At 46.0% G+C, this 57,671-nt stretch carries 43 protein-coding genes (2 of these 43 cut by a window edge); 34 read left to right on the forward strand and 9 right to left on the reverse strand.

Annotated features, from left to right (window positions below; genetic code table 11):
* The 13 genes from argC to ACXHJ2_RS00565 form a co-directional block, all read left to right on the forward strand.
* A protein-coding gene (gene argC / locus ACXHJ2_RS00505) for an N-acetyl-gamma-glutamyl-phosphate reductase (protein WP_165079730.1) crosses the window boundary here: on the forward strand, positions 1-439 show its end. It extends 611 nt beyond the left edge of the window; only the last 439 of its 1,050 coding nucleotides appear in the window; its start codon lies beyond the left edge, outside the window; its stop codon occupies positions 437-439.
* 107 nt (positions 440-546) lie between these two features.
* The gene (gene argJ, locus ACXHJ2_RS00510; RefSeq protein WP_165079729.1) at positions 547-1,773 is read left to right on the forward strand and encodes a bifunctional glutamate N-acetyltransferase/amino-acid acetyltransferase ArgJ; all 1,227 of its coding nucleotides are present in this window, start codon (positions 547-549) and stop codon (positions 1,771-1,773) included.
* A gap of 117 nt (positions 1,774-1,890) precedes the next feature.
* Positions 1,891-2,730, forward strand: coding sequence for an acetylglutamate kinase (argB, locus tag ACXHJ2_RS00515; protein WP_165079728.1), 840 nt, complete (start codon positions 1,891-1,893; stop codon positions 2,728-2,730).
* A 53-nt stretch (positions 2,731-2,783) separates the two neighbouring features.
* The gene (locus tag ACXHJ2_RS00520; protein WP_165079727.1) at positions 2,784-4,040 is read left to right on the forward strand and encodes an acetylornithine transaminase; all 1,257 of its coding nucleotides are present in this window, start codon (positions 2,784-2,786) and stop codon (positions 4,038-4,040) included.
* Between the two features lie 48 nt (positions 4,041-4,088).
* Entirely contained in the window at positions 4,089-5,045 is a 957-nt protein-coding gene (argF, locus tag ACXHJ2_RS00525; RefSeq protein WP_165079726.1) for an ornithine carbamoyltransferase, read from the forward strand.
* A gap of 51 nt (positions 5,046-5,096) precedes the next feature.
* Positions 5,097-6,332: an argininosuccinate synthase gene (locus ACXHJ2_RS00530; protein ID WP_013373358.1), complete on the forward strand. Its 1,236-nt coding sequence runs from the start codon at positions 5,097-5,099 to the stop codon at positions 6,330-6,332.
* A gap of 87 nt (positions 6,333-6,419) precedes the next feature.
* Positions 6,420-7,832 carry an argininosuccinate lyase gene (argH, locus tag ACXHJ2_RS00535; RefSeq protein WP_016324793.1) on the forward strand — a complete coding sequence of 471 codons (1,413 nt, stop codon included), beginning with the start codon at positions 6,420-6,422 and terminating at the stop codon, positions 7,830-7,832.
* Positions 7,833-8,348: 516 nt separating this feature from the next.
* On the forward strand, positions 8,349-8,600 hold the full coding sequence (locus ACXHJ2_RS00540) for a hypothetical protein (protein ID WP_165079725.1): 252 nt from the start codon (positions 8,349-8,351) through the stop codon (positions 8,598-8,600).
* Positions 8,593-11,052, forward strand: coding sequence for a glycosyltransferase family 2 protein (locus ACXHJ2_RS00545; RefSeq protein WP_165079724.1), 2,460 nt, complete (start codon positions 8,593-8,595; stop codon positions 11,050-11,052). Before ACXHJ2_RS00540 ends, ACXHJ2_RS00545 begins: the two co-directional genes overlap by 8 nt.
* Before the next feature lie 23 nt (positions 11,053-11,075).
* Complete coding sequence (locus tag ACXHJ2_RS00550; RefSeq protein ID WP_013373354.1) at positions 11,076-12,083, forward strand: glycosyltransferase family 2 protein; 1,008 nt, start codon at positions 11,076-11,078, stop codon at positions 12,081-12,083.
* Positions 12,046-12,465: a GtrA family protein gene (locus ACXHJ2_RS00555; protein WP_013373353.1), complete on the forward strand. Its 420-nt coding sequence runs from the start codon at positions 12,046-12,048 to the stop codon at positions 12,463-12,465. The genes ACXHJ2_RS00550 and ACXHJ2_RS00555 overlap by 38 nt, the downstream gene beginning before the upstream one ends.
* Positions 12,462-14,063 carry an ArnT family glycosyltransferase gene (locus tag ACXHJ2_RS00560; RefSeq protein WP_058830182.1) on the forward strand — a complete coding sequence of 534 codons (1,602 nt, stop codon included), beginning with the start codon at positions 12,462-12,464 and terminating at the stop codon, positions 14,061-14,063. Before ACXHJ2_RS00555 ends, ACXHJ2_RS00560 begins: the two co-directional genes overlap by 4 nt.
* Positions 14,064-14,168: 105 nt before the next feature.
* Positions 14,169-15,803: a glycosyltransferase family 39 protein gene (locus ACXHJ2_RS00565; protein WP_165079723.1), complete on the forward strand. Its 1,635-nt coding sequence runs from the start codon at positions 14,169-14,171 to the stop codon at positions 15,801-15,803.
* A 79-nt stretch (positions 15,804-15,882) separates the two neighbouring features.
* On the opposite strand, the gene ACXHJ2_RS00570 is transcribed toward ACXHJ2_RS00565, so the two are convergent.
* Complete coding sequence (locus ACXHJ2_RS00570) at positions 15,883-16,671, reverse strand: alpha/beta hydrolase (protein WP_165079722.1); 789 nt, start codon at positions 16,669-16,671, stop codon at positions 15,883-15,885.
* Between the two features lie 267 nt (positions 16,672-16,938).
* On the opposite strand from ACXHJ2_RS00570, the gene ACXHJ2_RS00575 reads away from it, so the two are divergent.
* Positions 16,939-18,099 (forward strand): S-layer homology domain-containing protein, encoded by a 1,161-nt coding sequence (locus ACXHJ2_RS00575; RefSeq protein ID WP_165079721.1) that lies wholly within the window; start codon positions 16,939-16,941, stop codon positions 18,097-18,099.
* Between the two features lie 73 nt (positions 18,100-18,172).
* Here ACXHJ2_RS00575 and ACXHJ2_RS00580 read toward each other — a convergent pair whose 3' ends face one another.
* Positions 18,173-19,591, reverse strand: a complete 1,419-nt coding sequence (locus tag ACXHJ2_RS00580) for a VanW family protein (protein ID WP_165079720.1) — start codon at positions 19,589-19,591, stop codon at positions 18,173-18,175.
* Between the two features lie 223 nt (positions 19,592-19,814).
* On the opposite strand from ACXHJ2_RS00580, the gene ftsE reads away from it, so the two are divergent.
* The 9 genes from ftsE (at position 19,815) to ACXHJ2_RS00625 (ending at position 32,465) form a co-directional block, all read left to right on the forward strand.
* A complete protein-coding gene (gene ftsE, locus ACXHJ2_RS00585) occupies positions 19,815-20,501 on the forward strand; it encodes a cell division ATP-binding protein FtsE (RefSeq protein ID WP_007432660.1) in 687 nt (228 codons plus the stop codon).
* Complete coding sequence (gene ftsX, locus ACXHJ2_RS00590; RefSeq protein ID WP_016822951.1) at positions 20,491-21,408, forward strand: permease-like cell division protein FtsX; 918 nt, start codon at positions 20,491-20,493, stop codon at positions 21,406-21,408. The genes ftsE and ftsX overlap by 11 nt, the downstream gene beginning before the upstream one ends.
* Before the next feature lie 84 nt (positions 21,409-21,492).
* Positions 21,493-22,776, forward strand: coding sequence for a murein hydrolase activator EnvC family protein (locus ACXHJ2_RS00595; protein ID WP_165079719.1), 1,284 nt, complete (start codon positions 21,493-21,495; stop codon positions 22,774-22,776).
* A 204-nt stretch (positions 22,777-22,980) separates the two neighbouring features.
* Positions 22,981-24,447: a S41 family peptidase gene (locus tag ACXHJ2_RS00600; RefSeq protein ID WP_165079718.1), complete on the forward strand. Its 1,467-nt coding sequence runs from the start codon at positions 22,981-22,983 to the stop codon at positions 24,445-24,447.
* Between the two features lie 164 nt (positions 24,448-24,611).
* On the forward strand, positions 24,612-25,928 hold the full coding sequence (locus ACXHJ2_RS00605) for a PDZ domain-containing protein (RefSeq protein WP_165079717.1): 1,317 nt from the start codon (positions 24,612-24,614) through the stop codon (positions 25,926-25,928).
* 177 nt (positions 25,929-26,105) lie between these two features.
* A complete protein-coding gene (locus ACXHJ2_RS00610; protein ID WP_165079716.1) occupies positions 26,106-26,663 on the forward strand; it encodes a class I SAM-dependent methyltransferase in 558 nt (185 codons plus the stop codon).
* Between the two features lie 273 nt (positions 26,664-26,936).
* Positions 26,937-27,320, forward strand: coding sequence for a hypothetical protein (locus ACXHJ2_RS00615; RefSeq protein WP_165079715.1), 384 nt, complete (start codon positions 26,937-26,939; stop codon positions 27,318-27,320).
* Positions 27,321-27,693: 373 nt separating this feature from the next.
* Positions 27,694-31,752: a glycosyl hydrolase gene (locus ACXHJ2_RS00620; RefSeq protein WP_165079714.1), complete on the forward strand. Its 4,059-nt coding sequence runs from the start codon at positions 27,694-27,696 to the stop codon at positions 31,750-31,752.
* Positions 31,753-32,105: 353 nt separating this feature from the next.
* On the forward strand, positions 32,106-32,465 hold the full coding sequence (locus ACXHJ2_RS00625) for a hypothetical protein (RefSeq protein WP_064797862.1): 360 nt from the start codon (positions 32,106-32,108) through the stop codon (positions 32,463-32,465).
* Positions 32,466-32,537: 72 nt separating this feature from the next.
* Here ACXHJ2_RS00625 and ACXHJ2_RS00630 read toward each other — a convergent pair whose 3' ends face one another.
* Both ACXHJ2_RS00630 and ACXHJ2_RS00635 read right to left on the reverse strand, forming a co-directional pair.
* Positions 32,538-33,674, reverse strand: coding sequence for a DUF4179 domain-containing protein (locus tag ACXHJ2_RS00630; RefSeq protein WP_165079713.1), 1,137 nt, complete (start codon positions 33,672-33,674; stop codon positions 32,538-32,540).
* Positions 33,646-34,221 (reverse strand): RNA polymerase sigma factor, encoded by a 576-nt coding sequence (locus ACXHJ2_RS00635; protein ID WP_165079712.1) that lies wholly within the window; start codon positions 34,219-34,221, stop codon positions 33,646-33,648. Before ACXHJ2_RS00635 ends, ACXHJ2_RS00630 begins: the two co-directional genes overlap by 29 nt.
* 296 nt (positions 34,222-34,517) lie before the next feature.
* Between ACXHJ2_RS00635 and ACXHJ2_RS00640 the strand changes: the two genes are divergently transcribed.
* Positions 34,518-35,915 carry a helix-turn-helix domain-containing protein gene (locus tag ACXHJ2_RS00640; protein ID WP_165079711.1) on the forward strand — a complete coding sequence of 466 codons (1,398 nt, stop codon included), beginning with the start codon at positions 34,518-34,520 and terminating at the stop codon, positions 35,913-35,915.
* Between the two features lie 250 nt (positions 35,916-36,165).
* Here the strand turns inward: ACXHJ2_RS00640 and ACXHJ2_RS00645 are convergent, their stop codons facing one another.
* Complete coding sequence (locus ACXHJ2_RS00645; protein ID WP_238790993.1) at positions 36,166-36,369, reverse strand: helix-turn-helix domain-containing protein; 204 nt, start codon at positions 36,367-36,369, stop codon at positions 36,166-36,168.
* Between the two features lie 134 nt (positions 36,370-36,503).
* On the opposite strand from ACXHJ2_RS00645, the gene ACXHJ2_RS00650 reads away from it, so the two are divergent.
* On the forward strand, positions 36,504-37,907 hold the full coding sequence (locus tag ACXHJ2_RS00650; protein WP_165079710.1) for a DNA-binding protein: 1,404 nt from the start codon (positions 36,504-36,506) through the stop codon (positions 37,905-37,907).
* 295 nt (positions 37,908-38,202) lie between these two features.
* Positions 38,203-38,430 carry an aspartyl-phosphate phosphatase Spo0E family protein gene (locus tag ACXHJ2_RS00655; RefSeq protein WP_013373325.1) on the forward strand — a complete coding sequence of 76 codons (228 nt, stop codon included), beginning with the start codon at positions 38,203-38,205 and terminating at the stop codon, positions 38,428-38,430.
* 233 nt (positions 38,431-38,663) lie between these two features.
* Here the strand turns inward: ACXHJ2_RS00655 and ACXHJ2_RS00660 are convergent, their stop codons facing one another.
* Both ACXHJ2_RS00660 and ACXHJ2_RS00665 read right to left on the reverse strand, forming a co-directional pair.
* Complete coding sequence (locus tag ACXHJ2_RS00660) at positions 38,664-39,479, reverse strand: flagellar motor protein MotB (RefSeq protein WP_013373324.1); 816 nt, start codon at positions 39,477-39,479, stop codon at positions 38,664-38,666.
* Positions 39,463-40,290, reverse strand: coding sequence for a flagellar motor protein (locus ACXHJ2_RS00665; protein WP_016324776.1), 828 nt, complete (start codon positions 40,288-40,290; stop codon positions 39,463-39,465). The genes ACXHJ2_RS00660 and ACXHJ2_RS00665 overlap by 17 nt, the downstream gene beginning before the upstream one ends.
* Before the next feature lie 208 nt (positions 40,291-40,498).
* On the opposite strand from ACXHJ2_RS00665, the gene uvrB reads away from it, so the two are divergent.
* The 3 genes from uvrB (at position 40,499) to ACXHJ2_RS00680 (ending at position 47,142) form a co-directional block, all read left to right on the forward strand.
* On the forward strand, positions 40,499-42,490 hold the full coding sequence (uvrB, locus tag ACXHJ2_RS00670) for an excinuclease ABC subunit UvrB (protein ID WP_013373322.1): 1,992 nt from the start codon (positions 40,499-40,501) through the stop codon (positions 42,488-42,490).
* 169 nt (positions 42,491-42,659) lie between these two features.
* Positions 42,660-45,521 (forward strand): excinuclease ABC subunit UvrA, encoded by a 2,862-nt coding sequence (gene uvrA / locus ACXHJ2_RS00675; RefSeq protein WP_013373321.1) that lies wholly within the window; start codon positions 42,660-42,662, stop codon positions 45,519-45,521.
* A 409-nt stretch (positions 45,522-45,930) separates the two neighbouring features.
* Entirely contained in the window at positions 45,931-47,142 is a 1,212-nt protein-coding gene (locus ACXHJ2_RS00680; RefSeq protein ID WP_016324774.1) for a hypothetical protein, read from the forward strand.
* Positions 47,143-47,260: 118 nt separating this feature from the next.
* Here the strand turns inward: ACXHJ2_RS00680 and ACXHJ2_RS00685 are convergent, their stop codons facing one another.
* Positions 47,261-48,886 carry a nitrite/sulfite reductase gene (locus ACXHJ2_RS00685; protein WP_129550083.1) on the reverse strand — a complete coding sequence of 542 codons (1,626 nt, stop codon included), beginning with the start codon at positions 48,884-48,886 and terminating at the stop codon, positions 47,261-47,263.
* Positions 48,887-49,245: 359 nt separating this feature from the next.
* Here ACXHJ2_RS00685 and ACXHJ2_RS00690 point away from each other — a divergent pair, with 359 nt between their 5' ends.
* The 5 genes from ACXHJ2_RS00690 (at position 49,246) to galU (ending at position 57,093) form a co-directional block, all read left to right on the forward strand.
* Positions 49,246-50,478, forward strand: a complete 1,233-nt coding sequence (locus ACXHJ2_RS00690) for a S1C family serine protease (protein ID WP_165079709.1) — start codon at positions 49,246-49,248, stop codon at positions 50,476-50,478.
* Positions 50,479-50,527: 49 nt separating this feature from the next.
* Positions 50,528-52,441, forward strand: coding sequence for a stalk domain-containing protein (locus ACXHJ2_RS00695; protein ID WP_013373317.1), 1,914 nt, complete (start codon positions 50,528-50,530; stop codon positions 52,439-52,441).
* Positions 52,442-52,633: 192 nt separating this feature from the next.
* The gene (locus ACXHJ2_RS00700) at positions 52,634-53,074 is read left to right on the forward strand and encodes a GNAT family N-acetyltransferase (protein ID WP_165079902.1); all 441 of its coding nucleotides are present in this window, start codon (positions 52,634-52,636) and stop codon (positions 53,072-53,074) included.
* 433 nt (positions 53,075-53,507) lie between these two features.
* Entirely contained in the window at positions 53,508-56,018 is a 2,511-nt protein-coding gene (locus ACXHJ2_RS00705) for a U32 family peptidase (protein ID WP_058712204.1), read from the forward strand.
* A gap of 193 nt (positions 56,019-56,211) precedes the next feature.
* Positions 56,212-57,093, forward strand: coding sequence for a UTP--glucose-1-phosphate uridylyltransferase GalU (gene galU / locus ACXHJ2_RS00710; RefSeq protein WP_165079708.1), 882 nt, complete (start codon positions 56,212-56,214; stop codon positions 57,091-57,093).
* A gap of 88 nt (positions 57,094-57,181) precedes the next feature.
* Here galU and ACXHJ2_RS00715 read toward each other — a convergent pair whose 3' ends face one another.
* Positions 57,182-57,671: the 3' portion of an O-antigen ligase family protein gene (locus tag ACXHJ2_RS00715; protein ID WP_165079707.1), read on the reverse strand. 1,964 nt of this gene lie beyond the right edge of the window; only the last 490 of its 2,454 coding nucleotides appear in the window; its start codon lies off the right edge, out of view; its stop codon occupies positions 57,182-57,184.

Raw genomic sequence — 57,671 nt, forward strand, 5'->3', positions numbered from 1 at the left:
TAAGGCTTATAAGGTGAATAAGCACCAACATATCCCTGAGATCGAACAGGTATTGGGTGATGTTGCGGGCGAGGACGTTACAATTACGTTTACGACACAGTTGGTGCCTATGACGCGAGGAATCATGAGTACAATTTATGTCACGTTGAAAGGTGATCATACGGATCAGGATCTTATCGGGTTATACCGGGATTATTATAAAGGCCATCCTTTTGTCCGTGTACGTGGCGAAGGTATATGGCCGGCAACAAAAGAAGTATTTGGTTCGAACTACTGCGACATCGGTTTTGCAGCAGATGCCCGTACTGGGCGTCTTACGATTATTTCTGTCATTGATAATGTTGTGAAGGGTGCCGCTGGGCAGGCGATTCAGAATTTAAATTTGATGATGGGATGGGAGGAGAACCTCGGACTGGGCTTCATACCGGTATATCCGTAAGTAGCACGTAAACGCAACAGGTACAGGAGAACGACAGCGGGCAGGTTTGAGAACGCAAGCGTCCGGCTGCCATTCATTCCTTATAATGCGGGCGAGGGCACATAATTATGGGCAAATTAGGATTTACAGTAGTACATGAGGGCAACATCGTAACTCCGCGTGGCTTTACAGCCGGGGGATTGCACTGTGGATTGAAAAATACGAACCGCAACGATATCGGCGCGATTCGCTGTGAGGTAGAGGCGACAGCTGCTGCGGTGTATACCACTAATGTGTTTCAGGCTGCACCGCTGAAGGTGACTCGCGAGAGCCTGACAAACGGTCGATTGCAGGCGATAGTAGTGAACAGCGGGAACGCCAATGCCTGTACAGGACAGCAAGGGGAGCAGGACGCTTACGCTATGCGTTCGGCCGCTGCTCGTGAACTGGGTGTGGCAGAGAGCGATGTAGCCGTTGCATCGACGGGTGTAATTGGCGAGCATCTGAAAATGGATCGTGTGCTTGGCGGTATATCGTCATTACCTGAGCGGATGAGCGAGGCAAACGATGGAGCGGAGCAATTTAGTCAAGCCATTCTGACAACGGATTTAGTTAAAAAGGAAGCATGCGTGTCAGTTGAAGTGGACGGTGTGACCGTGAACATCGCCGGGGCGGCAAAAGGATCGGGTATGATTCATCCGAATATGGCAACCATGCTCGCTTTTATAACTTGTGATGCAGTGATCGGACAGACGGCGTTTCATCAACTATTAAAGCAATCCACGGATACCAGCTTTAATATGATCACGGTCGATGGAGATACCAGCACGAACGATATGCTGATTGCTATGGCGAGTGGGCTGGCAGGCAACAGCGAGTTGCACACAGACCATCCCGATTGGGAAGCATTTGCCGAGGCATTCAGCTATATTTGCCGGGAGCTGGCGAAGGCGATTGCCCGTGACGGGGAAGGTGCTACGAAGCTGGTAGAGGTGTCCGTAAGCGGGGCGGTAAGCGATGCCTCTGCCCAGGTGATAGCCAAGACCGTAATTGGGTCCAGCCTGGTGAAGTCAGCCGTTTTTGGCGCAGACGCCAACTGGGGACGGATTATTGCAGCCGTCGGACGTGCTGGAGAGCCGGTGAATCCCGATACCGTAGACATCCGTTTGGGTGACATTATCGTGCTGAACCAATCAAGTCCAGTTGCTTTTGATGAAGCCGAGGCCCTTTCCTATTTACGTGGAGATATGGTGCAAATTATCGTTGACTTGCATCACGGGAACGGGGCGGCTACAGCATGGGGCTGTGACCTAACCTATGATTATGTGCGGATTAATGCGGCTTATCGGACATAGATACCCGATTTAATTACGGATAAATATTTAATAGTTAATAGAAGAAGCGAGTGGAAATAGTTTTGGCATCATTTGGAAATCGCACAGAATTGTGCAGTGGAGAAAAGGAGAGATGATATGCAATCGGCAGTGGGACACGCGGATCAAGCGAAACATGCGGGAGTGGCACGTCGTAATTTTGTGATGAAATGCGGAGGAAGCACGCTGGCTGCGTTGCCTGATTCCTTTTTTGACGACCTGGCCCGTCTGCAGTCGGAAGGGCTTCAACCAGTCATTGTACATGGCGGCGGGCCTGCGATCTCTGACAATTTGGCGAAGCTGGGAATCGAAACGGAGTTCATTCATGGATTGCGTAAAACGACTGAACCCGTGCTGGATGTCGTGGAAATGGTGCTGGCAGGCAGCATTAACAAGCAGATTGTTCGTAGAATAGGGATGCACGGAGGGCGAGCGCTGGGCTTGTCGGGCAGTGATGGCTATTTAATTGAAGCAAAGCCTGTGCCGAATGCTGCCGAGGTCGGCTGGGTCGGAGAGGTAACATCTGTTCAAGCTACGATTATTACCGGTGTGCTGGATATGGGCTATATGCCAGTTATTGCGCCTATTGGCATTGATCGATCAGGTCAGCGTTATAACATTAATGCCGATACAGCGGCGGGCGCGGTGGCTTCTCATCTCGGCGTCAGTCGAATGATTGTTGTGACAGATGTACCCGGTATTTTGAAAAAGAATGGTGTAGAGAAGAAGGTGCTGGAATCGATCACCATACAGGAAATTGAAGATATGATCAGCACGGGTGAAATCTATGGTGGTATGATCCCGAAAGTAAGAGCGGCTATTGCCTGCATTCACGGAAAAGTGAAGGAAGTCGTCATCGTTGACGGCAGCGAACCGCAGGTACTCAGCCGTGTGCTGAGCGGAGAGTCAATTGGAACACGCATTGTGCGTATGCAGTAATTGCAATATTATGCTCAACCTATATAACCAAACGATAAAGGGGCGTGAACGACATGAGTAAGGAACCGAATACGCTGGTGAGCGAGGAAATGCCAAGTGCGAATGGAAGCGGAGCGCAAAAGGGGACGGCAAAAACGCAGGCAGATAGCTCTCTTTTTCCAAACTACGCAAGATACCCGCTTACACTGGTGAAAGGACAAGGAAGCTGGTTGTGGGATGATCAGGGCAAACGTTATCTGGATTTCATGTCAGGTATTGCTGTTACCAATCTAGGCCATGCGCCTCAAGCTGTAGCAGATCGATTGAAAAAGCAGATCGATGAACTGTGGCATGTATCCAATCTGTTTCATATTCCTGGGCAGGAACGGGCTGCGGCCTTGCTGACAGCTAATAGTAGCGCAGATGCCGTGTTCTTCTGCAACAGCGGAGCTGAAGCGAACGAAGCTGCCATTAAGCTGGCGCGTCGTTACCACCAGAAGGTGAAGCAGACCGGTCGCTATGAAATCATTACGTTCACGCAATCCTTCCACGGACGGACGCTGGCAACCTTGACTGCTACGGGTCAGGACAAAGTGAAAGAAGGTTTTTTACCGCTTCCCGCCGGATTCAAAAGCGTTCCGCTTCATGATCAGGCTGCGCTCGAAGCAGCTATCAATGAGAATACAGCGGCAATTATGCTGGAAATGGTGCAGGCCGAAGGTGGCATGTATCCGGTAGACCCTGCTTTCGTAGACGTGATTACCAAGCTGTGCCATGAGCATGGATTGCTGCTGATCATTGACGAGGTGCAAACAGGTATGGGACGGACAGGTAAGCTGTTTGCCTTTGAGCATTATGGAATAGAACCGGATATTTTTACATTGGCGAAAGGATTGGGCAGTGGCTTTTCGGTCGGTGCAATGCTAGGCAAAGAATATTTGCGTGAAGCGTTCACAGCGGGCAGTCATGGTTCTACCTTCGGGGGTACACCGCTTGCTATGGCAGCAGTTCAAGCAACCATTGAAACGATTATTGATGACAAGCTGCCAGAACGCGCTGCCGAAATGGGAGATTATCTCTTTCATAGTCTGCAAAAACAGCTTAAAGATATTCCTTTTGTCCAGGATATCCGCGGAAAAGGTCTGATGGTCGGGATTGAGTGTGCGGAGCCGGTAGCAGAGCTTGTTTTGGCAGGACAGAAGAAGGGCATTCTGTTCATTACAGCAGGACCGAACGTGATTCGCCTGTTGCCTAACCTGTATGTAACGCAAGACGAAATAGATCAGGCTGTAACATGGATTGCTGAATTGATTCGGGAGCACGTAGCTTAGTGTAAAGACAGAAGCATCCGAGATTAGAGTGTAAAAGGAGAGGATCGCATGAGCCAGGGCGGCGCACTGCAACAGGTGAATTTGAAAGGACGGGACTTTCTAGAGCTGGACGATTACTCGCCAGAGGAAATCCAGTATTTAATTGATCTCGCCATTGAAATTAAGCGTAAGCACAAAAACGGAGAAGCTTATCAGCCGCTAAAGGGGAAAACACTTGGACTGATTTTCGAAAAGTCTTCCACACGCACACGGGTATCTTTTGAAGTCGGTATGTATCAATTGGGCGGGCATGCCCTTTTCCTCAGCAAAAATGACATTCAACTGGGACGCGGAGAGCCGATTAGCGACATGGCCCAAGTGATGTCACGTTATCTGGATGGCATTATGATTCGTACCTTTGGGCACGATAATGTGGTAGAGTTGGCCCGTTATGCATCCGTTCCTGTGATTAATGGCTTGAGCGATTTGGCGCATCCGTGTCAGGTGCTGGCTGATTATCAAACCTTGTATGAGCAAAAGGGCAAGCTGAAAGGACTCAAACTGGCTTACATCGGAGACGGCAACAATATGGCGCATTCTCTCTTAATTGGTGGAGCCAAGCTCGGAGTGCATGTCTCCATTGCAAGTCCAGCTGGATACGAGCCTGACCCGAGTGTGGTCGCGGTTTCCCGTGAGATTGCCAAACAGACAGGGAGTGAAATTGTGATCACTCAAAGTCCGCAGGAAGCAGTAAAAGATGCTGATGCGATCTACACAGATGTGTGGGCAAGCATGGGTTTTGAGGAAGAGCAAAAGGAGCGTGAGCTTGCTTTTGCCGACTTCCAGGTGAATGAGGAGCTGGTTAAGCTCGCTAAGCCAGATTATTTATTCTTGCACTGTCTACCTGCACATCGTGGGGAAGAAGTGAGTGCGGGAGTAATCGATGGTCCCAATTCGGTCATTTTTGATGAAGCGGAAAATCGTCTGCATGCACAAAAAGCGTTGCTAGTTGCTTTAATGGGATAAGGTTGATCGTAAAGAAGATAGAGGTATAAGCATTCGGGGAGGACTTCAATAATGGCAAAAGAAAAAATCGTACTCGCATATTCCGGCGGTCTGGATACGTCGGTCATTCTGAAATGGCTCAAGGAAACATATGATGCTGAAATTATCGCATTCACTGCAGATATCGGACAAAAGGAAGAACTGGACGGTTTGGAGGAAAAGGCACTCGCTACGGGAGCTTCCAAAGTGTACATCGATGATCTGCGTGATGAATTCGCCAAGGATTTTATTTATCCGATGTTTCAGGCAGGTGCTTTATATGAAGGGCAATATTTGCTCGGTACGAGTATTGCACGTCCATTGATCGCTAAGCGGATGGTCGATATTGCGATTGCCGAGGGAGCAACAGCCATTGCTCACGGGGCAACAGGCAAAGGTAACGATCAGGTGCGCTTCGAGCTGAACGCGGCGGCGCTAACGCCGGACATCCAAGTCATTGCACCTTGGCGGCTGGAAGAGTTCCGCAATCAGTTCCCGGGCCGGGCAGAAATGATTGCCTATGCGGAAAAACACGGTATTCCGGTAACGGCTTCTGCAGCCAAGCCGTACTCCATGGACCGCAACCTGCTGCATATCAGCTATGAAAGCGGCGTGCTGGAGGATCCTTGGTTTGATCCGAGCGCTCCTGAAAATAAAGAAATGTTCTTGCTCAGCAACGCGCCCGAGGACGCGCCTGATGAAGCAGAATACTTGGAGCTGGAATTTAAAGCAGGCAACTGCGTCGCTTTGAACGGTGAACAGCTAACTCCGCTGCAAGTGATGGAAAAACTGAATGAACTGGGCGGCAAGCACGGGATCGGACGTGTAGATATGGTGGAGAACCGTTTTGTGGGTATGAAGAGCCGCGGAGTCTATGAGACGCCAGGCGGTACAATCCTGTTCACAGCTCATCGCAAAATGGAATCGATCACAATGGATCGCGAGGTTATGAATCTGCGTGATAGCCTGATTACCCGTTATGCTACCTTGGTGTACAATGGATTCTGGTTCGCGCCGGAACGTGTCGCTTTACAGGCTCTGGTTCATGAGAGCCAGAAAAATGTCAGTGGTACGGTGCGCGTGAAGCTGTATAAGGGCAATATTATTGGTGCAGGCGTTAAAAGTCCGGTTAGCTTGTACAACCCAGACATTGCGACCATGGAAGCTGATCCGACACAAGCCTACGATCAAGGCGATGCTACAGGCTTTATCCGCTTGAATGCTTTGCGTTTGAAGGTCAACGCGGGCGTAACACAAAATCATAAATAAGATGTAATCTAAAAAAATGTACGGAATGCGGGCCGTTCTTGTCCAAACGACGAGGGCGGCTTGTTATTGCAGAGAGGGGATCATGCAATGAGTAAGCTATGGGGCGGACGGTTTACAAAGCAAACGAACAAGCTGGTTGAGGAATATACGGCTTCTATTGGGTTTGATCAGGCGTTGGCGGAAGAAGATATTCAAGGCAGTTTGGCTCATGTGGCCATGCTGGGCAAATGCGGTATTATTCCGCAGGAGGATGCGAACACGATCAAGGGAGGACTGCACACCGTTCTGGAGCGTATCCGCCGTGGGGAAATTGAATTTTCCGTTTCGGATGAGGATATTCACATGAATATCGAAAAAAACCTGATCGAAGTCATTGGCCCGGTCGGCGGTAAGCTGCACACTGGACGCAGTCGTAACGATCAGGTAGCAACAGATATGCACTTGTATTTGCGCGGACGTGTCGTATCACTGGTGGGTATGCTGCATGATGTACAAGTTGCATTAATTGGGCAGGCCAAGGACAATCTGGACACAATTGTACCTGGATACACACACTTGCAGCGTGCGCAGCCTATTTTGTTCGCGCATCATTTGCTGGCGTATGTGTCTATGCTGGAGCGTGATATTGACCGACTCAAGGACAGCTACAAACGCATCAATGTGTTGCCGCTGGGCGCTGGCGCTCTGGCTGGAACCACTTTCCCGATCGATCGTCATTTTGTAGCTGAGCAGCTTGGGTTTGATGGCGTCTATGAAAATAGCCTGGACGCTGTCAGTGATCGGGACTTTATCGTAGAGTTTCTGGCCGGGGCCTCGCTGATTATGACGCATTTGTCCCGTCTGAGCGAAGAACTGGTGCTATGGAGCAGCACAGAATTTGGTTTTGTCGAACTGGATGATGCTTTCTGTACAGGCAGCAGCATTATGCCACAGAAGAAAAACCCGGATGTACCGGAGCTAGTACGTGGCAAAACCGGGCGGGTCTATGGAAACCTCGTCGGTCTGCTGACCGTACTGAAGTCCTTGCCGCTGGCATACAACAAGGACATGCAGGAGGACAAGGAAGGGATGTTCGATACGGTTGCCACGCTGGAGGGAGCCTTGCAATTGTTCGCTCCGATGATCGCCACGATGAAGGTGAACAAGGATCGGATGCGTCAAGCGGTCAACCAGGATTTCTCCAACGCAACGGATATTGCGGACTTCCTGGTCGGCAAGGGGCTTCCGTTCCGTCAGGCCCATGAGGTTATCGGCAAAACGGTGCTGTATTGCATCCAGCAGGGCAAATATCTGCTTGATTTGAAACTGGATGAATTCCAGCAGTTTTCGGATCTGTTCGACGAGCGCATTTATGAGGTGCTTCAACCAGAAGCGGTAGTCAATGCTCGGAATGTGTATGGCGGAACCGCCACCGGTCAGGTGCAGGCAGCCATTGGACGCAGTGAACAGCTTCTAGTGAACACGTCAACATGGTATGAAAATCATAAGCCAAAAAAATAATCCATACAGAAATAATTATTCTCTTGCACAGCAACGGGATGCTGTGTAAAATCAGATTTTAAGAATATTTGCCATCTATGTTTTCAAAGGCACCGTTCGCGGTGTCTTTTGTGTTTTCTGAGGTATTTGAATGATTTATGATCAGAATAATCATGAACTACATAGATTTATTGGAAGAATATCGTTCAAGATGTTTAATATCTAGTTCTATATACCTATCTATACATTAGCGTGAAAGTTTCTAGAATTTACATTTTTGTATACTACACCTACTAGGATTATGGTAGAATAGCACTAAGTTTTTCATTGAATTACCAATTCGATAGAACAAGAAGCATATGCGATAAATCATTTTCAAGTTTTTATTGGTTTTTTTGACCAGGGAAATTGCATAAATGTGTAAATGAAGGGCTTGAATGAGAAAGCAGGTGTGTCCTGGTTTTGGAAGAAAGCCAGTAAAAATATTGAAGTAGCGACATAGCAAAAGGCAGAGTCGGGACGATCCAGGGAGGTATTATGAGAACTAAACGAACGACGCGTCAGCTAAAGAGCTCTTGGATCGGTTATCGCGCTTCTGACGCCGATGGATTGGTATCCTCATTGCATGAGGAGCGAATCCAGGCAGAGAGGTTGCTACGTGAGGAGCGGGAGCTTTTCCATGCGGCGCTGGAGCGGAAAAAGCAGCGGGATACCGAGTTAAAGCAGCTGCTTGCAGATGCGCTTGCGGAAGAGCGGCGCTGGATTGAAAGGGCGGGAATTCATGGGTGACAAGCTTAGGTGGCAGGTTGGAGGAGTTTCAATTCGCCAAACCAAGAGAAGAATAAAAGAAGAACGTCAGCGAATCGAACAACTGCAACAACAGCTAGAGGCTCAGCGTGCAGAGCAGGCCCCGATACTGTACAAGCTTGATTTTCACATCGAAGAGTTGGAACGAAGACTTCGGGATACAGAACTTCGTATTCAGGCTATACAGAATGCCAATGATACAGCAGCAGCTGTGGAACAATTGCTGGATGAAGGAATACAGGATGGACAGGTGCAGGAGGCGCAAGTCCAGTATGCATCTGGGCAGGAACAGGCAGCGGCAGGAGCAGCCATGGGTCTTGCTTCCAGTATCCCTGGTGCAGAAGGCGGAGAGGCGGCAGCAGGAACGCAGACCGGACGAAACGGCAAGGCCCGTCTGGGAGATCAGCTGGTGGAGAACGGGATGATTACCCGGGATCAGCTGACAGATGCTATCCGCAACCAGAAGCGTTACGGTGGTAGACTGGGCGATATTCTTGTAGAGATGGGTTTCATTACAGCTGAGCAGCTACAAGAGCAAATTGACGGTGATGAATCCAAGGAGAGACTGGGCGACATGCTGGTTCGTTCCGGCTATATTACACCAGAGCAGCTAGAGCGAGCGCTCGAGTTCCAGGCGAAGAGCGGCGGGCTGCTCGGCGACATCTTGCTATCATTGCAAATGCTGGAGCCTGCGGATTTGTACCGCGCGATTGCTACCCAGAACCGAATCGGGCGTATTGGTGAGGAGCTGGCGCTGGATGCGGCGTACAAACTACCCGAGCAAGTGGCAATGGCTTATGGCGTGGTCGTCATCCATCAATATATGAACCGCTATATTGTAGCGGTCAGTGATCCATTACCAGAAGAGCGACGCTTAAAGCTGGAGGGAATTCTGGGTATGCCGGTAGAGCAAGTGCTTGCAACAAAGGAAGAGATGGAGCAGCTCTGGGGTAAAATCTACGGCGAGGAAATGATGCAGGAAAGCACAACCGGATTGTTGGAAAAGGAACCGCACAATTCGGCGCGGATCACCTTTACCAAGGGTCAGCTCTGGGTGTTTGCAGCTATGGGAATGATTACGCTGCTCGGCCTCTTCTGGAACAGCTGGAAGACAGTGCTAATCATTAATATGATGATCCAGCTGTTTTATTTTGCTATGACGCTATTCAAGTTTGGAATTATCTATCTCGGTTCCCGGCGTGGGGCGCAGCTTCGCTTCACGAAGGAAGAGGTAGACGCCATGGATGAAAAAAGACTGCCGATCTATACGATTCTTGTACCGATGTATAAGGAAGCGGGCGTGCTTCCGATGTTGTTACGGAATTTGGAACAGCTGGATTATCCAAAGTCCAAACTGGATGTACGGCTGTTGATTGAAGAGGACGACATTGAGACGATTGAGCTGCTGCGTGAAATGAAGCTGCCTGCCTATTACACGACACTGGTCGTGCCTGATGGCTTGCCGAAAACCAAGCCGAAGGCATGTAATTATGGACTTATTCGCGCCCGCGGCGAGTTTGTCGTCATTTACGATGCTGAGGATCGTCCCGATGCTGACCAACTTAAAAAAGTCATTGCAGCGTTTGATTCACTCCCTGAGAATTATGCGTGTATTCAAGCGAAGCTCAATTATTTTAACAGTACACAAAATTTGCTGACCCGCTGGTTCACACAAGAATACAGTATGTGGTTCGAATTGCTGCTGCCAGGAATTATGCAGTTAGATACCCCTATTCCGTTGGGCGGTACGTCCAATCATTTTCGGGTATCTGTATTGAAAGATATTAATGCGTGGGACCCCTATAATGTAACCGAGGATGCCGATCTGGGCATTCGTCTGTATAAAGGTGGTTACAAAACGGCCATTGTTGATTCCCGCACATGGGAGGAAGCGAACAGCCGCGTGGGCAACTGGATTCGTCAGCGTTCACGTTGGATCAAGGGATATATGCAGACATGGCTGGTTCATATGCGCAATCCGGTTAAGCTAGTGCGCGAAGTGGGCTGGAAAGGCTTTTTCGGTTTTCAGGTAATGATTCTGGCGACTCCGATGTTGCCGTTGCTGAACCCGATTTTTTGGGGCTTGCTTATTTTATGGTTTGGCTGGGAGTTGTCCTTTATTCCCAAGCTGTTCCCGGGTTATGTGTACTACCTAGCCAGCGCGGAATTTTATATCGGTAACTTTCTGTTCGTATTCAGTAATGTGGCTGGCATGTATTGGGTCATCGGTGAGCTGGAAGAGCGCGGTGAACGAACATTTTCATACGCGATGGTCAAATATGGGCTACTCTCGCCGTTATATTGGGTACTTATGAGTATAGCTGCGATAAAAGCAGCTTGGCAGCTTATAACCAAGCCGTTCTATTGGGAGAAAACGACGCATGGTCTGACCGATATGCATGACTTGGATGATGCCCCGGCACAGTCCTCCTGAATATGAAGAAAGAAGGAGCAAGAATGGAGACAAAAAACCCTTTTTTATCCGTCGTCATTCCTATGTACAATGAAGGCTCACACCTCGAACGTTCTCTTAAGGTGATTGATGGGGTGCTGTCTGTTGTCACCTCACGTTATGAGCTCATTATTGTAGATGATGGTTCCAAAGATGATACATGGCTCAAGTTGTCCGAATTGTCCCGTCGTATGCCCTCTTTGCTCGCACTCCGGCTGAGTCGGAATTTTGGTAAGGAGCTGGCATTGTGCGCAGGTTTGGAAAATGCTTCTGGCGATGCGATCATTGTCATGGACGGTGATTTGCAGCATCCTCCTGAAATGATCGGGGAAATGGTGCGTTTATGGCAGAACGAAGGTTATGATTTAGTTGAATGTGTGAAAGAATTTCGGGGAGAAGAGTCTGTAGGCAAAAAGCTCGGAGCTTCTTTGTTCTACGCGACTTTGAATCGTTTGACGGGCTTTAATCTCAAGGATGCCTCCGATTATAAGCTGCTGGATCGACGAGTGGTGGATGCCTGGATGGCGATGCCAGAGCGTATGCCGTTTTTTCGCGGGATGACCGCCTGGCTCGGTTTTCGTAAAACCCAGATTACATTCCGGGTGGCTCCACGAGAAGAGGGTCCAAGCCGCTGGAGTCCGTTAGGGCTGCTTCGATTGGCCGCGGAAGCGATCGTTTCGTTCTCGACGGTACCTTTGCGGGTAGTGAGTTTAATGGGTCTCATTTTCATGCTGATTTCGGTCGTGTTGGGGATTCAAACCTTAATGCACAAAATAACGGGTGATGCTGTGACCGGGTTTACCACTGTCATTTTACTGCTTTTGATTATCGGTAGTGTACTCATGCTGTCGATTGGAGTGGTAGGAGAATATATTGCCGCCATATATCACGAAGTCAAAGCCAGACCCCGTTATCTAATTGCAGACAAACGGGCGAATGCTGACCGATTGTGGGTGGATAGGGAGTTTAATCAACATGATCAGACGTTCGTATCTAAAGTATCCAATCATTAAATACGGTATTGTCGGACTGCTGGGTACAGGCATTCACGTCGGTGTGCTTGTGCTGCTAGTGGAGTTGTTTGCAATACCTGCAGTAACGGCTACTACCATAGGTTTTATCGTTACGCTGCTCGTTTCGTATGTGCTGAATCGTAACTGGACGTTCGAGCCTACCGGCGAAGGGAGCCGCACTCAGTTTCTTAAATATTTATTGGTCTGTACCTGCGGCTTGCTCCTGAATGCCGCTCTGATGTACGTAACCATTCACTGGATTGGTTGGTCATATCTGATCGGTGAAGTCTTAACTACCATCATCGTGCCAGTTCATAATTATATCTGGAACCGCTATTGGATCTTCTCCGTTCCGCAACAGCGTCAGAAAGAGGTTTCATGATCGTAAGGAAACATGGAAAGTTGTTGTCATTGTTTGCTTGTATTGCTGCTCTAGAATTAGCCGTGGGTGTTTATTTTGCATGGCATCTTGGCTATATGCATACCGATGCGCTCAGTCGAGTAGCTAATGCATTTTATGTACTCTATAGTCGTGACCCGCATTTGGGTGCTATTGGGTTTGTGTGGAATCCGCTACCGAGTTTGATGGAACTCATTGTGCTGTTGTTCTATCCTTTATTTCCCGCACTCGCTTCCCATGGGCTGGCAGCAGTGATTGTGAGCAGCCTGTTTGCTGGGGCGAGTGCAGCATTATTGTACGGGACGGGAAAAGAACTAGGGCTTCACGGTGCAACCAGTTTGCTGATTGCGCTGTTATTTTCACTGAATCCGTTTATGTTTCTGTTTGGCTTCAACGGCTTAAGTGACTCGCCATATATCTTTTTTATACTGCTGACAGTGAGTCGATTCTGTATGTGGCTTAAGGATCGCAAGGCGGCGAATTTGATCGTATCCGGTTTTGCGCTTGCATTGGCATTTTGGGTTCGCTACGAAGCAGTTCCCCTGGGGGTTGCGCTGGCTTTGGGCGTATTACTGACGATTTTTTCTCTGCATCGGTGGCGTACAAACAGAGAGAGCGTTAGAACGCAATTGTCTTTAAAAGAGCGCCTGTACAAGGTAGAAGCGACATGGCTTCTATTGTTGCTGCCGCTTGTCTTTTCCGGTTTGCTGTGGCTCTTTTTTAACTGGATTATCATGGGCGACCCGCTTTACTTTTTACGTTCGCAGTATTCCAATTCCACACAATCAGCGGCTTTGCTGGAGGATCAGCGCTTTGTGGAAATGTTTGCTCATCCTGTGCTGATGCTAAAGTTTGTCGGGCAACGAACCTTATGGTATGCGGCTCCGTTAATTGCCATTTTGCTTATACGCCTATTGGACAAACGTCTGTGGAGTTGGAGCACGTTAACGCTGCTGGCTATCTTTTTATCGGTACCCGGGCTTCAGCTTTTACTGATGCTTAAGCATTCTTCGTTTGGCTGGTTCCGATATTTTATGTATGTATTCCCAATTACGGTTGCTTGGCTGCCGTATGAGCTTAGTCTGTTGAAGGGGAAAATGCGGGGGATCGGAATCTCACTGGTAACGGCAGGAATGTTGGTAACAGTAGGCTTGTTATCCTACGCACTGACGAACCCCGCAATTGCGGCGGATGAGCATAGCTATCTGACGCATAGTGGCAATGAAAGCTATACTCGGCAAATTGTTGAACGGAAAATAGGGTCATGGCTGGATGAACATTATGGTTCATCTCTCATTTTGACTGATTCTTATACGGCCTATCCGATCATTTTGAGCAGTAAAATTCCGAAGAAGTTTATGATCACGAGTGATTATGATTTTGGAAAATCTTTAACGGATCTGCCTGCCTCCAAGGTGGATTATGTTTTGGTTACGCGCTTGGTAGAAGGGGTACCGCTGGATCAGGTGAACCGGAACTATCCTGATTTGTTTGAAAAGGGGGCGCCATGGGCCTCGTTGGTGCATGACTTTGACGGGGAGTGGCGATTGTACAAGATAGAGCATGAAGAACTGCAATAATTTTATTGTATGTTAGTGCATCGTAGCGGAGGAAAGGATACAGCTGTCGGGCGTAATTTCCCTACAGCTGCACCGCCGCAAGAAGTTTGAGGGGGAACGAGAGGAATGTCCTTTCGAAAAATGTCTGCAAGCAGATGGATGGCTATAGGTCTGTTTGTGTTTATACTTGCATTGGAGCTGTCTGCTGGCATCTATTTTAGCTATGTTCTGGGATATATGCACACAGACGCGCTCAGTCGCGTAGCTAACGCATTTTATGTGCTGTACAGCCGTGACCCGCATTTGGGCGCCATCGGATTTATCTGGAATCCACTACCCAGTCTTCTGGAAATGGTAATTCTATTGCTGTATCCAATCTTTCCGGCATTAGCCTCCTATGGATTGGCTGCTGTTATTCTGAGTGCTACCTTTTCTGCTTTGACCGCAATGTTGCTATATCGGGCAGGTGTCAGAACAGGGCTTAGCTCTAGGATGAGCTTGCTGTTGGCTTTGTTGTATGCACTGAATCCGTTTATTTTACTGTTTGGTGCCAACGGTCTGAGCGATTCGTTATACATATATTTTATTATGATGACAGTGATTGAATTTGCGCTGTGGCTCAAGGACCGCATGACGGCAAGTCTGATTGTTTCTGGATTAGCGCTTGCCATGGCGTTCTGGACTCGTTATGAAGCGGTGCCTCTAGGCGTGGCAATGGCTGTTGGCGTAGTCTTGGCGATCTTATTTCTTCATCGCAACTTGGGTAGACGCGAGCTGGCCCTGCGGGAAAAGCTGCATAAAGTCGAGGCAACCTGGTTACTTCTTTTGCTTCCTGTGGTCTTTTCCGGGCTGTTGTGGATTTTCTTTAACTATCTCATTATGGGGAATGCCTTTTATTTCCTGAATTCAGAGTATTCAAACACGGCCCAATCGGCAGAGTTGCTGAATGATGATAAATTTGTAGAGATTTTCTCCAATCCACTGGTAGCCTTGAAGTTTATTGCTTCCAAAACCATCTGGTACTCTGTACCATTGTTTGCTATTCTGTTCATCCGTCTGTTGAGTGGACGCTTATTCCGGTGGGGAACCCTGATTATTTTGTTATTGTTCCTGTCTGTGCCGGGCTTGCAATTTTTACTTATGATGAGACAATCCTCGTACGGGTGGTTTCGTTACTTTATGTATGTATTCCCAATTACCGTAGCCTGGTTGCCTTATGAGTTGAGTCAGCTTCAGGGACGATGGCGGAGGGCGGCCTTTGGTCTAGTGTCCGTCAGTCTGCTACTTACCGCTGGATTACTCTCCTATGCGTTGACTCGCCCGGATATTGCACCGGATGAGAATAGCTTTCTCACACGCACAGGGAATGTGAACTATGTGAGACAGGAATCAGATCGCAAGATTGCCGTTTGGCTGGATGAGCATCTGCCGAAGTCTACCATTATGACTGATTCAGCTTCAGCCTACACAATGATCGTCTACAGCCAATATTCCAAACGTTTTCTGATCACCAGTGATTATGCGTTCAATAAGGCATTAAGTTATCCGCAGGAGAATCATGTGGACTATATCCTTGTACCTAAGATTATGTCAGGCATGCCGCTGAGTAAGATCAATATAGTATATCCGAATTTATATGAACATGGTGCCCCATGGGTTCAACTTGAACGTGAGTTTAACGGCGAGTGGCGCCTGTATAAAGTACTGCCTAAGTCATTAACTAAAGAATCTCCATCGACGGAGACAAAGACAAATCCCTGATGGGTATAACAACAATCCCCGGAGCTTAATTCCTTCGCATGGTTCGATGAGAAAGGCTCCGGGGATTTTTTTGCCTGTTTTAGTGTCCTTTAAGCGGTAGCCACGCCAGTACGTCCTGGATTTTAGCGTCCCAATATCCCCATTCATGAGCTCCAGGACCTTCTTCGTAGGTCAGCGGAACTCCAAGAGAGGTGCATGTTTCACGAAAAGTCTGATTCCCCTTATATAAGAAATCCTCTGTACCGCAGCATTGATAGAGTTGGGGGAGTGAGGTCCCCGCAGTGGCATGACGTTGTAGCAGCTCCAGCAAGTCGTGATCTGTTCCGCGTATTTCATCTGGTCCAAAAATGTTAAGCCATTCCGCTGGACTCATAGCATTTTGCTTAGGATCGGTGCGTGATGCATGTAAATCCATGACCCCCGAAAGACTGGCAGCGGCTGCAAAGCGCTCTGGATGCTGAAGTGCCAGTTTGAAGGCGCCGTAACCACCCATAGAAAGCCCGGCTACAAAATTGTCTTCACGCTTGTCGGACAGAGGAAAAAATGAACGTGCCAAAGCTGGCAATTCTTCACTGATAAAAGTCCAATAAGCTGCTCCTTGCTCCATATTCGTATAGAAACTCCGATGTACCTGAGGCATGACGACCGCTAGGCCCATGGAGGCGACGTAGCGTTCAATAGAGGTTCGACGCAGCCAGGTTGAATCATCGTCTGACAGGCCATGCAATAAATACAGTGTCGGATGTGGCCCTATTCCTTGCTTGCCCTCCATTCCAATCTGTGATCGGGTTGTCTGCGGGAGAATAACATTCATGGATGTGCTCAGACCAAGAACTTCCGAATAAAACTGACATTGAATAAGAGCCATAAGAAAACCTCTTTTCCTAAGGGGATGTGACCTCATTGACCTTTTTCAGCATACAACTGATTATTCATCCAGTATACTGTGACCTGTCCAAATATACATATCCAAGTGAATGGCTAGGTATTAAGTCCTGTTTCTTTTTTATCCTACATTAGGAGGGGGTATGGTTATATGGGACGATTTTTTTAATTTAGGGGTTATTTGGGTTTGATTTCTGGTAAAGTGTTTAAAAAAGATTGATGAATACAATCTGAGGGAGGAATTTATAGCATGGGGAAAAAGTTAAGGAACACAATTACAGGTGTACTGAGCACAGGTCTTATTCTTAGCGCATTCAGCGCAGCGGCAGCTGCTCCTCAAACTACAAGTGGCCATTGGGCAGGAGATCAGGTGCAACGCTGGTCAGCTACAGGGCAATTGAATGGAGCGGTAAAACCGGATGCGGCGATCACACGCGCAGAATTTATCGTTCTTCTGAACCGCAGCTTGGGAACGTTCACGCAGGAACTTCCAGCAGTGACAGACGTAACGTATGCAGGCGGTGTGAAGGTAAACGGTAATGGAAGCAGAACGTTCACAGATGTTCCGGCATCCCACTGGGCATACAACGAACTGACAAGTGCCGTGAATGCAGGCTACATAAGCGGCTATGCAGATAACAAGCTCAAACCAAATGGTAAGGTAACTCGTCAGGAAGCAGCTGCGATCATTGGCAAAGCTATTGGGCTGACTGCGGGTAACGCAGCAGATGTTACTAAATTCATTGACTCCGACAAAATCGGATCTTGGGCGAAGAAAAGTGTAGCGGCAGCTGCGGAGCAAAAAATCATCAACGGTTATCCGAATGGTAAATTCCAGCCGCTGAAGCCGCTGACTCGTGCAGAGGCGGTTGCTATTCTGGATGCTGCATCCGGGTACAACCTGAGCTCTGTCGATAATCTGACCACGACTCCTGGTGGAACGGTAACGAATTCCACGTACGGTAACGTGACAGATTCCACTTACGGTAATACGTCGACTACTTCTGGAACTGAAACAGAAGATAGCAGCACAAGTACTAGCACAGATAGCACGTCTGCGACTACTACAGACAACTCTACAACAACAGAGACAACTACAAATACCGATACGACTACAGACAACACTACAGACACAGCTACTGACGCGGATGCTACTTCGAATGCACTGAAAGTCAACGATGTGTACGATGGTGAAGGTACAATTACAGGAACAGCAAAAGCAGGTTCCACAGTAACTGCCTATTCCAACGATCTGCCTATCGGCAGTGCAGTAGCCAAAGATGACGGCACATTTAGCATCAGTGTGCTTACTCAAAAAGCGACAGTTAGACTGGTGATCAAAGCTAAAGATACAGACGGCCATGAAAGTGAGCCTGTAGAAATTTCGGTTTTGAGTAAACGCAGCGAGTAATTTAGAAATAAAAAAAACCCCTTTCACTCTGTCTGGAACCAATCCAGCCAGTAGTGAAGGGGGATTTTTTCGTTTATTCGCTTATGCCATCTTCCACAATAGGTTTCTCCAGTTCGCGTGTTTGTGGCTCAGACGATGTGCTACCGCCATAACTAGCTATAATGCGCTGCTGGGCTCGGTACGTATCGCGGCTGATTCGGGTGCGCTCGACGGGTTTTCCATCTACCTTTTTTATTCGAAATGTTTCTACCACATACCCTTCTTTGCCCTGTCGAATGACTTGATAGAAGCCGGGAGATAGGGAGTCATTACGTATTCTTTTTACCGGTATAGGCAGTACGCGAACGGTGTGAGATTCAAGTTCATACGAAATATTGGATGGGAATGTACCAAAAATTTTAACAGTAAGCGTTCGATTTTGGACCACAGCGCGAAGGAGTAAATGTTTGCCGGTATTATTTCTAAAACGAAAATTAATGGACCCTGTAGCAAAAGTCGCATCCTGACCTTTGGGTAAGTAGCTGACTGGCAAGGAATGGTTACGGCGTTCGACAATGTCCAAGCCGACTCGCAGCGCTGCATTATACACCGTGCTGGATACCTGACAAATCCCACCGCCAATACCGGACTCCAGCCGTCCGTTCACGATCACTGGAGCCTCACGAAAGCCATGGGTGCGCTCAGCCTTGGCAATCACCTGGCCGTAGTCGAATATGTCACCCGGTTTGAGAATTAAACCATCGACGGTGCTTGCCGCTGAATTAACGTTATACACACGTCCTTCCGAACTGCTGCCGAGACTGGTGGAAAACTGGGTGATTTTTCGCTCTATACCTTCGCTGCGCAGACTGTCGACTGTAATTTTCGGCTCCAGTTGGTAGAACGGTAATTCCACCCGGATCGGCTCCTCAGAAGCCGTAAAATCCTTGGGGAGTGCCTGGTTCATTACGACGTCCAGTTTGGGCCAATCTAGGCGCCGGGCAGAGCGTCCCGGAATATAACGAACCTGATCGTTTGCATCAATCTGACGCACCGCATTGATAGGCATGCCGTATCGTTGCTCCTCCCAATCAGCTCCAAATTGGGATTTTAAGATCTTCTCTTGCTGGAAAGGTGTGATAGACCATTCCTTCTCGAAGCTAAAACGTGTCTGTACGCGAGTCCATAGATGCTTCGCGCTGAGTGCCTTTACCGCATTTCGGAATGCCTCCGCTTTATAACTGAACCCTGCTTCTCCGAGTGTTAGCTTTATATCCTGTGCACTGCTGTCACTGTCCGTGAAGAGCAGAGGGCGCTGCTTCAATGCATCCAGTTTTTTCTCCACCAGTCGAAGAGCGTCCGTTTTATCCATGCCGCCTACGTTGACTCCTCCGATCCGCACTCCCTCCGGTAGTGTTTGTCTATCGGCGTACAGATGAAGTCCTCCCCACAACATAGCCAGCGCCAGAACACCAGACCATATCCAAATGACAGATAAATGAATTTTTTTCATAATGCAGATGTCTCCTGTCTGATAAGCTTGATAGCATTTCGTGTGCCATAATATTCATATATATGTGCCAAAAGCAGAAAACTTTCGGTACTATTTAGGTAACAAATTTGTTACAATGATAAACGGTATGATGAAATACAGAAGTTTTTAAAGGAAATGCATGGAATATGTCGAATGGATAATAGGTTATACGTAACATGATTAAGCAGCGGGAAGTGATCGAGTGATTGAAATGCAGGATGTGTGGAAGACCTATACGAACGGGACCCACGCACTTCAAGGAGTATCGGTCAGAATTGACCGTAATGAATTCGTATACGTAGTCGGCCCGTCTGGAGCGGGGAAATCGACTTTTATGAAGCTTATTTATAGAGAAGAAGTACCGACCAAGGGACAAATTTCAGTCAATGGTTTTAATATTGGGAAGCTCAAGCAGCGCAAAATTCCCTACGTTCGTCGTAACATCGGAGTCATTTTTCAGGATTTCCGGCTTTTGCCGCGTTTGACAGCCTATGAAAATGTGGCTTTTGCTATGGAAGTTATAGAGGCTCCCAAGAAGCTGATCCGCAAGCGGGTTCCAGAAGTGCTCGAATTGGTTGGCTTGAAAGAAAAAATGAATCGTGAGCCTGCCCAGCTTTCTGGTGGGGAGCAACAGCGGGTAGCGATTGCACGGGCCATCGTGAACAATCCCTCGGTCATCATTGCTGATGAACCGACGGGGAATCTGGACCCCGAAACATCGTGGGAGATCATGCAGTTGCTGGATGAAATTAATTTTCGGGGTACGACCATTGTGATGGCGACACACAATAAGGACATCGTGAACTCCATGCGTAAACGCGTCATTGCCATCGAAAATGGCAATATCGTAAGAGACCAGGTAAGAGGGGAGTACGGATATGACTTTTAATACCTTCTTGCGTCATATGCGGGAAGGTTTCAAAAACATATTCCGCAATGGCTGGATGTCCGTAGCATCCGTCACCTCAATTATTGTGTCACTGCTCATACTGGGCGTGTTTATTATGCTGGTGCTTAACGTCAACTCCTTGGCTGATCAAGCAGATAGTCAGGTGGAAGTTAACGTATTTCTGGAGCTCAATGTCGATCAGAGCATGCGTGAAACACTGCAAAAGGAAATCGCGGCAATGCCGGAGATCAGCAAAACGACCTTTGTGACGAAAGCTCAAGGTTTGGAGGAGCTTCGCAAAGATTTGGGAGACAGTGGTAAGGATCTGCTAGAGGGCTTTGACAAAGACAGCAATCCACTGCCGGACAAAATCGTGGTAGAGGTTATTGAACCAACGACGGTTCCATTTGTGGCTGAGAAAATTGAGAAACTGAATACATTGCATCCCGAAAAACCGATCTTAAAGGTTCGTTACGGAAAAGGCACTGTAGAGACACTCTTTACCATTACCAAGCTGATCCGCAATGTTGGTTTTATATTTGTCGCCGGACTGGCGATCATGTCTATGTTCTTAATCTCGAATACCATTCGAGTAACGATATTGGCACGACGCAGAGAAATCAGCATTATGAAGCTGGTCGGTGCGACCAACTTTTTCATACGATGGCCGTTTTTTATCGAAGGCGCCCTTATTGGTCTTATTGGTTCTCTTATTACTGTAGGAATTTTATTTACAGGCTATCAGCGTTTGCTGACAGCCGTTCAAGGAGATATCGCTCTCAATATGTTGAAGCTTATGCCGCTTGAAGGCATTTGGATTCAGCTGAGTGCACTGCTGGTTATTTTGGGGATGCTGGTCGGAATTATTGGCAGTACCCTGTCCATGCGCAAGTTCTTGAAAGTCTAAGAAGCATTTGGTGGAACGTCGTGGTCGATTTAATAGAACGGGGAAGCCCGGTGTTATTTTGCGATAAAGGATGGGGAGTGCAAGTTGAAAAAAATAGGATCTGTGTTGGCTGCTACGTTGGTAGCTGCATTGCTAATCCAGCCTTCTGACGGATATGCCAAAAGCGTAAGTGAAATCAATTCGCAACTGAACCAATTAGAAAAGCAAGCCAAATCTGCAAAGCAACAGCAGCAAAAGGCTGCTCAAGATAAACAGTATGCTCAGCATTATAAAAATAAAACCGTGCAAAACCTGAAAACGGTACTTGCTCAAATTAACAGCGTCAGTGATCAGCTGACTCGTGTAGCGGTTCAGATCGATCAAACGGAAGATAATCTGCGTGCAACTAAAAAAGATTTAGCCGAAGCGATTGATCGCATCAATTCGCGGGAAAAAATGCTGGAAACTCGAGTGCGTCTCATGTATACGGATGGAACGGTATCCTATATGGACGTGCTTATGTCCTCAACCAGCTTTAGTGATTTTCTCAGCCGGGTGGATTCTCTGAAAACGATCGTGGAGCAGGACCAAATTCTGTTGGACGAGCATAAAAAGGACAAGGCTCTGGTCGTTAGCAAGAAGAAGCAGCTCGACACGGAATATAAAAATGCCAAGAAGTTGTATGCACTCAAGCAGGACGCCAAAGCTCAATTGAATTCGAAGGAAAAAGAGAAGCAAAGACTGATTGCCAACTACGATCATGATATTGCTGAATCCGATGAAATCAGTGAAGAGCAAAACGATATGCTGGTAGCCCTCGCGAACAAACGTGTGGCTCTTGTGCAGGAGAAGAACAAGCTCAGAGCGGAGCAGGCTGCCAAAGCAGCACGCGCTAGAGCGGCTGCACGTGCAGCTGCAGCTAAGCGATATGCATCTTCATCCTCAGGCGCCGCCTCGAATCCCAGTCATACGGCAGCCAGTACGTATACAGGCGGATCAGGTACTTTGGCTACGCCTGTAGCCCATTACCGACTCTCATCTACTTTTGGCATGCGGGTACATCCGATAACAGGCAAGCTTAAAGGCCATACAGGTATTGATCTGGCGGCTCCGCAGGGAACCGATATTCATGCAGCTGAAGATGGTGTTGTTATTGTTGCTGAATGGTGGAGCGGGTATGGGAACACGGTTGTCATTGATCACGGAGACGGACTATGGACTTTATACGGACATATTCGCAACGGTGGTACGGTAGTTCATACGGGGCAAACGGTGAAACGTGGTCAAAAAATTGCGGAAGTGGGTTCGACGGGGAATTCCACAGGACCTCACTGTCATTTTGAAGTGCGCGAGAATAACAAACCTGTAAATCCGATGAACTATTTATAATAGATAAGGTAAGCCCTATTTGTAACCAATCCGGTTGTAGATAGGGTTTTGCTTTAATGGTTCATATCCAATGAAGAACATGTGCATTGAAACACGGAGTAGGATACAATTAACATATTCCGTACAAGCTAGACGTATACTTCGTGAATGGATGCGTTGTGAGGAAATAGGATACAAGATAAAGAGAAGGCGGTGGACGATTAGATGTTGAAAAAAAGTACAGCGGTACTCTTGATGGTGATCGGGCTGCTTGGCGGCAGTCTGCTCACTTTTGCTTATACTGGAACAACCACAGTTGGGAACAGCGCTCTGGGCGAAGGACTGCTGGCGAGTGTGACAGGAAGTAGTTCCTCTTCCAGAAGTGATATCCGCAAAATTGAGACAGCGATGGACTTAATTCAGGGACAGTATTATCAGGATGTGGACCGCACCAAGCTGGTGGATGGCGCCATCAATGGGATGATGGAGTCGCTTGGCGACCCATATTCCTCTTATATGGGTAAAGAAACTGCACAGCAGTTCGAGCAATCCATAGAAGGTTCTTTTACTGGGATTGGAGCCGAAGTAGCGGCTGAAAACGGGAAAGTAGTCGTAGTCACACCAATTAAAGGCTCTCCGGCTGAGAAGGCGGGTCTACGCGCTAAGGATATTATATTGTCTGTTAACGGTGAAACACTGGACGGATTGGATCTGAACAAGGCCGTTTCCAAAATTCGTGGACCAAAGGGCAGTCAGGCAAAAGTCAAAATTCAGCGTAACGGTTCTCCGGATCCACTTGAATACACGATTACCCGTGACAACATTGATATGGAAACTGTAACGGCTCATATGGAAGGCGACGGTGTAGGTGTCATTACGATCACCCAGTTCTCCTTAAATACGGCAGAACGCTTCAAGGAAGAGTTAGCCAAGCTGGAAAAACAAGGGCTTAAAGGACTCGTCATTGACGTGCGTAATAACCCGGGTGGAGTGCTTTCTGTCGTTATTAATATTGCAGAGCAATTTGTACCTTCCGGCAAAACGATTGTACAAGTTGAAGATAAAAATCAGAAACGTGAGGAAGAAAAATCCAAAGGTTCGCGCAAAAATTATCCGGTGACTTTGCTCATGAACAAAGGTAGCGCAAGTGCGTCCGAAATTCTGGCAGGTGCTCTCCAGCAATCCGCTGGCGCAGTGTTGATCGGGGAAAACTCCTTTGGTAAAGGTACTGTACAAACCAGCTATGACAAGCAAATGGGTGACGGTAGCCTGCTCAAAATCACGATTGCCAAGTGGCTAACGCCAAACGGAACATGGATTCATAAAAAAGGGATTAAGCCGGATATCGCGGTGGATCAGCCTGAATACTTCACGGCCGCACCGCTGAACAAGGAAAAATCCTTGAAATACAATATGAATAGCAGTGATGTAAAAAATGCACAAATCATTCTGCAAGGCTTGGGCTACAGACCAGGTCGCGAGGACGGCTATTTTGACAAAGTGACTGAAAGTTCTGTTATGGCTTTCCAAAAAGAGGCGAAGCTGACGGCTAACGGCATCATTGATGCCAAGACAGCAGCAGCAATGGAAGCCAAGCTGATTGAAAAAATTCGCGATCCGAAAAATGATAATCAACTCAAGCAGGGGATTGAAGAGATTCGGAAGGAAATGAAGACAAGCGCAGCGAAATAATAGTGAGGCTACAACAAGGGGGCTGGAAACAGCCTCCTTTGTTATTGGGATTTATTTGCAGTCTGTCGGTTTGTCTTCCCTACGTTGGCAATTTCATATAGAATAAATGGATATGAAATGTACGTGATCCGCTATATAGCGGGCCAGGGGCATAAGGAGTGTGAATGGACTTGGAATGGGCATTACAATGGGGATGGAGCGTCTTGAATGCTTGCTTGTATCTGCTTTTGCAGCCGTTTTATTATATCTCGATACTCATTGTCGCGCTTGGCTATCGTCGGCAAATGCTACTAGAGCGCAAGCTATTTCATACTAGAATTCATAGCTGGGCTACAGAGACCGGGCGTGTCGTATGGAGCGGCTTGCTTGCCGGGATGGCACTATCCGCTCTAGGAATGTTCGTCAGCGTGCATCTAAACCCGACTTCCATCGTGTGCCTGTGGATAGCCACATTATTGCTCATGTTGGTACGCGTCCGCTACCTGTGTCTTGCTTATTCGGTAGGTCTGCTAGGTGTAGTTCAATTTTTTCTAAACGTAGCCAGTGGCTGGCAGCCTGGGGGAGCGCTCGGGACATCGGTAGCGGCTATCCGCGGATTGGATATTCCAGCACTCTTAGTGCTCGTTGCTGTGCTGCATGTGGCTGAAGCGCTGTTGGTTCGCTGGCAAGGAGGAAAGGCAGCTACGCCACTGTTTGTTGAGGGCAAACGGGGGAGGTTGGTCGGTGGCTATCGTATGGAAGATCTCTGGCCCATTCCGTTGCTGTTGCTGGTACCCGCTCAGGGAGGATTCATGCTTCCCTGGACACCTTTGTTCGGCGGCGATGCCGGAATGGGGTATATGCTAGCAGCTCTGCCAGTCCTGATGGGCTTTAGCAGTGTGACGCTCGGCCAGCTACCACGACAGAAGGCAGTACTCACTTCGAACCGATTGTTCCTGTACAGTGTGGCTTTGCTTCTGCTAAGCCTGTTAGCGGCCTGGTGGAGTCCGCTAATCTTGCTGGCAGCGTTATTTTCCTTCCTGGCCCATGAGGCGCTGATTTGGTACGGAAATATAGAGGAAAGCCGTCTTAGCCCGATGTTTGTACATCCAGAGCAAGGGATGCGTGTTCTCGCTGTGCTGCCAGATAGCCCGGCGACAGCCATGGGCATACTACCAGGCGAGGCCATTTATCGTGTGAATGGCATGGTTGTGAACAGCCGTGCCGAGCTGCACCAGGCCTTGCGGATCAACTCTGCTTTTTGTAAGCTGGAGGTACGCAATCTGCAAGGTGAGAGCAAGTTTGTACAGCGAGGCATGTACGATGGCGATCATCACCAGCTAGGGGTCGTGCTTGCACCGGATGAACACGCAGGCTGGGCCGTATCCATACAACCGGCCTCCATCTACCGAATTGTGGCCATGCACATAGGCGCACGACGACGTAAAGCGGGACAAGCATCCAAGGCAGAGAGTACGCATTTGGACACCATGGATCAATAGATATTACAACAAGAGGGTAGTCATTATTTGATTAGAATCGAATAAGGCTACCTCTTTTGTATATGGCGACAGCAGCCTGCTTGAAATCAATATTCTCATCGGTATACAATGAATATGTAATGGAAACCTTTGATGAACCGAATGCCTATCATGTGTGTCAAGCAGGGAGAGGAAAAGATGAACGCGATTCACTTTATTCGAGAGTACATCAGGCACCCACGCAGCGTAGGCGCTGTTATACCCAGTTCAAGACAGCTGGCCAAGCAAATTGCCACACCGATTTACTTTGACAAAGCCTCATGCATTATTGAATATGGGGCAGGGACCGGTGTGTTTACGCAGGAGTTGATTTTGAACAAGCGTCCAGAAACGTTACTGTTAGTGATTGAAGCTAATGAATCGTTTTATAAAACATTACAAAGCAAATACGGACACTTGGAGAGGGTACACATTATTCATGGATCGGCCGAGCATGTAGCGCGGTATATGAAACAGTATCATGTCTCGAAAGTGGATTATGTTGTATCGGGGCTCCCTTTTACCAGCTTACCCGCTGCGTTATCAAGCCTTATTTTGGGACAAACGGCCGAGGTACTAGGCCAGGAGGGCAAGTTTATTACGTTCCAGTACAGCAAGGTTAAGCACAATTTCTTCCGTACTTTTTTTGCAGATATCCAGATTAAAAAGGTGAACTATAATGTTCCGCCAGCCTATGTGTTCACTTGCAGCCTGTGACCCTTCAGCTATGTAGGAGATTAGAATAAATACGAATATCCATATGCGGATGATTATGAGAAGACTAGGTCAGCATCATTAAGATGTTGAAACGGTCTTTTTTGTTGCCTACTTTTATGGAAATATAAGAGAATGGATATGTTAAATAGCAAAATTGTTTTAAGGAATCATATTTTAAAATGGGGCTTAACCTATATATTACATAAGTTGGAACCTGTTAGATTTTTGTAGGATTCATAATAAATCTGAACTTTTGTTAAAGGAGATTTATATATGGTAAAACCGCTGATGTTCATGCGCTGGTGTGAGTATTATGGGTTAAGCGACCGTGAGACAGATTTTGTATCTTTTTTTATGATGAATTTTTCAGCTGCACGATCAGGCAATCAACCGAAACTTAAAGAACAATTTGTTGAAATTCAGAAAAAAGCTTTTCCAGAATACCCGTTTGATATTAGCCCGGAAGAACTGGATTATAACAAATTTGAAGAACTGATGAAACGAGTGTTGAACATTCATTTTGACACGGCTGAACTGCTGTACTCCTTCTATCTCCAAAAGCTGTGTGCACCTTTAGCAGAATACATTTTATCTACTGGAGATGCCGAGCCTGCACGAATTTACTATGAGCTTATTCAAAAGGATAAAGTACGGTAGAGATAAAAAAGCCCCTTGGCTAAGGGGCTTTTTTCTATACTCAGGCTATAAAGTTATTTAATAAGTTAACTCTAGTCAATGTTCTGCTATATGGATATATGGAATAATCTATGTATATGGACATTACGTCCCATAAATGGTTCGATATGAAGATTTGGTCGGTAGAACGTATAGCAAAGCTGTATTACAACATTTGAAGATCCGAGCAATTCTGAATTTCGGACGGAGAGGAGAGTGTAATCAACTGAATACCTGGAGCTTCGAGACGCTGTACCGGAACGATTAACTCGTTAGGAATCAGGAGCCTTAAAGCCTGATGGAGCGGCACTCGTATGGGGTGCTGCTCTTTTCAAATGTAAAGGAGGAAAGCGGTATGAGGGCGAAAAATAGTAGTAATCTTTTGTTCAAACGTTCCAAATGGCTGCCTGTCGTCATGGCATGCACAATGCTAGTAGGAGGGGCTCTACCAGCTCCAACTGTAGTTCACGGTCAAACGGCAAAAACTATTACCATTAAAGTAGATACATCCAAGGATCGTAAGCCTATTAGTCCTTATATATACGGTACGAATCAGGATTTGGCAGGCGATGAAAATATGGCCGCCAGACGACTTGGTGGCAATCGAATGACCGGATACAACTGGGAAAACAATATGTCCAATGCAGGAAGTGACTGGCAGCAATCCAGCGATAACTTTTTATGTAATAACGGTGGCCTGACAGGAGCAGAATGCGAAAAACCGGGAGCGGTGACGACTTCGTTTCAAGATCAATCGCTGAAGCTAGGCGCTTATTCTTTAGTTACGTTACCGATGGCCGGCTACGTGGCCAAGGATGGAAACGGCAGTGTGCAGGAAAGCGAAAAAGCCCCTTCCGCTCGCTGGAATCAGGTTGTAAACGCCAAAAATGCGCCGTTTCAACTACAGCCTGATCTGAATGACAATCGGGTCTATGTGGATGAGTTCGTCCATTTTTTAGTGAACAAGTACGGTGCTGCCTCAACGAAGGCGGGTGTGAAAGGATATGCGCTCGACAATGAACCCGCTCTCTGGTCGCATACGCACCCACGCATTCATGGTGAAAAAGTCGGAGCGAAAGAGTTGGTAGACCGGTCAGTCAGTTTATCCAAAGCTGTGAAAGCGATTGACGCAGGTGCAGAAATTTTTGGGCCGGTTCTTTACGGATTTGGCGCCTATAAAGATCTTCAAACTGCACCTGATTGGGACTCTGTAAAAGGCAATTATAGCTGGTTCGTAGACTATTACCTGGATCAAATGCGCCTTAGCTCGCAAGCCGAAGGCAAGAGATTGCTGGATGTATTCGACGTACACTGGTATCCCGAAGCGATGGGCGGAGGCATACGAATTACGAATGAGGTAGGCAATGACGAAACGAAGAAAGCCAGAATGCAGGCACCTCGCACCTTGTGGGACCCGACCTATAAGGAAGATAGTTGGATCGCTCAATGGAACAGCGAGTTTTTGCCCATACTACCTCGATTGAAGCAGTCGGTGGATAAATATTATCCGGGAACCAAGCTGGCAATGACCGAGTATAGCTATGGCGGCGAAAATGATATTTCCGGCGGGATTGCGATGACCGATGTGCTGGGTATCTTGGGCAAAAATGATGTTTATATGGCAAACTACTGGAAGCTAAAGGATGGTGTCAACAACTACGTTAGTGCCGCTTACAAGCTTTATCGCAATTATGACGGAAAAAACTCTACTTTCGGTGATACCAGTGTTAGTGCGCAAACATCGGATATTGTCAATAGCTCGGTCCACGCTTCCGTAACGAATGCATCCGACAAAGAACTGCACCTCGTTGTCATGAATAAAAGCATGGACAGCGCATTCGACGCCCAATTTGATCTTTCCGGCGCGAAGACTTACAGTTCCGGTAAAGTATGGGGGTTCGATAAAAACAGCTCGCAAATTAAAGAAGCAGCGCCAATTACGCAAATTTCAGGCAACCGTTTTACTTATACCGTACCGCCTTTGACGGCATATCACATTGTGCTGACTACTGGCAATGACACGTCTCCAGTGGAAGGTCCTGAAAGCTTTAAGCTGAAAGCTGAGGCTGGTGATGGGAAAGTCCATTTGTCCTGGGACGCTTCCGGCGGAATTGTAGGTTACAGCGTACAGCGGGCAACAGATGAAAACGGCCCTTTCGCTGCTGTAGCATCCAACTTGGTCGAAACGTCTTATACGGATACTAACGTAACAAACGGTACTTCATACTATTACAAAGTAACCGCCAAAACCAATAAGGGATCGAGCGAATCTAATATTTTGAAAGCGGTTCCGAAGACGCCTGTAAACGGTCCCGCTCGCTATGAAGCCGAAGAAGGCGCGCTGAAGGGAACCATTGTGGAATCCAGCGGGACCGGCTACTCCGGTACTGGTTATGTAACGAATTTCCACAATCCAGGGGATTCTCTGACGATGACGATTCAGGCTCCCACGGCAGGCTTGTACAATCTTACAATCGGCTACCGTTCTCCTCATGATGACAAACGCACCAATTTCTCATTAAACGGCAAAGCGTTTGGCGAACTGTTGCTTAAGAAAACGACTGATTTTAAAGAAACTTCCGGAGGCAAGGTGCTGTTGAATGCAGGCGCGAATACGATCGGTTTTGAAACAGGCTGGGGCTGGTACGATATCGACTACGTCAGGCTGGAGCCTGCTGCTGATCGCCCACCCCATGCGGTAACCAAAACGCTCACTAATCCGAATGCGACGGTAGAAGCAAAAGCATTGATGAACTACCTGGTTGATCAATACGGGAAGAATATGCTCTCTGGTCAAGAGGAAATAAATGAAATTGATTGGCTTCAAGCTAATGTAGGTAAAAAGCCGGCGATTGCAGCGCTTGACCTGATCGACTATTCGCCAAGCAGAGCGGAACACGGTCTTAGTTCCACAGAGGCAGAAAAGGCGATTGCATGGGATAAGCAAGGGGGGATCGTTACCTTTGCATGGCACTGGAACGCACCGAAAGGTCTGATCGATACGCAGGGAAAAGAATGGTGGAGAGGCTTCTATGCCGATTCGACCACATTCGATATAGAATATGCGATGAATCATCCAGAGTCTGAGGATTATAAATTACTTATTCGCGACATCGATGTGATTGCAGGGCAATTGAAGAAGTTGCAGGATGCGAAGGTTCCTGTCCTGTTCCGTCCTTTGCACGAAGCGGAAGGCAAATGGTTCTGGTGGGGCGCCAAAGGTCCTGAGCCTGTTAAAAAACTGTATATTTTAATGCACGACCGTTTGACGAATGTGCACAAATTGAACAATCTGATCTGGGTATGGAATTCTGTTGCTCCAGATTGGTATCCGGGAGACGAGTATGTGGATATTTTGAGCTTTGACTCTTATCCGCAAGCCGGTGATTACAGCCCGCAAATTGCAAAATACGAAGACCTTGTTGCATTGGGCAAGGACAAAAAGCTAGTTGCCATGAGCGAAAATGGACCGATCCCGGACCCTGATTTGATGAAGGCGTATCAAGCTCATTGGAGCTGGTTCGCTACATGGTATGGAGATTTTGTGAGAGACGGCAAACAAAACAGCCTTGAGCATCTGAAAAAAGTGTATAATCATCCGAACGTCATTACGCTGGATGAGCTCCCAACGAACTTAAAAACGTATGGCATTACTGAGCAGCCGTCCGTACCGGGCAGCTTCACGCTGAACGCTGCGGGTGAAACGGCGAAAGTATCGCTAAGCTGGACAGCATCGGCGAATGCGAAAAGCTATGAAGTGAAGCGTTCGACGACTGAAAACGGCGCGTTCGCCACCGTAGCGAGCGATGTGTACGGAAGCAGCTACGCCGACACAGCCGTAACAGCAGACACGACGTATTACTACCAGGTCGTAGCGAAGAACGATACAGGACAGACGCTGTCGAACACGGCTAGCGCAATGCCGAAAGCGGATACTCAGCAGCCGACGACGGGACTGCTGCTCCAATATCGCACAGCAGATACTAAGGTGAACGATAATCACCTCAATCCGCAATTCCAAATTGTAAACAAAGGCACAACCTCCATACCGATCAACGAGTTGAAAATTCGCTACTACTACACAATCGACGGTGACCGTGAGCAGACTTTCAACTGCGACTATGCGACGCTGAGCTGCTCAAAGCTGAACGGTAAACTGGTTAAAATGGAGAAGGCTGCAACCGGTGCCGATTATTATTTGGAAGTCAGTTTCAATTCGGATGCAGGCGTGTTAGCACCTGGAGGAAGCACGGGCGAAATCCAAACCCGTATTCACAAAACAGACTGGTCAAACTATAACGAAAGTGACGATTATTCGTATAAAGGCACGCAAACCTCATATGCCGATCATATGAAAGCTACCTTGTACCATAATGGCGTACTTGTTTGGGGAACTGAACCGACAGCCAACTAAGATAAACGTTCGATGTACGGCACATGTGCAGTCAACTGTTTTATTTTGCGCTGATGGGGAGCTGCCGCCAGTTTAAACTTATTTAAATAACATTGCTGATAAGAGCAGGGGATTTATATCCCATCTGCTCTTTTTTTATACGAGAAAACTCATATATGATTATTTTGTAAAAAATGAAATGATATGTTTATTTCTATTCTTTTTGTAACACATCAAGAATTAGACTGGAATTAATTAGAAGGAAGGAGATGAAAAAAATGAAATAACTCGTATTTTGATAATGTCTACTGTCTACAATTGCTTGGAAGTCTAATGTTTAATCAGTACAAATACTTAAAGAGGAGAAATGACAAATGAAAAGAGCGATCTTAGCACTATCAATTTCCGCGTTAGCTTTATCTTTAGGGGGAGTAGCTTCGGCTTCACCAGTAAGTTCAACAATATCTGTTGGAGCTCCAGCCACAGTGAAAGTAACATTTGTGCCTGCTAACGGAGAAAAGGCACCTATTAAACTACAAGACACAGAAGTACCTCTTAGTATGGGAAGTGACTACTACATGGAAGGTTCAAACTGGATGCTTTTGTATGGAAGTAACGTTATTAAGCTCACTGGTAATAAAGCTACAGTTATTGGTTATGGTACAGCCCAAGTGGCGGCATATAAATCTAATGGTGACAAGTTAGGCGTTTATACATTTATAGTTAAAAGATAAGCTAGTGAAGAAAGAGAAATATATTTTCACTTTCTTCACTGAGGCTGTCGAGATTCCTCTCGACAGCTATTTTTATGAGTTTATTGGTAAGCTAATCTCTAGATCAGGGAAATACTCCTTTATTGGGTTACCGTCCTTATCCAATTCAAACTGACTTTTATTCCCTTCTTTAAAAATGTTTTTATAAACTTTAATAGTAATAACTTTTGGAGGGGATATAAAGGGTTCAAACTGAGAATCAGTCATTTGAACATTACCGTCTGTTGCACTCCAACCTCTGCCCCAGATTTGTTTTATTTCATTTCCCTTATCATCGTAAAGTTCATAACTTAGTAAAGGTAAACTAGAGATTTTTAGGGGTTTGGGTAATTCAATACGTGTAGTTATATTAGTTGTAATTGGGGTCAGCTCAATCTTTTCCAATGTATAATGAATTTTCTCATACTGACGCTTAAGGCCAGGTGTCTGTACTATGTTGTTTTTAGTATTCTTCTCGACAGGGATATGAATTTTGAACGGTTGTTGAACCCCTGCTACGGGCATGGAAAGTGTTAAATCAAACTTATCTGGAAAGGATTTCCCTCCCTGGTTACGTAAATCTGAGAACTGTATAATTACTGAGTTGGAGCTTTTTCCAGGAATCATATAAGGATCAATGGAGTTGCTTGTATTAGCAGGTGCATAAGAGTTTATTTCTTTTCCGTTAATAGTAAGTATTATATCGTTGATCAGTGATGATACTGCTTCCTTTGTAAATCTTTTGTCAGTGGTTTGTCGTTCTAAGGCAATGGATACACGTGTTCCATCAAACATGACCTCTGGTACGCTGAGAGTCAGGCCATCGTGAGTATCACTAAGATTTGGCTTTGATACTAGCCCTTTTTCGTCTGCTGTTTGTAAACCAAGATCACCAGCAAGCTGGAATATAGAATCTATACCTGGGATTTGTTTCAAGGACGCAGCCATTGTTGGTGAAATAAATCCAGTACTAACGACAAGTGCAAACGCTACTACAAGTGTAGCGGAGGTTCCGAGAAAGGTATTGCGAACCCTCTTCGAATGGGAGTTAGAGCGTTTATAGTGTCTTGTTTTCATTGTATTATAGCGTTCCATAGTTCTATCAATTAAATCTACTTGGAAAGGGGTGTTCCGAATAAGCTTTTGTAAGTGCTCAATTTCTTTATCTTCCGGGTTTAAATGAGTGCTCAATTTGTTTTCCTCCCTTTTCATTGTAGTTGATTAGCTTTTTACGGAGTCGCTCATATCTTTTTCGGATCGTGGACGATTTTAGCCCCATAATTGTAGCAATCTCTTCGTAGTTGTAATCCTCAAGCGAACGTAATAATAAAATCTGGCGATCTTTTAATGTTAGCTGATCCAGTAACTCGTGGATTAAATTTGTATATTCGTATATTGGCTGTTGCTTTAGGTTCAGTTTGTACTGAATGAAGGATTTGAATGTTCTAGCGTTTCTTTTTAATAAGTCAGTACAGTGGTTTTGAGCGATTTTGTAAAGCCAAGCTGAAAAAGAGACGGTAGGTACAAAATGATGTATATGTTCTAGCCCTCTAATGAATATTTCTTGAGCAGCATCTTCCGCTTCTTCACGATTTTTAAGTAAATAGTAGCAGTATAAAAAGATCTGTTGTTGATAACGCCGTATGATATGTGTGTATGCTTGCTTGTCGCCTGCTTGGATCTGCTCTATGACAAGATTGATATCTGCGTTTTGAGTATCAGTATTTAGTTTTTCCATTAACGTCCCTCCCTTCTGCCTATATAACTGAAAAAGATATGCATTTGTGACATTCAAATAAAAAAACTTGAAGTTTGCTTTTAATGCTTCTCCACATGCACCTCATTCAACTTTTCAATTATCACGGAATTCGTAAAAAAAAGGCTGCTTTCTAAGGCATCATAAAATAAAATGACTTTATAGACCATATATTTCACTATTTTAATTATTTTGTAATGAAATGAATTTCTTACGAGCGAAATCACATGTTAAGTATGACTTACGATTATATCTGCACTATATTGAGGGGGATTGAAATGGAACACACACCTACGATCCGCTCGACGATAGAGACTGAACTAAAGCAAAGGGGATATACATTTAGCAGCTTTAGTAAAATATCTGGTATTAACCGTGGTACATTCAGCACCATGCTGAACAGTAACCCACCCAAGCCAATCTCCGTTCGGCAGATGGACTTGATTACTAAGGCATTAGGATATCCCGAAGGCTGGTTGTATGAGCTGTACATAGATGAATGCTTTCACGAGGGGAAAGGGCACTGGAAACGGATTAAACCTTTTTTATTGCGTTGTGTGGAGTTGGGGAGGAAGGAGTGTATTCAAAGGGTATTGTCGAGACTAACGGAGGATTTGTCCTATGTGTCGACAGTATTTGAGTTTGCAGAAGAATTGCACGAAGGTGGGAAGGAAAACGAAGCTGTCCCTTTTTACGAGTGTGTGATAGAGAACGAAAGATATTACTACTCGGAGCGGTTGGCTATTAGTCAATACAGATTGTTTTGTAACTCTCTGAATACTGACTTGGATAATAATCGTCAAGCAGCTATAAAGTTTGCTCCGTTTCGAAGAAACCTTCCCGATAATTACCAATTAGATGCATTATTAAAATTGGCTAATGCCTATTTTCAACTTGATGATTGTGAGACGGTTATACAGTATGCTGAAGAACTAAGAGTACTAGCTACGAATATCTATCAACAGCAGGTCAGAGAAAAATTGAAGAGTCGTGAAGTTAAGCCACTAAACACAGAAAGGCGTCTAATCGTGTATTATGGTCAATCCTTTTTATTGAAAGGAAATGCCTACGAGAAACAAGGGTTATATCAAAAGGCCCTGGATTTTATTCCTTATTACGCAGAGTTAACTGGTTTTGAAGGGCTTGACGATATAGGGAGGATAGAGGCAGAAAAATTTAAAATGTGGGCGAAAGCAAACAAGTTAAGTCTCGAAATTCTAATGGGGAAAATGGATAGTTTACCAGCCTATGTTGAGCTTCTTAGAAATAACCCGCAAGAGATATTACACGGGCTATTGACTATTGTTGAGTCAGCTAATGCCTACAATTATCCAATAGATGAAATTTTAATTCTCTTTGCCGAAAAAATTGATAAATTCAGAGAATTAAATACCAATATTTCTTACTATCATACGAATTATAATCTGATCACTTATTCTCGTTTTTTTCTTGAGCTTAGTCGCTATTATTTTAATAAAGAAGCTTATTTGAAAGCCATGGATGCTATGTTGAAAAGCTTCAAAGCATCTTCTCAATTGAATGATAAAGCCTACTATATCAAGTCTATTACATTATTATTTGAAAAGTATAAAGATCATTCTACGAACGTACAACGGGAGGAATATGAAAAATTACTTGAAGAAGTACAGCATAATGTAAACCAGATGATTCCTTAAACCACAAAAAAGACTAGGTACTTTTTTACTTATTAAGTAGAAAAGTACCTAGTCTTTTTTATTCTTCGTAGAATATATAACAAATTTAAAAAAATATTAAACTCATCTCTTGTCTTTGGAATCATCGGAGTTATCTTTAAGAAGCTCACTCTCTGTAAAAAGTTCCTTTAGTATACGATAAGCTTTATTTTGCTCTGCTTCACTCTCTTGTGAAAAAATATAAATGCTTTCCCCATATCTAGGGCTGACTTTAGAGTTCTACATATGGATTGGGGTCAAAAAATGCAAAAACGTTTGTGTTGAGTGCCTCGGCAATTTTCTCCAAATTTTTAATTTGTACATTGATCTCACCACGCTCCAACTTGCCGATATAGGAGCTTGTTGAATCAGATGTTTCTGCTAACAACACATGATTTTTTAGGATTGGTGGATTATTATACACATTAAATTCCATAATATATTGAAATGGTGTAGAATAAAGGATTGACCTCCATCCAATTTATTCATATAATTTCTAGTATATTGTAATTGATTGTCGAGGAGGGTGATTTTTTTAAAAATCATCTGAATAAGTCGGGGGTGTTTTTATTGGAAAATACAACCACAATTCGTTCGGAAATTGAGAGAGAATTAAAACTTGGTGGCTACACTTTTAATAGTTTTGGACAAGCTACAGGACTTAACCGAGGCATTTTTAGTGCTATGCTTAACGGAAATCCACCTAAACCTATCTCCGTACGACAAATGGACTTGATTACTAAAGCGCTTAATTATCCGGAGGGCTGGCTATATGACCTATATGTTGATGAATGTTTTTATGATGGAAGACCTCATTGGAAAAGAGTTAAGCCGTTCCTTATACGCTGTGTAGAAGTAGGAAACCTGAGGTGTGTGGAGAAAGTACTATCCCGATTAATGGAGGATCTTAACCATATTCCAACAATCTTTGCTTTGGCAGAGGAGTTATATGATGGAGGAAAGCTACAGGAGGCAATTCCTTTCTATGAGTGTGTAATTGAAAATGAAAAGTATCAGCACTCAGAACGTTTGGCGATCAGTCATTATAAATTATTTCGTGCAAAAATTGGTGAGAATACTGAAATAAATCTAAAGGCAGCTATTCAATTTGAGCCTTTTCGTTTTCGGTTGCCAGAGTGTCATCAATTAGACGGCTTATTGCACCTAACAAATATATATTCCTCGCTACATAAATGGCAAGAAACAATTACACATAGTGATGAGCTTTGGGAACAATCTAAAATTATATATGAAGAGGAAAATAAAAGAAGGGCTCGGAAAAACAGGAATTATGTACCGATAAAAACCGAACGACATTTAGTAGTTTATTATGGGCAAGGATTACTTATGAAAGCTTATGCCTTACAAAAAATTGGCGACTATGAGAAGGCGAAAAAAATTGTTGCTGAGTATGCCGATCTAAGTTGGTTTGAGGGTTTAGACACCGTTGGGAAAAGAGAAGTGGAAAAGTTTAAGGTATGGTCTATGGGGAACTCTTATACACTTGATTTACTGTTAGGAGATACATCTGTACTCCCTCAATATGTAAATTTATTAGAAAACAATAATGATGAGATATTACCAGGGCTTGTGAACATTTTAGAATCGGCTAACAGAAATTTCTTCACAGTTGACAGCATTTTAGATCAATTTATCAAGTTTATTGATACTTTTAGAAGTACTCAGGATGTAATATTTATGGATGATTATTATAATTTTAATTTTCAATTAGCCATTTATTATAGTCGAAACAAGAGACACAAGGATGCAATAAATGCTATTTTACAATGTATCCAGACATCATTCTTTCTTAAAAATGTGGAGAGTTTTGCTCAAAGTATGGTTTTCTTCGAAAATCTTAGAGCTTTATGTGACGAAATACAAATTGAGATTTATAAATCTATTATTAAGGGGGTGTGCAAAGATGAAGAAGGTTTTTCTTTCGCTTTTGCTTTCTCTAATAGTAGTCAGTAATATTGGGAATCTGTCCTATTTGCATAATATTACAATTGGTAATGGTTCACAGATTACAGTTTCAAGTCACGGTAGAGGTGGGTAAAATTTCAAAAAAATTCATTCTGCATCTAACTGAAACTAAGGGATTTTTCCAACTAAATGGACTCAACCAAAAAAACAGCCGTTCTTAGGCTGTTTTTTTGATGCATTCCGTTAAAGGGATGAAATGGGTTTTATTATATTTTTAACCTGCGGGGAAGGTATCAGCTTGTAAACTAATGTAAATACCACACCGAACAGGAGGTTTATTGATGTGAAATGGCAACAATTGGAGGAGTGCATCGAAGAAAAGCGAAAAGAATTAAATGATTTGGCGAAAGAGGTGGGATTGAAGGATCGACGGGTGTTGACCAAGTCTATGGAGTTGGATCGGCTCCTTAATAAGTACAGCGACTGGAAATATAGCTATCGTAGACAACAGAGCGTACTTCAAAGTTCACAGATACAAGAAAAGCAACACGAGCTCGTCCTATCTTATTAACATCAAGCATCATGACAAGATAAAACCTAACTTCACCTTGGCTTCTAATACATAGTGAGATATAGCATAAACAAAATAATCTCTATTGCATCTTGTACGCCGCCCTTATCCACGTTGTTCGTACAGTTTATTGTTCTGCGTCTACATCAGAGCGGAAGCCACGTAACATGATGATACATCTTAAAAAAACCTCCCCATGCACGTTATTGCGTGAATGGGGAGGTTTTTGAGTTTTACTGCTGTAGCTGGCGCAGCACAGTGATTTCGACACGGCGGTTTTTTTGTCGTCCTGCTTCGGTGCTATTGTCACCAACCGGACGGGTATCTGCATAACCCGCATACTGGAAGCCTGATGGGGATAACTGCTCTCGGTCGATAAAGAACCGGAGTACAGACAGTGCCCGAGCGCCGGAAAGCTCCCAGTTGTCCTTGTAGGTCGACGAGTTAGAGGAACGCGTAAATGGAATGTTGTCCGTATGACCTTCAATGCTAATCGGTGTTTTCAAATCTCGAAATAGACTGGCTAATTTGGATAACGTGTTTGCAGAACCCTGCTTGAGTGCCGCTCTGCCTTGGTCGAATAGAAAGCGGTCATTCAGCGTAATGACAATGCCACGCGGTTGATCGGATACGAAAATCTGGTTTTGTAGCTTGTTGTCTGTAATATATTCCTGAATGACACCCATTAGGTTTTGCAGCTCTTTTTCTTGCTTGCGAAATGCTTGTTCACGCTCGGTGAGCTTGGTTGATCCCGCTTCTTTTTTATTAGAGGCCGGTTGCTTCGTCGCGGGTGGATTCTTGCTGGTATAACGATCGGCAGTCCCTGTAATGCCCGAGCCTTGTTCTAAAATAGAATCTCCCTTGTGGAACGTATCCTGGAGGGATTGAACAACGACGTCGTATTTCTTAGCATCCAGACTGCTCATGGCATACATCACGACGAAAAAAATAAGCAGCAGGGTGATCAGATCGGCATAGGTAATCATCCAACGATCTCGTTGGTCTCCGCCGCCACCTTGACGCCCACGGCGCTTAGCGCGCGCTCTCATGGAAGTCCTCCTTTGGAGTAGCGCTCTCTGTACGTGAGCGACGAGGCGGTTTGCGATCTATATTTTGCTCTGAGCGGATAAAAAACTCCAACTTCTTGCGTACAAGCTTAGGGTTCTCTCCGTTTTGGATAGCCAGAATACCTTGCAGCAGCAAATCCATCGTAATAATTTCACTTTCACTGGCTGCTCTTATTTTGGACGCGATGGGCAGAAAGATCAGATTGGCGCTAGCAACGCCGTATAATGTTGCGATAAAAGCCACAGCAATCGACGGTCCGAGCGCAGTAGGCTCGGTTAGGCTGCCAAGTACATGGATCAGACCCATGACCGTACCGATAATCCCCATCGTAGGGGCATAGCCACCTGCCGATTCAAATATTTTGGCGTACCCCTCATGTTTGTGCCCAATAGCATCTAACTCTAGTTCTAAAATTTGCTTGATCTGTTCCTGTTCAGTGCCGTCAATGACTAGTTGAAGACCTTCCCGCAAAAATGCATTCGGATGCTCTGATGATATACGTTCTAACGCAAGCACACCGGATCGGCGGGAGGTGGCGGCCATGGAAACCAAATCCTCTATATATTGCTCCGTAGGATTATCCTCACGACTAAAAGCCATCCGCAGAGCGGTGGGTATCGTCTTCAGCTTGGAGGCAGGGTAACTGATTACAACTGCGGCGAAAGTTCCGCCAAATACAATCAGAGCTGATGTGCCTTGTAGCAGCCCTGTGAATTCGCCGCCTTCCCATAAGAAGCCACCGATTAATGCTATGATTCCGGCGATGATGCCCAATACGATGGTGATATCCAAAATTTAATTCACTCCTATTCAAGACTTATCGTTTGCATCCACAGTAAGAAAGAGGTATAATACGGGAACAAACATTCTTATTCAACCATATTTCCCAAGTATCATTGCTCGGGAAATATCGACATAGAATTACAGGCAAAGACGTTAAAGCTCGATTAGTGTAAAAACATGATGTTTACATTTTAGACGATAAGGGTGATGCAGGGCAATGAGTGATATCGTTGTTAGCGATAAGACTTTTGAAATTCAGTCGGAATTCCAACCTCAAGGCGATCAACCCCAGGCCATTTTTGAATTGGTAGAGGGAATTGCAGAAGGAAAGAAGCATCAAACTCTATTGGGTGCTACGGGAACAGGTAAGACGTATACCATCGCTCAGACCATTGCCAAGCTAAATCGGCCTACGCTGGTTATTGCACATAACAAGACTTTGGCTGCTCAACTGGCAAGTGAGTTTAAAGAATTCTTTCCCAACAACTCCGTCGATTATTTTGTCAGCTACTATGATTACTACCAACCGGAAGCGTACATCCCTTCTTCCGATACGTATATTGAGAAGGACTCCAGCATCAATGAGGAGATTGATAAACTTCGCCACTCAGCCACAAGCTCTCTGTTTGAGCGTCGTGACGTTATTATTGTAGCGAGTGTCTCTTGCATTTATGGTTTGGGTTCCCCGAAAGAATATTCAAGCTTGCTGCTCTCGCTTAGAGTCGGCATGGAGAAACCCCGCAATCAGATTTTGTCCCGCTTGGTCGATATTCAATATCAGCGGAACGATATCAACTTCGTGCGGGGTACTTTCCGTGTACGGGGGGATGTTGTTGAGATATTCCCGGCTTCCCATGGAGAAAACGCGATCCGGGTAGAGCTGTTCGGAGATGAGATTGAACGGATTACCGAAATTAATGTGCTTACAGGTGAATTGATCGGTGAACGTGAGCATATCGCCATTTTCCCGGCATCTCACTTCGTTACTCATGAGGATACGATGAGGGTAGCATTGGTTAACATTGAACGTGAGCTAGAAGAGCGGTTAGCAGAGCTGAAGGAACAAGGGAAGCTGTTAGAGGCGCAACGTTTGGAGCAACGTACCCGCTATGATATCGAGATGATGAGAGAGGTTGGCTTTTGTTCCGGTGTCGAAAACTACTCGGGTCCACTGACATTCCGCGAGCGCGGAGCGACACCATATACTCTTTTGGATTATTTTCCAGATGATATGCTGATCGTCATTGACGAATCTCATGTTACATTGCCGCAGATTCGTGCGATGTATAACGGGGACCAAGCGCGTAAAAATGTGCTGGTTGAACATGGTTTTCGTTTGCCATCTGCCTTAGATAACCGTCCGCTGAAGTTCGAAGAGTTCGAGGATAAAGTGAATCAGATTATCTATGTATCGGCTACTCCAGGCCCGTATGAGATGGAAAAATGCGATACGATGGTGCAGCAGATTATTCGTCCTACCGGTCTCCTTGATCCTATTATTGAGGTGCGTCCGAGCAAAGGGCAGATTGACGATCTCATTAATGAAATACGGCAGCGCATAGAACGTGAAGAACGGGTACTGGTCACCACACTCACGAAGAAAATGGCTGAAGATTTGACTGACTACTTAAAAGAAGTGGGCATCAAAGTTCGATATATGCACTCTGAGATTAAGACTTTGGAGCGGATGGCCATTTTGCGGGATCTTCGTCTGGGAACCTTCGATGTGCTGATCGGGATCAACCTGTTGCGGGAAGGTCTCGATTTGCCGGAAGTATCGCTGGTTGCGATTTTGGATGCGGACAAAGAAGGCTTCCTGCGTTCTGAGCGCTCTCTGATTCAGACGATCGGGCGGGCAGCACGGAATAGTGACGGACGTGTTATTATGTATGGCGATAAGATTACCGATTCTATGGATAAAGCGATCAAGGAGACGGAACGTCGCCGTGCGATTCAAATTCAATACAATGAAGAACATGGAATTACCCCGCAAACCATCCGTAAAAAGATTCGTGATGTCATTGAAGCAACCAAGACGGCAGAGTCCAAGAATGATTACCTTCCTAATGAGACGGGTAAACTTTCCAAGAAGGAGCGTCAATCCCTCATTCAGCGCCTAGAAGCAGAAATGAAGGACGCGGCCAAGAATCTACAATTCGAACGGGCCGCCGAGTTGCGTGATGCTTTGCTGGAGTTGCGGGCTGATTAAACATTGGGAATAAGCTATAAGCAAAACATATTGATAATAAAATGTTTGATTGCTTTTAAGAAATAGTGAGGACGGCCGATGTGGTCGTTCTCTTTGCGATATATCACTTCCATCGGATAATCCAATGCGATATAGGATGACGTGAATTACGGCTAAGGAGATGAAACATTTGGCGAATGAAAGCATCATCATCAAAGGCGCACGCGCGCATAATCTCAAAAATATTGACGTGACGATTCCACGGGACAAGTTCGTCGTCCTGACGGGGCTTAGCGGCTCAGGTAAATCATCACTGGCTTTCGATACGATCTATGCAGAAGGACAGCGGCGGTATGTGGAATCATTATCTGCGTATGCCCGTCAATTCCTCGGGCAAATGGAGAAACCGGACGTCGATTCGATTGACGGCCTGTCTCCTGCCATTTCCATTGACCAAAAAACGACAAGTCGGAATCCTCGTTCTACGGTCGGAACAGTTACAGAAATCTATGATTACTTGCGGTTGTTATTTGCCCGAGTAGGTCATCCTCATTGTCCTGAACATGGCATTGAAATCACTTCACAGACCGTCGAACAGATGGTAGACCGCATTTTGCAGTATCCTGAAAAGACGCGGCTGCAAATCCTGGCTCCATTGGTATCCGGCCGCAAAGGTGAGCATAAAACACTGTTCACTGATATAGCCAAGCAGGGCTTTGTACGGGTACGTGTGAATGGCGAACTGCGTGAATTGTCCGAGAAGATTGAACTGGAGAAGAACAAGAAGCACTCGATTGAAGTGGTCGTAGACCGGATCGTAGTCAAGGAAGATGTACGTGCGCGTCTGTCCGACTCTATTGAGACGGCACTGAATCTTTCAGGCGGACAGTTGCTTGTAGATATTATAGGGCAAGAGGAGTTGCGATTTAGCTCCAACTTTGCGTGTCCGATTTGCGGTTTTAGCATAGATGAGCTATCTCCACGGATGTTTTCTTTTAATAGTCCGTTCGGCGCTTGTCCAGATTGTGATGGGTTAGGAGTCAAAATGGTCGTTGACCCTGATCTGCTCATACCTGATCCAGAAAAAAGTATAGAAGATGGGGCGTTCCAGGCATGGAGTGGAGGAACTTCCACTTATTATCCTCAATTTCTACAGTCCGTATGCGAACACTACGGTATTCCGCAGGACATTCCTGTAAGCCAATTGACGTCAGAACAAATGAATCTTATTTTGCACGGAACAGGTGACCAGAAGATCCGTTTCCGCTATGAAAATGATTTTGGTCAACGTAAGGAAGCCTATGTGACCTTTGAAGGCATTATCCCGAATTTGGAGCGTCGTTACCGTGATACCGCTTCTGAGGGAATACGTGAATTTATTGAAGGCTTTATGAGTGCAAAGCCATGTAACACCTGTAAGGGGCACCGACTGAAAAAAGAAAGCCTGTCGGTAACCATTCAAGAGCGCAATATCGCTTATGTGACAGCTTTGTCTGTCGGGGAGGCTTCTCACTTTTTCCATACACTGGAGCTGAGTGAGAAAGAGCAGTCGATCGCCAACCTCATTTTAAAGGAAATTAACAGCCGACTGGGATTCCTTGTGAACGTTGGTCTGGAATACCTGACTTTAAGCCGTGCAGCAGGTACATTGTCCGGCGGGGAGGCACAACGTATCCGATTGGCGACACAGATCGGGTCTAGTCTGATGGGCGTGCTTTATATTTTGGACGAGCCAAGTATTGGGCTTCATCAGCGCGATAATGATCGTCTGATTAGTGCTTTGGAACATATGCGGAATCTGGGCAATACGCTGATCGTGGTGGAGCATGACGAAGATACGATGATGGCGGCAGACTATATCATTGACATTGGGCCAGGAGCCGGAATCCATGGCGGGATGATCATGTCGCAGGGGACTCCACAGGAAGTTATGGAAGATCCGAATTCCCTGACCGGGCAATATTTGAGCGGTCGCAAGTTTATTCCGGTCAATACCGAGCGGCGCAAGCCTGCGGATAAGTGGCTGGAGATTCGCGGAGCCAAGGAGAACAATCTCAAAAATGTGAATGTCAAAATTCCATTGGGTGTTTTCACGGCTGTCACTGGCGTATCCGGGTCTGGAAAATCGACGCTGGTCAACGAAATTTTGTACAAAACGTTGGCGCGTGATCTGAACCGTGCGAGAGTACGCCCAGGTCAACATAAAGAAATTCGCGGGCTAGAGCATATCGAAAAGGTTGTTGAGATCGATCAATCGCCAATCGGCCGTACCCCGCGTTCCAATCCTGCAACTTATACAGGTGTGTTCGATGATATCCGTGACTTATTCTCGCAGACGAACGAGGCTAAGGTTCGAGGCTACAAGAAAGGCCGGTTTAGCTTTAACGTTAAGGGAGGCCGATGTGAATCTTGCAGAGGCGACGGGATCATCAAGATTGAGATGCACTTTTTGCCTGATGTGTACGTACCATGCGAAGTGTGCAAAGGCAAACGCTATAATCGGGAGACCCTTGAGGTTAAGTATAAAGGGAAGAGTATTGCTGATGTGCTGGAGATGACGGTAGAGGATGCGACAGCATTTTTTGAAAATATCCCGAAGATTCATCGCAAGATTCAGACGCTGATGGATGTAGGTTTGGGGTATATCAAGCTGGGTCAACCAGCGACTACCTTGTCTGGTGGTGAAGCACAGCGTGTGAAGCTGGCTTCCGAATTGTATCGTCGCAGCACAGGCAAAACCATTTATATTTTGGATGAGCCGACAACCGGTCTGCATGTTCACGATATTGACCGATTGTTGACAGTGCTGCATCGTTTGGTCGATTCAGGCGAGACCGTACTGGTTATTGAGCATAATCTAGATGTAATTAAAACAGCTGATTTCCTGATTGATCTGGGGCCCGAAGGTGGAAGCGGCGGTGGAACGATCTTGGCTACCGGGACACCAGAACAACTTGTAAAAGTAGAGGAATCCTATACAGGCCGATACTTAAAGCCGATCCTTGAACGGGATACACAGCGCAGTCAAGCGCTTCAGACCGTCGATCTATAGATACAGTTTTAACGTACGTTGTGAAAGCCCTGCACAGACAGGAAGGCAGAATACAAATTAGCGTATTTGTGCCTTCCCGTTGGCAGGGTTTATTTTTTTTGTAAAAAAAGAAAACTTTTATTAAATTCCTGCGTTAAAGCATGTGACACATAGTTTACCAAGCGCTGGAATAATAAATCTATAGGTATATTCTTCGATAGAAAGTCTCTGAGTAATCTCTACATTTTAGAGTTTTGGATGTTTAGGCTCGGGCTTGAAGAGGTTAATATATAACTTATGATTATCTAGCATCATACGAAGTTCCGTGCCCACGTGACAACCATTACTAGTTGAAGCGACCGTTTATAGTTAAATTGCATCTAAGGTTTATATCACATCTCTGAGGAAGTCATGAAGGGAGCTGGAACGTTTGAAGATTAAGCAAAGTAGAGTTCTACGTACACGTGTATACTCATGGGCAGCAGGAGTCGCTTTAGCGGCATGGTTGTTGGGTTATAGTGCTGTACCGGCCTATGCATCCGAGGTGTCCGAGGCGTATGCGCCCAAACAAGCCGAGATCGAAACTAGTGCAGCGATTGGCAGTATTAAGGATTCCGAGAGCGCTCACAATTACATTCAGCCCGCTGCAAAGGGCGGGTTCTTAATGCTGAACGTCGAAGACGATACAGAAGCCAGTGTAGTACACGTCACGTATGGCAAGCTGGATAGTTCTCTGGAGACAGTATGGAAACACCAGCAAGACCTGAGCGTACAGCCGGGAACAAGTAGCAGGGGAGTCCAGCGGGAGACGTCGGATGGTGGCTTGCTGTTTCTGCTTGATTATACCCAACCGAACGGAATGCGAGATGTGCAGGCTTCACGATTGGATGCGGATGGAAACCCCCTGTGGTCCAAAACGTTATCCACTGACGGTTTGATATCCTATGGGCAGAATTCTCAGGTAGGATTGGAGCCGCTAGAGGATGGCAGTTTTCTGGTGTCCTCGCTGAACCCTGCGGAGCAGTCCTTCACTGTACTCAAATACACTGAAACTGGCGATATACAATGGAATCGAACGACAAACGGAGTGACCTCGGGTTGGCTGGTCGGCAATCACAATGGATATTATGCGCTATTGAACAGCTCAGATGGTCCCGTGGGGGTACAAGCCGATGTGTATGGTCGCAATATCCGTGATGTCCATCTGGACTTAGGATCAGGTAAAGAAATTGCCGCGGTACATGAGTTGTCTAGCGGTCATATTGCTGTAACAGGGCTTAAAGGAAACAGCAAACGCACCCAGGTGTTAAGTAATGGTCTGCAATTGTTTAGTAACACAGAGGACTACGCGGCTGACCGGGTATATCTGCCCGAGGAGCAGTTGTACGTCCAGTTCAGTGATCAATATGACCCACTGGGTAAAACCACGAAGATGCATGGCATCACTATCACAGGCTTAAAAGGAAACGGTACGAAGGTATGGGAAACGAAGACTCATTATAAGGAAGATAACTCCTTCGGCATCCGATATGATACGGGATTGATATATAAGATACCTTCAGGCTACGCGGTGGTGACATCTACAACAGGCGCTCATAAGCCAATAGTACTCGATTTTGCGAAAATATTGATACCGGAGTAATCCGGTGTCTTTTTTTATTCAATCGAAGAAGTAGGAAGTAGGTATGGCGCTGGTTTATGGCATAAGAAACAGCCTGCTTGTATATAAAATACAAGCAGGCTGTTAATGGACTTAATGTCTAGGATGCAACGTGGCTGGACTGTAAAATGGCGGACAGCTTTTCCTGGAAAGACGGAATGCCTACACGCTGTACATACGCATAAAAGCTTTCGCCAGCAATCCTATTTTCTTTGTAGAACAGAATAAGCTCTGCCAATACAGGACCAACCTGGTCCCCACGTACGCGGCCTTTGAGTGTCTTGTTGAACTGGGCACCAGCTCCAAGCGCCCCGCCAACAGCGATGTCGAACGCGTCAACCATGCCTTCAGGTGTCTTAAGGAGCGAGCCTTGCAGTCCAATATCCGCAATATGCTTTTGACCGCAGGAATTCGGGCAGCCGATAAAATGGATGCGCACCTTTTCATCCAATTGTACGTGCTGATCCAAATACTCGGCAACGTCAACCGCTCGCTTTTTCGTTTCCACAATCGCCAGATTGCAAAATTCATTTCCTGTGCACGATACCGTACGGCTCATAAAATGCTTGGGCTGTGGTGTCAGGCGTTGCAGCACAGGAGCTTTCAGTAGCTCATCTACTTGGTCATCCGGCACACCGCTCAGCAATATATTTTGCGACATCGTGGTACGAATCTGTCCATCGCCGTAGCGATCAGCCAGGTCGGCCAGTTCGTGCAACTCGTCAGCACTGAGGCGACCAACAGGTACGTTCAGACCGACATAGTTCAGACCTTCTTGGGCTTGGGGATGTATACCGTCAAAATAGGCGGCTTGCCACCCAATGGTTTTATCTTCACCTCGTCCTGGCATTTCGCCAGTGTACTCGGTAAGCTTGGCTAGAAATTTGTCCGGGCCCCAATCGGCAATGAGGAATTTCAGACGGGCATGGTGCCGTTTTTCCCGATAGCCGTAATCACGGAAGATGGTTGTGACAGCAATAGCAACCTTCAGCACTTCCTCAGGACGGACAAACAAGTCCAGCGGATGTGCCAAATGCGGCTTGGCAGATAATCCACCGCCAACCATCACATGGAAACCAACCACTTCTTTTCCGTCAAGGATCTTGGTTGCCGGAGTGAAGGACAGGTCGTTAATTTCAGCCTGTGCATTGTTGTAGGTATTACTGGAGATGGACATTTTGTATTTGCGCGGAAGATTGGAAAAGTCACGATTTAATAAGAAAAAGCGGTTTACTTCATCTACAATCTCCTGAGTATCCACCAGTTCATTAGGATCAATGCCAGCCAGCGGATTGCCGACAATGGTACGCGGGCAGTCCCCACAGGCTTCAAAGGAATACAAACCGACCTTTTCCAGTCGTTCGAAAATATCCGGCAAGCTTTCAACGGTCAGCCAGTGAAATTGAATCGCCTGACGGGTGGTGACATCTACGAGACCACGCCCATACAACGCGGAGATGTCCGCTAAGGCACGTGCCTGGGCTGAAGTCATGATCCCTGTGTTGATGCGGACGCGCATCATGAAATGGCCATCCTTGGGTTTTTGCTGGTAAACCCCTGCCCATTTGAATCGGTCCATATCGTCCGCAGAGATCGAGTCATAGCCTTTGTGCGCATAGCTTTCGATGATAGTACGTATAACGTCGAGACCGTCCTTTTCCAGCTTGACTAGCTCAAACTTGTTAAGCTTATCGGGATGAGCATTCCAGATTGGTTCATAGGCCATCCTTTTAACCTCCTTCAGGTGTCTTATTTATACTTGAGATGTTAGATATAGAACTCACGATTTTATTTTTATTTCCGACAATATAACTAAGATATAATGTGATGGTATCATAGTTGGTTATGCCCGTAAACGAAGGAATGGTCTAAAAGGTATAACGATTTTTTATTGTTTTTGCTTATTTTTTTGATATAAGGATTTGGAAAATTTATAATATAAATAGTATGAGAGGATAGGGATGCAGCAAACGGTCCTTTTTTAGAAAAAGATAGGGCTTAAAGCGATTGTATGCGTGCCCCCTCTATGGTAGATTTGGACTAACTGATAGAACAGGGTCATGTTGGAGAGGAAATGGTGAGTATATGCGTAAGATGGGGAAAAGGGCGGCTGTACTAGCTTTGGGCAGCGCTCTATGTATTTCTGGAACAGCGGGTGCAGCCAGCAGTGGAACTGCATTAAAGGCCAAGGTCATTAATGGCGGGGTCTATGTTAACGTAAGTGATATGAATAAAGCATTAGGAACCAGCGGCGCGTATAACAGCGCAAATGGTACATATACGTTATCGGCCGATCGTGTGCCACAGGTCGTTAAAAATGTTTCTCCTTCTGTAGTCGGCATCATTGGTCGTTCAGCGACAGGAGAGACCGTAGCAGGGGGAGACCGATACAACCTGGCTCACGGCACGGGTGTCATCATTCGGGCAGATGGATGGATTGTTACGAATGCGCATGTTATCGAAGGATTAGGTGATGCCGTAGTTGTAACCTCGGACGGAAAATCTTACGGAATCATCGACAGCTACAGCGATCCGATCAGTGATTTGGCGTTGATTAAAATTAAGGCAAGCGGCCTTAAGCCTGCTACCTTTGCAGCTTCTACGAACAGTTTACAGGTAGGCGAGCAGGTAGTGGCCATCGGTACGCCGATCTCTTTCTCACTTCGTAACTCGGCAACCTCAGGTGTTGTTAGCGGGCTGAACCGTGGTGTCAACGCTGCTTATCGTCTGATCCAAAGTGATACCGCGATCAACCCTGGTAACAGCGGTGGTCCGCTGGTCAACCTCAAGGGCGAGGTCATCGGGATTAATACAATGAAATTCTCTGCGGTCGGAATTGAAAATATGGGTTTTTCGATTCCGGCAGATACAGTGAAATATGTCATCAATCAATTTTTCAAATATGGCGAGGTTCGGCGTGCTAGTCTTGGCTTAGGGCTCGAAGAGAGCTGGTCAGCTATCGTCGGATTGCCTACCGAGGATCCTTTGAAAGTCACGAAAATCACTTCAGCCAATGCCGTACAGGCCAAAATCAAGGAAGGCGATGAGCTGTATAGTATTAACGGCAAGCGTGTAGCCTCTGCCATTGATGTCAATGAGCTGCTTAAAAACTATCAACCAGGGCAAACGATAAGTGTACTTATGCAATCGGACGGTGATATTGTAAAGCGCAAGCTGGTACTGACACAGGATAATGGTGAAATTTATGATTCCATTCAGTCTGGAGAAGATCTTGAGGATTCGAATGAATCAGGAGCTACTGTAGATGACGGCATAGCGCCTTCGAAAGAAGCATCAGATTCAGCTACGGGAAGATGAACGATAACGGCTCATGAATCTATAAAATAAAGCTAAAGGGAGATTTACTGTGAAGCATATGCAAAGAAAAATGATGCGTAAGCTGGGGGTCGGCGCTGTCGCATTGTCCCTTCTGCTTACCGCTTTACCAGCAGTTGCAGCAGATCAAGATAAAAACATATTGGAGTTGCGACTGCAAAGTGGCAGCAATACAGCCATCGTGAACGGTCAAAATGCGAATATTACGAAGCCCTATTCCAAAAGTGGTGCACTGATGGTTCCGGCTGGTGTGTTTAAAAAGGCATTTAACAGCAAAATTCGCCTAGCTGAAGATAATGTGGTCAAGATCACCAGCGGCACTCACGTCGTATCGCTGACAATTGGTAGTCGTACAGCCTGGGTGAGGGGCCACAAGGTAACACTTCCGGCTCCGCCAGAAATGTCATCAGGGATCCTCATGGTGCCTTTGCGTCAAGTAGCAGAAGGGCTTGGCGGTAAGATGGAGAAGAATGGCGCAGGAATCATCATTCGGATGCAAGCCCAAGAAGAGGCGGGTACGGTAGCTGAAGAAACACCGAACATTGATAATGATGAGGGCAAGACGCAGATCGGGAACAGTTACTACGATTGGTCCATGAACTATCCAACAGGACTCGTCATCGGTCAGGGAGGTGGAGATGAGAGCATTTCCACATTTATGGACGAGAACAGTGCATACTATATGGAAGTACACACAGCAATACAACCGGTTCCATTGAATGCAGACGATCTGCTGCAACAATTGGTGCAGGCAGCTAAGGAAACAGGAGAAACTGTGGTGGATCGAAAATCCTTCCCGAAAGCGAAAGTGCCTTATGCTCGTGTTATTACGAAGGATGGGGACGGCGTACTATGGGAAAATCGTCAGTACTATGACAATGGACGACTGTATGTAATATATTTTTCCGATGCTAAAGCAACGAACTATAAAGATCTGGCCCAGTATGCCGGACTGCTGAACTCCTTTAAAACCTCTTTTAACGCACAGGATAAAAGTATTAAAGACTTGTCCACTGTTGTCGGAGGCACACGCGAGGCCGGGAACCCAGACTATGGTGTGTCACTCAAAATACCCGCAGGCTGGAAAATGGACGACCAGCGAATGCAATATGAAAGCAATGACGGATCAAGCTTCAACATGAAAGTCACCTCAGCTCCTGCGGATGGAAAATTGGAGAACTGGGGTCAGCAGCTGCAAAAATGGCTGAGCGATTCATTTGTGTCCACTGCTTATGAGGCACAAAAGACATATCCGCTGGAAGTTGCAGGCGTTCAGGGATTAGTGCAGGAGTACCGCTATAATTTTGGAGATGAATGGGTCAAAGAGTACAATGTGCTGATTCAGCAAAATGGATACCGCTACCTGGCTGAATATGCAGTGCCTGAAAAAGTAAGCAAGGGAAATGACCAGTTCAACGCGATCATCTCCTCGCTTCAAATTGATTTTCAAACGGTAGCAAATAACTTCGGACAATTGGAAGAGGATGACTACCTGGCCGACAAAACGAAAACGATTAAAAAGACGTCTAAAGCATATGAATATACAGTGAATATCCCACGCTATTGGACCGCGGTTAGCGATCAATTTGAATTGGGAGATATAGAGTATCAATTTACCGGAGGACGTTTTTCCATCAAAATCGACAACGACCAATCCTTTGAATTAACGGTGTCTCAGCTTAAGGACTTCTATGATAAGCAAGCCAAGAACTATAAAAACCTCAAAGTAGAGGAAGTGAAGGACGTAACGTTTGCTGGAGTTCCAGCAGTGTCCTTTACATTCCACCGTGTAGAGGAAGGTATCGGTTATACAGGTCGCCAAATCGTTTTGGAGCATAACGGTAAAACCTATACCGTGACAACGACATTGAACGATGCGAACAACACAGCGGCACAGTCTAATGCACTAGATTCGACGCTGAATTCGTTTCATTTTGTGAAGTAGAGGGTGTGGGGAAAAGATTAGTGAGTTGTAGTCGGTAGAGGCTACGCGTACCATTTGTTCCTACGATCGCTGGCGCTTCTTCGGATTCAAATGGCCCGCTTCGCTGACGACCGCCAAATACCACTAATCTTTTAAAGAGTGAAGTAAGCAGGGAAGATCGAAGATGTTGTTCTATATAGGAGGAATCTAAAAATAATTACATTAAAGGCAGTCGATAAAAGTAATTGGGAAGAATGTGTTGAGCTTGAACCGAGTCCTGAACAACAAAGATTTATGGTATCTAATCTTTACTCAATTGCCGAATGTCAGTTTTTAGATGGATTTTTATCTAAAGCAATTTATAATGATGACGTATTGATTGGCTTTACGATGTTTGGTTTAGACCCGGATGACGGAAACTACTGGGTTTACCGATTTATGATTGACGAAAGATTTCAAGGTCGAGGTCATGGTTACCATGCAATGTTGCTGGTTATCGACGAAATCAGGAAAGCCAGTGATAGGACTGATGTTATCATGATTGGATATAAACCAGATAATGAACTAGCTAGAAAGCTATACAGAAAATCTGGTTTCAGGGAGGAAGGAATATCACCCTGGGGAGAAATGCTTGCGAAGTATAGGTTTGCTTAGTTAATGATATGATGACGCACCTCCAAAGCACCGCTGACCGGGATTGGAGGTGTTTTTGTGCTTTTAGTATTATATTTTTAAAGGAATCGCTTGGAAAGTGTAGAAGCTTGGGGCGCAGTCTGGTACACTAGATTAGTTACAAGATAAGAATGATTTCTGCCGCAGATGTTTGTGATGCGGATTTTTTGAGTTGGATGCGATTCATGCGGAGGACCGATGGTTCGGTGTGTGAATGATCGGACAAGATGATAGAGACAGATAGGACTTAATAATATGATTCTTAGTAAGTTTCCATTCCCCTGACTGAACATAACCAGCTTTGGAATGAGTGGATGGAACGTTCTTGAGATGACCAAGTAAGCAGCATAGCTGCCCTGAAAACAACGTGATTCAATGAGGGGTCATTCGTTTTCAGCATATAGGGAGGGCAATAATGAAATCAGCAGTACGAAGAGAAGATGTCGAGCTTCTGGCACCAGCAGGTGACTGGGATTGTATGCGTGCAGCGGTAGCGAACGGAGCCGATGCGATCTTTTTTGGGGTGGAAAAATTCAACGCACGAGCACGGGCGAATAATTTTCGCATGGATGAACTGCCCGAGATTATGGCTTTTTTGCATAGCTACGGGGTTAAGGGCTTTTTGACATTCAATATACTGGTATTTGAAAACGAGCTGGAGGACGCTAAAGAGCTGGTTGATGCCTGTATTGATGCCGGAGTCGATGCCCTAATTGTTCAGGATATGGGTTTGGTGAAAATGATCCGCGACATTTCACCGGATTTCCCGATCCATGGTTCTACCCAAATGACGATCACCTCGCCGGAGGCTGTAGAATTCACAAAGCCGTACAACATGGAACGGGTTGTGCTGGGTCGTGAAAATAATCTAAAACAGATTCAAAAAATTGGCGATCAAGCGAGACTTCCGATGGAAGTATTCGTGCATGGAGCGTTATGCGTATCTTATTCAGGCCAATGCCTGACTTCAGAAATGTGGGGCGGACGCTCTGCAAACCGTGGTGAGTGTGCACAGGCATGCCGTTTGCCTTACGATTTGATGGTGGATGGAGAGCAAAAGCCGATGGCCGATGTGACATACCTACTATCCCCCAAGGATTTGGCGGCCATTGATTTGATGCCAGAACTGATTGATGCCGGGGTGGTTTCCTTTAAAATTGAAGGGCGACTGAAAACGCCTGAATATGTAGCGAATGTGGTTAGCAAATATCGCAAGGCCATTGACAAGTATTTTGATGGCGATACGTCCAAGACGAGCAAAGAAGATATCCGCGAGCTGCAGCAGAGCTTTTCACGCGGCTTTACGCACGGTTTTCTGGAAGGAACGAATAACAAAAAGCTGGTGGACGGTACGTTCCCGAAAAGCCGGGGCGTGTACCTGGGCCGAGTGGAACAAATCCTTCGTGATGGGGTAGTATGCCGCATCGATGCCCCGCTCAAGCGTGGCGATGGTATTGTATTTGATGCAGGAGATCCTACGCAAAAAGAAGAAGGCGGACGCGTATACGATATCCGCCGCAAGGGTGTGAAGATTGAAGGCGAAGCCGGAGAAGGCTGGATCGTTGACATCGTAGCAGGACGCAATGATGTGGATCTGCGCCGTGTGCACGTAGGCGACCGTATTTGGAAGACCAACGACCCGGCGCTGGACAAGCGTCTGCGCCAGTCGTACGAAACCGAAAAGCCGTACCGAGTTTTCCCGGTACATGTGCGGGTCAGCGGCTCCCCAGGACAGCCGCTGTCGACATGGTGGACCGACGTGCAGAAGGGCACAACGGTTCGCGTGGACTCCGAGCTGGAGCTTGAAATTGCCCAGAAGCGTCCGATGACGCACGAACTGCTCGAAGAGCAATTCGGCCGACTGGGCGGAACAGTGTTCCAGCTGGAAGAGCTGGACGTCCATCTGCATGGAGACGTCATCGTGCCCATGCGCGAGCTGAACAGCATCCGCCGTCAGGCGGTGGAACTGCTCGCAGGCGAGCGCCCCAAACCACCCGTATACACGAAACGGGCGGTAGAGGTGTATGGCGATGCCTCGGCTCCGGCATCGTCTGTGGCACGCGGTCAGGCAGAGCTGACCGCGCTGTGCCGCAGCCTCCCTCAGGTGGAGGCTGCGCTTGAGGCCGGCGTGGAGTTCATCTACGCCGACTTCGAGTTCATCAAGCAATTCCCGGCAGCTGTAGAGGCTGTGCATGGCGCTGGGCGCCGAATTGCGTTGGTGACTCCGCGTATTCACATGCCGGGCGAAAACGGATATCACAACAATATCCTGCGCCTGAAACCGGATGCTGTGCTGGTACGCAATCCGGGAGCCTTGTATTTTTACATGCGTCATCGCTTGGAGAACCCGGATGCACATCATCCGCAATTGATTGGCGACTTCTCGCTAAATATTGCCAACCATAAAGCGGCTGATCTGTTCCTGGATTCCGGCTGTGACTTGGTGACACCGTCATATGACCTGAACATCCAACAGATGGTCGATATGCTGGGACGTACACGTACCGACAAGCTGGAGATCGTCATCCAGCAGCATTTGCCGATGTTCCATACCGAACACTGCGTATATTGTACCTTTATGAGTGAAGGCACAGACTACACTAACTGTGGTCGTCCGTGTGAGGATCATCGCGCATCCCTACGTGATCGTATTGGGATGTCTCACCCGGTTCGCGTGGACGAAGGATGCCGTAATACAGTGTATAACGCGATTGAGCAATCAGGCGCGGAATACCTGTCTAACTTCCTAGAATTAGGCGTATCCCGTTACCGCGTGGAATTTTTGGAGGAGACACCAGAGCAAGTTCATGAGGTTATTGATCTCTATAACCGTGCCTTGCGCGGTGAAATCAGCGGAACACAAGTATGGAAGACGCTGAAAGCGACGAATCAGCTAGGGGTTACACGTGGGCAACTGGTAAAATAAACAACTGTATATTTGTTCAGGAGCCAAATAGATTTTAGAAGCATAATATAATCATATAGTAAGTAGAGATTGAAGACATGTTCTCTTTAAGGGAAGATGTCTTCTTCTTTAACCTATTAAATTTATCCATCTACCTGTTATAATCATAGACAGTATACCTAACCGTTATATTGAAGACAAAGGAGTTTAACCTATGAGAATCCGTAAAGCAATTATCCCTGCTGCGGGATTAGGGACCCGTTTTCTTCCTGCTACGAAAGCGATGCCGAAAGAAATGCTTCCAATCATAGACAAACCAACGATTCAATTTATTATCGAAGAGGCCGTAGCATCAGGTATTGAGGATATCATTATCGTTACTGGTAAAGGAAAAAGGGCGATTGAGGACCACTTTGATTACTCATTCGAGTTGGAGTATAATTTGACCTCGAAGGAAAAATGGAACCTGCTCAATGAAGTGCGTAAACCATCAGAGATGGCAGATATCCACTATATTCGTCAAAAGGAGCCTAAAGGGCTGGGGCATGCCATCTGGTGTGCACGTAAGTTCATCGGTGACGAACCCTTTGCTGTCCTTTTGGGTGATGACATCGTAGAGTCTGAGAATCCATGTCTCAAACAGATGATTGACGTGTTCGATGAGTATCAGCGTTCTGTTGTAGGTGTAAAACAAGTCGATTGGAACGAGGTGCATCGTTACGGGATTGTTGAAGGCCATGCACTTACTTCCAAAATCTCTGAGGCGGAACGATTGGTAGAAAAGCCAAAGAAGGAAGAGGCTAAATCCAATTTGGCGATCATGGGACGTTATATCTTGACACCCGATATTTTCGATATTCTGGGTCAACAATCTGTGGGAGTAGGCGGGGAGATTCAGTTGACGGATGCATTGTCCAAGCTGGGAGAAAAGAGCCCTATTCTGGCTTATGAATTTGATGGCAATCGCCATGACGTTGGCGAGAAGCTGGGATTCATTGAAACGACCATTCATTATGCTCTACAGCATAACGAGATTAAGGATGAAGTATTGGCTTATATGAGACAGGTTATTGAAGAGATTGACCAACCAAAATAAACATCTCGCTAAACCCAACTATGCTTCCTTAATATAAGAAAGAGACTACCGGATGATATAACGTCATCTGTTAGTCTCTTTTTATTAACTATTTCTCCGATTTCAACTGAGCAATTTGCTCTCTTTCCTTCGGATCAGCCTTAATCAGCTTATCGTACAAAGCTTTGTCATCTTGTCCCTGCTGTTGCAGAGCGACGATATAATAGCGAGCGACCTCACGATTTGTAGCATCACTCAGGTCGTCTTTCAAGCCGCTTTTGAGGATGCTTGCAGCCTCAGCAGGCTTACCTGACATGAACTCTATTTTACCAGTACTGAGCGCAATGCTTGGAGTCAATTCAAAAATACGTGTCAACTCAATTTCAGGTGGAATCGTCTTAAGGTAAGCTACCCCATCCAGAACTTGCTGATAAGCAGCAAGACCTGCTTGGAAATACCTCTGTTCCTTGGCTGTGTCTTTAGCCAATCGAGCTTCATTGCCAAACTCAAACGCTTGGGTAATCAGCAAATTGTACCAATCCAGATCCCAGTTGAAGTTAGCACGGTTATCTTCCAAAATGGCAAATGCCTTGTCATTA

The sequence above is a fragment of the Paenibacillus sp. ALE3 genome (genome assembly GCF_054113405.1).

Excerpts from the sequence above, each read along its gene's own strand:
- argJ (WP_165079729.1), top strand. The coding sequence starts at position 547 with ATGGGCAAATTAGGATTTACAGTAGTACATGAGGGCAACATCGTAACT.
- argB (WP_165079728.1), top strand. The coding sequence starts at position 1,891 with ATGCAATCGGCAGTGGGACACGCGGATCAAGCGAAACATGCGGGAGTG.
- ACXHJ2_RS00520 (WP_165079727.1), top strand. The coding sequence starts at position 2,784 with ATGAGTAAGGAACCGAATACGCTGGTGAGCGAGGAAATGCCAAGTGCG.
- argF (WP_165079726.1), top strand. The coding sequence starts at position 4,089 with ATGAGCCAGGGCGGCGCACTGCAACAGGTGAATTTGAAAGGACGGGAC.
- ACXHJ2_RS00530 (WP_013373358.1), top strand. The coding sequence starts at position 5,097 with ATGGCAAAAGAAAAAATCGTACTCGCATATTCCGGCGGTCTGGATACG.
- argH (WP_016324793.1), top strand. The coding sequence starts at position 6,420 with ATGAGTAAGCTATGGGGCGGACGGTTTACAAAGCAAACGAACAAGCTG.
- ACXHJ2_RS00540 (WP_165079725.1), top strand. The coding sequence starts at position 8,349 with ATGAGAACTAAACGAACGACGCGTCAGCTAAAGAGCTCTTGGATCGGT.
- ACXHJ2_RS00545 (WP_165079724.1), top strand. The coding sequence starts at position 8,593 with ATGGGTGACAAGCTTAGGTGGCAGGTTGGAGGAGTTTCAATTCGCCAA.
- ACXHJ2_RS00550 (WP_013373354.1), top strand. The coding sequence starts at position 11,076 with ATGGAGACAAAAAACCCTTTTTTATCCGTCGTCATTCCTATGTACAAT.
- ACXHJ2_RS00555 (WP_013373353.1), top strand. The coding sequence starts at position 12,046 with ATGATCAGACGTTCGTATCTAAAGTATCCAATCATTAAATACGGTATT.
- ACXHJ2_RS00560 (WP_058830182.1), top strand. The coding sequence starts at position 12,462 with ATGATCGTAAGGAAACATGGAAAGTTGTTGTCATTGTTTGCTTGTATT.
- ACXHJ2_RS00565 (WP_165079723.1), top strand. The coding sequence starts at position 14,169 with ATGTCCTTTCGAAAAATGTCTGCAAGCAGATGGATGGCTATAGGTCTG.
- ACXHJ2_RS00570 (WP_165079722.1), bottom strand. The coding sequence starts at position 16,671 with ATGGCTCTTATTCAATGTCAGTTTTATTCGGAAGTTCTTGGTCTGAGC.
- ACXHJ2_RS00575 (WP_165079721.1), top strand. The coding sequence starts at position 16,939 with ATGGGGAAAAAGTTAAGGAACACAATTACAGGTGTACTGAGCACAGGT.
- ACXHJ2_RS00580 (WP_165079720.1), bottom strand. The coding sequence starts at position 19,591 with ATGAAAAAAATTCATTTATCTGTCATTTGGATATGGTCTGGTGTTCTG.
- ftsX (WP_016822951.1), top strand. The coding sequence starts at position 20,491 with ATGACTTTTAATACCTTCTTGCGTCATATGCGGGAAGGTTTCAAAAAC.
- ACXHJ2_RS00600 (WP_165079718.1), top strand. The coding sequence starts at position 22,981 with ATGTTGAAAAAAAGTACAGCGGTACTCTTGATGGTGATCGGGCTGCTT.
- ACXHJ2_RS00605 (WP_165079717.1), top strand. The coding sequence starts at position 24,612 with ATGGACTTGGAATGGGCATTACAATGGGGATGGAGCGTCTTGAATGCT.
- ACXHJ2_RS00610 (WP_165079716.1), top strand. The coding sequence starts at position 26,106 with ATGAACGCGATTCACTTTATTCGAGAGTACATCAGGCACCCACGCAGC.
- ACXHJ2_RS00615 (WP_165079715.1), top strand. The coding sequence starts at position 26,937 with ATGGTAAAACCGCTGATGTTCATGCGCTGGTGTGAGTATTATGGGTTA.
- ACXHJ2_RS00620 (WP_165079714.1), top strand. The coding sequence starts at position 27,694 with ATGAGGGCGAAAAATAGTAGTAATCTTTTGTTCAAACGTTCCAAATGG.
- ACXHJ2_RS00625 (WP_064797862.1), top strand. The coding sequence starts at position 32,106 with ATGAAAAGAGCGATCTTAGCACTATCAATTTCCGCGTTAGCTTTATCT.
- ACXHJ2_RS00635 (WP_165079712.1), bottom strand. The coding sequence starts at position 34,221 with ATGGAAAAACTAAATACTGATACTCAAAACGCAGATATCAATCTTGTC.
- ACXHJ2_RS00640 (WP_165079711.1), top strand. The coding sequence starts at position 34,518 with ATGGAACACACACCTACGATCCGCTCGACGATAGAGACTGAACTAAAG.
- ACXHJ2_RS00645 (WP_238790993.1), bottom strand. The coding sequence starts at position 36,369 with ATGGAATTTAATGTGTATAATAATCCACCAATCCTAAAAAATCATGTG.
- ACXHJ2_RS00660 (WP_013373324.1), bottom strand. The coding sequence starts at position 39,479 with ATGAGAGCGCGCGCTAAGCGCCGTGGGCGTCAAGGTGGCGGCGGAGAC.
- uvrB (WP_013373322.1), top strand. The coding sequence starts at position 40,499 with ATGAGTGATATCGTTGTTAGCGATAAGACTTTTGAAATTCAGTCGGAA.
- ACXHJ2_RS00685 (WP_129550083.1), bottom strand. The coding sequence starts at position 48,886 with ATGGCCTATGAACCAATCTGGAATGCTCATCCCGATAAGCTTAACAAG.
- ACXHJ2_RS00690 (WP_165079709.1), top strand. The coding sequence starts at position 49,246 with ATGCGTAAGATGGGGAAAAGGGCGGCTGTACTAGCTTTGGGCAGCGCT.
- ACXHJ2_RS00705 (WP_058712204.1), top strand. The coding sequence starts at position 53,508 with ATGAAATCAGCAGTACGAAGAGAAGATGTCGAGCTTCTGGCACCAGCA.
- galU (WP_165079708.1), top strand. The coding sequence starts at position 56,212 with ATGAGAATCCGTAAAGCAATTATCCCTGCTGCGGGATTAGGGACCCGT.